This window comes from Pseudomonas guariconensis (assembly GCF_040822035.1).
GTDB lineage: Bacteria > Pseudomonadota > Gammaproteobacteria > Pseudomonadales > Pseudomonadaceae > Aquipseudomonas > Aquipseudomonas guariconensis.
The window spans coordinates 2192500-2248944 of sequence record NZ_CP162012.1 but is presented as its reverse complement, the minus strand read 5'-3'; the positions used below and the strand labels follow the sequence as shown (position 1 = coordinate 2248944).

At 64.0% G+C, this 56445-nt stretch carries 52 protein-coding genes (2 of these 52 cut by a window edge); 35 read left to right on the top strand and 17 right to left on the bottom strand.

All coding sequences use genetic code 11. The features are described 5' to 3' along the window. From AB1N67_RS10350 to AB1N67_RS10330, 5 genes are all read right to left on the bottom strand, one after another. Window positions 1-579: the 5' portion of a DOPA decarboxylase gene (locus AB1N67_RS10350; RefSeq protein WP_367863780.1), read on the bottom strand. It extends 834 nt beyond the left edge of the window; the window shows 579 of its 1413 coding nt (coding positions 1-579); it begins with the start codon at window positions 577-579; the stop codon falls past the left edge of the window. 87 nt (window positions 580-666) lie between these two features. After that, window positions 667-1611 carry a LysR family transcriptional regulator gene (locus tag AB1N67_RS10345; RefSeq protein ID WP_332774355.1) on the bottom strand — a complete coding sequence of 315 codons (945 nt, stop codon included), beginning with the start codon at window positions 1609-1611 and terminating at the stop codon, window positions 667-669. Window positions 1612-1696: 85 nt separating this feature from the next. Continuing rightward, a complete protein-coding gene (locus tag AB1N67_RS10340) occupies window positions 1697-2407 on the bottom strand; it encodes a YebC/PmpR family DNA-binding transcriptional regulator (RefSeq protein WP_043212740.1) in 711 nt (236 codons plus the stop codon). 126 nt (window positions 2408-2533) lie between these two features. Beyond that, a complete protein-coding gene (locus AB1N67_RS10335; RefSeq protein WP_090342201.1) occupies window positions 2534-3925 on the bottom strand; it encodes an FAD-dependent oxidoreductase in 1392 nt (463 codons plus the stop codon). A 13-nt stretch (window positions 3926-3938) separates the two neighbouring features. Further along, entirely contained in the window at window positions 3939-5255 is a 1317-nt protein-coding gene (locus AB1N67_RS10330) for an MFS transporter (protein WP_043212738.1), read from the bottom strand. Window positions 5256-5517: 262 nt separating this feature from the next. Here AB1N67_RS10330 and AB1N67_RS10325 point away from each other — a divergent pair, with 262 nt between their 5' ends. Both AB1N67_RS10325 and AB1N67_RS10320 read left to right on the top strand, forming a co-directional pair. Continuing rightward, entirely contained in the window at window positions 5518-6387 is an 870-nt protein-coding gene (locus tag AB1N67_RS10325; protein ID WP_367863779.1) for a LysR substrate-binding domain-containing protein, read from the top strand. A gap of 126 nt (window positions 6388-6513) precedes the next feature. Beyond that, window positions 6514-6885: a DUF2784 domain-containing protein gene (locus AB1N67_RS10320; RefSeq protein ID WP_043212733.1), complete on the top strand. Its 372-nt coding sequence runs from the start codon at window positions 6514-6516 to the stop codon at window positions 6883-6885. On the opposite strand, the gene tam is transcribed toward AB1N67_RS10320, so the two are convergent. Both tam and AB1N67_RS10310 read right to left on the bottom strand, forming a co-directional pair. After that, window positions 6875-7651, bottom strand: a complete 777-nt coding sequence (gene tam / locus AB1N67_RS10315) for a trans-aconitate 2-methyltransferase (RefSeq protein WP_102082324.1) — start codon at window positions 7649-7651, stop codon at window positions 6875-6877. The genes AB1N67_RS10320 and tam overlap by 11 nt on opposite strands. Before the next feature lie 35 nt (window positions 7652-7686). Next, entirely contained in the window at window positions 7687-8229 is a 543-nt protein-coding gene (locus AB1N67_RS10310) for an Rrf2 family transcriptional regulator (RefSeq protein ID WP_043212729.1), read from the bottom strand. A 269-nt stretch (window positions 8230-8498) separates the two neighbouring features. Between AB1N67_RS10310 and AB1N67_RS10305 the strand changes: the two genes are divergently transcribed. After that, complete coding sequence (locus tag AB1N67_RS10305; protein ID WP_090342198.1) at window positions 8499-9701, top strand: NAD(P)/FAD-dependent oxidoreductase; 1203 nt, start codon at window positions 8499-8501, stop codon at window positions 9699-9701. A gap of 199 nt (window positions 9702-9900) precedes the next feature. Further along, window positions 9901-11526 carry a methyl-accepting chemotaxis protein gene (locus AB1N67_RS10300; RefSeq protein ID WP_367863778.1) on the top strand — a complete coding sequence of 542 codons (1626 nt, stop codon included), beginning with the start codon at window positions 9901-9903 and terminating at the stop codon, window positions 11524-11526. Between the two features lie 68 nt (window positions 11527-11594). Here the strand turns inward: AB1N67_RS10300 and AB1N67_RS10295 are convergent, their stop codons facing one another. Beyond that, the gene (locus AB1N67_RS10295) at window positions 11595-13001 is read right to left on the bottom strand and encodes a cytosine permease (protein WP_043212722.1); all 1407 of its coding nucleotides are present in this window, start codon (window positions 12999-13001) and stop codon (window positions 11595-11597) included. A gap of 317 nt (window positions 13002-13318) precedes the next feature. Between AB1N67_RS10295 and AB1N67_RS10290 the strand changes: the two genes are divergently transcribed. The 9 genes from AB1N67_RS10290 (at window position 13319) to AB1N67_RS10250 (ending at window position 20516) form a co-directional block, all read left to right on the top strand. Further along, window positions 13319-13804 (top strand): flavin reductase family protein, encoded by a 486-nt coding sequence (locus tag AB1N67_RS10290; RefSeq protein WP_070094061.1) that lies wholly within the window; start codon window positions 13319-13321, stop codon window positions 13802-13804. Between the two features lie 93 nt (window positions 13805-13897). After that, window positions 13898-14941 carry an LLM class flavin-dependent oxidoreductase gene (locus AB1N67_RS10285; protein ID WP_043212718.1) on the top strand — a complete coding sequence of 348 codons (1044 nt, stop codon included), beginning with the start codon at window positions 13898-13900 and terminating at the stop codon, window positions 14939-14941. A gap of 173 nt (window positions 14942-15114) precedes the next feature. Further along, window positions 15115-15711 (top strand): amino acid synthesis family protein, encoded by a 597-nt coding sequence (locus tag AB1N67_RS10280; protein WP_043212716.1) that lies wholly within the window; start codon window positions 15115-15117, stop codon window positions 15709-15711. Between the two features lie 71 nt (window positions 15712-15782). Beyond that, window positions 15783-16616: an alpha/beta fold hydrolase gene (locus AB1N67_RS10275; protein ID WP_043212713.1), complete on the top strand. Its 834-nt coding sequence runs from the start codon at window positions 15783-15785 to the stop codon at window positions 16614-16616. Next, window positions 16613-18094, top strand: a complete 1482-nt coding sequence (locus tag AB1N67_RS10270; RefSeq protein WP_043212712.1) for an aldehyde dehydrogenase — start codon at window positions 16613-16615, stop codon at window positions 18092-18094. Before AB1N67_RS10275 ends, AB1N67_RS10270 begins: the two co-directional genes overlap by 4 nt. 15 nt (window positions 18095-18109) lie before the next feature. Beyond that, on the top strand, window positions 18110-18595 hold the full coding sequence (locus AB1N67_RS10265; RefSeq protein WP_043212710.1) for a flavin reductase family protein: 486 nt from the start codon (window positions 18110-18112) through the stop codon (window positions 18593-18595). A 122-nt stretch (window positions 18596-18717) separates the two neighbouring features. Further along, window positions 18718-19107: a carboxymuconolactone decarboxylase family protein gene (locus tag AB1N67_RS10260; protein WP_043212708.1), complete on the top strand. Its 390-nt coding sequence runs from the start codon at window positions 18718-18720 to the stop codon at window positions 19105-19107. Window positions 19108-19197: 90 nt separating this feature from the next. Beyond that, window positions 19198-19950, top strand: coding sequence for a GntR family transcriptional regulator (locus AB1N67_RS10255; RefSeq protein WP_043212706.1), 753 nt, complete (start codon window positions 19198-19200; stop codon window positions 19948-19950). A 2-nt stretch (window positions 19951-19952) separates the two neighbouring features. Then, the gene (locus AB1N67_RS10250; RefSeq protein ID WP_043212704.1) at window positions 19953-20516 is read left to right on the top strand and encodes an NUDIX hydrolase; all 564 of its coding nucleotides are present in this window, start codon (window positions 19953-19955) and stop codon (window positions 20514-20516) included. A gap of 30 nt (window positions 20517-20546) precedes the next feature. On the opposite strand, the gene AB1N67_RS10245 is transcribed toward AB1N67_RS10250, so the two are convergent. Beyond that, window positions 20547-21161 (bottom strand): LysE family translocator, encoded by a 615-nt coding sequence (locus tag AB1N67_RS10245; protein WP_090342185.1) that lies wholly within the window; start codon window positions 21159-21161, stop codon window positions 20547-20549. Between the two features lie 110 nt (window positions 21162-21271). Between AB1N67_RS10245 and AB1N67_RS10240 the strand changes: the two genes are divergently transcribed. Then, window positions 21272-21724, top strand: coding sequence for an Lrp/AsnC family transcriptional regulator (locus tag AB1N67_RS10240; RefSeq protein ID WP_367863777.1), 453 nt, complete (start codon window positions 21272-21274; stop codon window positions 21722-21724). Between the two features lie 6 nt (window positions 21725-21730). On the opposite strand, the gene AB1N67_RS10235 is transcribed toward AB1N67_RS10240, so the two are convergent. Together AB1N67_RS10235 and AB1N67_RS10230 are read right to left on the bottom strand one after the other, a co-directional pair. Further along, complete coding sequence (locus tag AB1N67_RS10235; RefSeq protein WP_253132673.1) at window positions 21731-22201, bottom strand: RES family NAD+ phosphorylase; 471 nt, start codon at window positions 22199-22201, stop codon at window positions 21731-21733. After that, entirely contained in the window at window positions 22201-22704 is a 504-nt protein-coding gene (locus AB1N67_RS10230; RefSeq protein WP_367863776.1) for an antitoxin Xre/MbcA/ParS toxin-binding domain-containing protein, read from the bottom strand. Before AB1N67_RS10230 ends, AB1N67_RS10235 begins: the two co-directional genes overlap by 1 nt. Window positions 22705-22943: 239 nt before the next feature. On the opposite strand from AB1N67_RS10230, the gene AB1N67_RS10225 reads away from it, so the two are divergent. Further along, a complete protein-coding gene (locus AB1N67_RS10225; RefSeq protein ID WP_043212695.1) occupies window positions 22944-24356 on the top strand; it encodes a cytosine permease in 1413 nt (470 codons plus the stop codon). Window positions 24357-24509: 153 nt separating this feature from the next. After that, complete coding sequence (locus tag AB1N67_RS10220) at window positions 24510-25862, top strand: SPFH domain-containing protein (RefSeq protein ID WP_043212747.1); 1353 nt, start codon at window positions 24510-24512, stop codon at window positions 25860-25862. Between the two features lie 27 nt (window positions 25863-25889). Here AB1N67_RS10220 and AB1N67_RS10215 read toward each other — a convergent pair whose 3' ends face one another. Beyond that, window positions 25890-26183, bottom strand: a complete 294-nt coding sequence (locus tag AB1N67_RS10215; RefSeq protein ID WP_043212693.1) for a DUF1330 domain-containing protein — start codon at window positions 26181-26183, stop codon at window positions 25890-25892. A 77-nt stretch (window positions 26184-26260) separates the two neighbouring features. On the opposite strand from AB1N67_RS10215, the gene ribBA reads away from it, so the two are divergent. The 5 genes from ribBA to AB1N67_RS10190 all read left to right on the top strand — a co-directional run bounded on the left by ribBA (window position 26261) and on the right by AB1N67_RS10190 (window position 31635). Next, window positions 26261-27382 carry a bifunctional 3,4-dihydroxy-2-butanone-4-phosphate synthase/GTP cyclohydrolase II gene (gene ribBA, locus AB1N67_RS10210; RefSeq protein WP_070575289.1) on the top strand — a complete coding sequence of 374 codons (1122 nt, stop codon included), beginning with the start codon at window positions 26261-26263 and terminating at the stop codon, window positions 27380-27382. Between the two features lie 329 nt (window positions 27383-27711). Beyond that, window positions 27712-28737: a polyamine ABC transporter substrate-binding protein gene (locus AB1N67_RS10205; protein ID WP_070575286.1), complete on the top strand. Its 1026-nt coding sequence runs from the start codon at window positions 27712-27714 to the stop codon at window positions 28735-28737. After that, window positions 28734-29651, top strand: coding sequence for an ABC transporter permease (locus AB1N67_RS10200; protein WP_367863775.1), 918 nt, complete (start codon window positions 28734-28736; stop codon window positions 29649-29651). Before AB1N67_RS10205 ends, AB1N67_RS10200 begins: the two co-directional genes overlap by 4 nt. Before the next feature lie 6 nt (window positions 29652-29657). After that, a complete protein-coding gene (locus tag AB1N67_RS10195) occupies window positions 29658-30467 on the top strand; it encodes an ABC transporter permease (RefSeq protein ID WP_043212685.1) in 810 nt (269 codons plus the stop codon). A 19-nt stretch (window positions 30468-30486) separates the two neighbouring features. Continuing rightward, window positions 30487-31635, top strand: coding sequence for an ABC transporter ATP-binding protein (locus AB1N67_RS10190; protein WP_070575279.1), 1149 nt, complete (start codon window positions 30487-30489; stop codon window positions 31633-31635). Between the two features lie 136 nt (window positions 31636-31771). Here the strand turns inward: AB1N67_RS10190 and AB1N67_RS10185 are convergent, their stop codons facing one another. After that, a complete protein-coding gene (locus AB1N67_RS10185; protein WP_043212682.1) occupies window positions 31772-32683 on the bottom strand; it encodes a LysR substrate-binding domain-containing protein in 912 nt (303 codons plus the stop codon). Window positions 32684-32782: 99 nt separating this feature from the next. Between AB1N67_RS10185 and AB1N67_RS10180 the strand changes: the two genes are divergently transcribed. The 9 genes from AB1N67_RS10180 to AB1N67_RS10140 all read left to right on the top strand — a co-directional run bounded on the left by AB1N67_RS10180 (window position 32783) and on the right by AB1N67_RS10140 (window position 45011). Beyond that, window positions 32783-33874, top strand: coding sequence for a tartrate dehydrogenase (locus tag AB1N67_RS10180; protein ID WP_043212680.1), 1092 nt, complete (start codon window positions 32783-32785; stop codon window positions 33872-33874). Window positions 33875-34127: 253 nt separating this feature from the next. Then, entirely contained in the window at window positions 34128-35726 is a 1599-nt protein-coding gene (locus AB1N67_RS10175) for a BCCT family transporter (protein ID WP_090342174.1), read from the top strand. A gap of 154 nt (window positions 35727-35880) precedes the next feature. Continuing rightward, window positions 35881-36999: an aromatic ring-hydroxylating dioxygenase subunit alpha gene (locus AB1N67_RS10170; protein WP_043212675.1), complete on the top strand. Its 1119-nt coding sequence runs from the start codon at window positions 35881-35883 to the stop codon at window positions 36997-36999. A 48-nt stretch (window positions 37000-37047) separates the two neighbouring features. Beyond that, window positions 37048-38496 carry an NAD-dependent succinate-semialdehyde dehydrogenase gene (locus AB1N67_RS10165; RefSeq protein ID WP_367863774.1) on the top strand — a complete coding sequence of 483 codons (1449 nt, stop codon included), beginning with the start codon at window positions 37048-37050 and terminating at the stop codon, window positions 38494-38496. 62 nt (window positions 38497-38558) lie between these two features. Continuing rightward, entirely contained in the window at window positions 38559-39533 is a 975-nt protein-coding gene (locus AB1N67_RS10160; RefSeq protein ID WP_367863773.1) for a 2Fe-2S iron-sulfur cluster-binding protein, read from the top strand. A gap of 112 nt (window positions 39534-39645) precedes the next feature. Continuing rightward, window positions 39646-41145, top strand: a complete 1500-nt coding sequence (glcD, locus tag AB1N67_RS10155; protein WP_102082313.1) for a glycolate oxidase subunit GlcD — start codon at window positions 39646-39648, stop codon at window positions 41143-41145. Further along, the gene (gene glcE, locus AB1N67_RS10150) at window positions 41145-42197 is read left to right on the top strand and encodes a glycolate oxidase subunit GlcE (protein WP_148921596.1); all 1053 of its coding nucleotides are present in this window, start codon (window positions 41145-41147) and stop codon (window positions 42195-42197) included. Before glcD ends, glcE begins: the two co-directional genes overlap by 1 nt. A 7-nt stretch (window positions 42198-42204) precedes the next feature. After that, window positions 42205-43428: a glycolate oxidase subunit GlcF gene (gene glcF / locus AB1N67_RS10145; protein WP_367863772.1), complete on the top strand. Its 1224-nt coding sequence runs from the start codon at window positions 42205-42207 to the stop codon at window positions 43426-43428. Between the two features lie 149 nt (window positions 43429-43577). After that, window positions 43578-45011: a PLP-dependent aminotransferase family protein gene (locus tag AB1N67_RS10140; RefSeq protein ID WP_043214775.1), complete on the top strand. Its 1434-nt coding sequence runs from the start codon at window positions 43578-43580 to the stop codon at window positions 45009-45011. Here the strand turns inward: AB1N67_RS10140 and AB1N67_RS10135 are convergent. Next, window positions 45004-46200, bottom strand: a complete 1197-nt coding sequence (locus AB1N67_RS10135) for a cyanate transporter (protein WP_289717234.1) — start codon at window positions 46198-46200, stop codon at window positions 45004-45006. The genes AB1N67_RS10140 and AB1N67_RS10135 overlap by 8 nt on opposite strands. Continuing rightward, window positions 46197-46655 carry a nucleoside deaminase gene (locus AB1N67_RS10130; RefSeq protein WP_102082309.1) on the bottom strand — a complete coding sequence of 153 codons (459 nt, stop codon included), beginning with the start codon at window positions 46653-46655 and terminating at the stop codon, window positions 46197-46199. Before AB1N67_RS10130 ends, AB1N67_RS10135 begins: the two co-directional genes overlap by 4 nt. A 226-nt stretch (window positions 46656-46881) precedes the next feature. Between AB1N67_RS10130 and AB1N67_RS10125 the strand changes: the two genes are divergently transcribed. Together AB1N67_RS10125 and AB1N67_RS10120 are read left to right on the top strand one after the other, a co-directional pair. Next, window positions 46882-47319, top strand: coding sequence for a carboxymuconolactone decarboxylase family protein (locus AB1N67_RS10125; protein WP_070575245.1), 438 nt, complete (start codon window positions 46882-46884; stop codon window positions 47317-47319). A gap of 108 nt (window positions 47320-47427) precedes the next feature. Continuing rightward, window positions 47428-48957 (top strand): catalase, encoded by a 1530-nt coding sequence (locus AB1N67_RS10120; RefSeq protein WP_324724607.1) that lies wholly within the window; start codon window positions 47428-47430, stop codon window positions 48955-48957. Between the two features lie 6 nt (window positions 48958-48963). On the opposite strand, the gene AB1N67_RS10115 is transcribed toward AB1N67_RS10120, so the two are convergent. Then, window positions 48964-49980: an AraC family transcriptional regulator gene (locus tag AB1N67_RS10115; protein WP_196171217.1), complete on the bottom strand. Its 1017-nt coding sequence runs from the start codon at window positions 49978-49980 to the stop codon at window positions 48964-48966. Between the two features lie 169 nt (window positions 49981-50149). Here AB1N67_RS10115 and AB1N67_RS10110 point away from each other — a divergent pair, with 169 nt between their 5' ends. The 3 genes from AB1N67_RS10110 to AB1N67_RS10100 are packed head-to-tail and all read left to right on the top strand — an operon-like array spanning window position 50150 to window position 52794. Continuing rightward, window positions 50150-51334 (top strand): acetyl-CoA C-acyltransferase family protein, encoded by a 1185-nt coding sequence (locus tag AB1N67_RS10110; RefSeq protein ID WP_043214765.1) that lies wholly within the window; start codon window positions 50150-50152, stop codon window positions 51332-51334. Between the two features lie 11 nt (window positions 51335-51345). Continuing rightward, window positions 51346-52194 (top strand): 3-hydroxybutyryl-CoA dehydrogenase, encoded by an 849-nt coding sequence (locus tag AB1N67_RS10105; protein WP_367863771.1) that lies wholly within the window; start codon window positions 51346-51348, stop codon window positions 52192-52194. A 15-nt stretch (window positions 52195-52209) separates the two neighbouring features. Then, complete coding sequence (locus tag AB1N67_RS10100) at window positions 52210-52794, top strand: TetR/AcrR family transcriptional regulator (protein ID WP_090342144.1); 585 nt, start codon at window positions 52210-52212, stop codon at window positions 52792-52794. Here the strand turns inward: AB1N67_RS10100 and AB1N67_RS10095 are convergent. Continuing rightward, window positions 52791-56445, bottom strand: the 3' portion of a protein-coding gene (locus AB1N67_RS10095; RefSeq protein WP_367863770.1) for an NEL-type E3 ubiquitin ligase domain-containing protein. Its footprint extends 842 nt past the window's final position; 3655 of the gene's 4497 nt are visible here — the last part of the coding sequence; its start codon lies beyond the right edge, outside the window; the stop codon is at window positions 52791-52793. The genes AB1N67_RS10100 and AB1N67_RS10095 overlap by 4 nt on opposite strands.

The window sequence follows — 56445 nt, the reverse complement described above, 5'->3', positions numbered from 1 at the left end:
AAAGCCGGCCAGCAGCGCAGCCTTGTCCACCGAGCTGTGGGCGTGGGCGCTGACATACACCACCAACGGTTTGGCCTGGGCCTGCAGGCCGCCGCGCACCAGGGCGTAGTCGGTGGCACGCTCGCGGGCGCAGATCAATGCCACCAGGGTGCTGGTCGAGGCGGTGTCCTGGATTACCCCGCTCCACTGTGCTGACAGCCCGAGCAGCTGGCGCAGCCAGTCCAGGGTGGTTTCCTCCAGTTCGCTCAGGGCCGGGCTCGATTGCCAGGACAGCCCCAGCACGCCCAGCCCGGTGCTGAGAAAATCACCCAGCACCGACGACAAGGTGCCGTTCGACGGGAAGTAGCCATAGAAGTTGGGGTGTTGCCAGTGGGACAGACCCGGCATCAGCAGCTTGTCGACATCGGCGAGTATGGCTTCGAACGGCTCACCTTGTTGTGGCGCCTCGCTGGGCAAGGCGGCCTTGAGGTAGCCAGGGTCGACCTGGGCCATGACCGGTCGCTCGGCGACGCTTTGGCGGTAGTCGGCGATCAGGTCGATCAATTGGTGGCCGTATTGGCGAAAGTCTTCCGGGTTCACGCGCAATCTCCTTGGGCTGCTGACGCTATGGACGACAGAGTCTAGGTGCGCCAGGCACTGCGAAGAACCCCGTTTCGCGCATAGGTGCTATGGCGAAGACGCATGTCCGCCCTGCACCCCAAACTGCGACTGCCGCCACAACTCGAAGACCCGGTTGCGCAGCCAGCGGTGTTCCGCCGAGGCCTGCAAACGCTGGTGCCAGACCACCCAATAGCGCTGGGTATGTTCGATGAAACCCAGGGGCCGCCAGGCCAGACGGTGCAGACGACACAGCTGGCGGGCGATGTGCTCGGGCACGGTCGCCAGCGCCTGGCCATTACCGATCACCTGCACCGTGGCAGAGAAGAACGGCACCTCCAGGCTGATCCGCCGCTGCAACCCCTGGGCACGCAAATGACGGTCGATGAAGCTGTCCTTGTCGCCGCCGCCGGAAATGCGCACATGCTTGAAGGCCAGGTAATCCTTTTGGTTCAAACTCTGCTGGGCGGTCAGTGGGTGATCGTCGCGCATCAGGCACACTGCGCGGTCTTCCCCCAGCAGCCGGCCGTGCAGGTTGGGCGGAGACTCGTCGAACAAGGTAGTGGCCAGGTCGATCTCGCCGCTGGCCAACAAGGCGTACTGGCCGGCCTGCCAGGTGCGGTACTCCAAGGATACGCCCGGCGCCTCACGCTCCAAGGCGCTGACCAGCAGCGGCAGCATGTGTTCGGCCACGTAGTCCGAGGCGGCAATACAGAAGCGCCGCTCACAGCGCGCCGGATCGAAGGCGGCGGGTTGGCGCAGGGCGGCCAGCTCCTCCAACACCTGGCGCAGCGGCTCGACCAGCGACTCGGCATGCTCGCTGAGCACATAGCCGCGTCCTTGGCGGACCAGCAACGGGTCATCGAAGGCGTCACGCAGATGCGCCAGTTGCCGGCTCAAGGCCGACTGGCTGGTACCGAGGCGTTCGGCGGCGTGGCTGAGGTTCTTCAACTGCAGGAGGCAGTCGAGGGTACGCAGGTGAGCGAGGCTCAGGGAAGCGAAGGTGGGATGCATCGATGGGTGACTCCGGCGAGGGCCGTGCCCTCGGTCGCCGGACACCTCGGGAGGCCGAAGTGTCCGGCGATGGGGGCCCCGCTGATCAGTCAGTCAGGCCGACGTAGACGTTCTGCACGTCATCGTGGTTGTCGATCGCTTCCAGGAACGCCTCGACTTCCGCCAGGGCTTCTGCGCTCAGGCTGGCTGCGCTGACTGGGTTTTTCGGGGTATAGCCGATCTTGGCGGAGGTCACGGTGAAACCATGTTCTGGCAGGGCCTTCTGCACCGCATCCAGGTCGGTGGTGTCGGTGATGAACAGGGTCGAGCCCTCTTCCTCGCCTTCCTCGAAGTCCTGGGCGCCGGATTCGATGGCGGCCAGCTCAGGGTCGGCATCGCCGTTGGGAGTGGCTTCGATCAGGCCGACGTGGTTGAAGTCCCAGGCGACCGAACCACTGGAGCCGAGCTGGCCCTTGCGGAAGGCGACGCGGATTTCAGCGACGGTACGGTTGATGTTGTCGGTCAGGCACTCGACGATCAGCGGGACCTGGTGCGGGGCGAACCCTTCGTAGGTCACCGCGTGGTACTGCACGGCATCGCCGTCCAGGCCTGCGCCCTTGCGGATCGCGCGTTCCAGGGTCTCACGGGTCATCGAAGCCTTCTTGGCCTGCTCCACTGCCAGGCGCAGGCGCGGGTTCATGTCCGGATCGGCACCGGATTTGGCGGCGATCTGAATTTCCTTGGCCAGCTTGCCCATGATCTTGCCTTTGGCGTTGGCTGCGGCTTCTTTATGCTTGGCTTTCCACTGTGCGCCCATGTCGACTCTCTTTGTTTCAGCGGCCGGTTCAGGAAGCGACCGGCCAAAAGTGGGAGCAGTTTATACGCCCTCGCCTGCTTGATCGACAAGAAATCGCATAGCAACCGCAGAGCGGCTCCCCTGGCATCAAGCCTTGTCGGCCTTGCCCGCCGCCGCCGCGAACTTGGCCAGACGCACATCGAACCGCCGTGGCCGCACGCCGCGGTCCTCGGCGCGTTCCTTGCGGCGAATGGCATTGCGCACCATCAGCGAGCCCAGGTAACGGATCGGCTCCGGCGGGAAGTAACCGAGCGGCCCCTTGACCAACGGCGAGCGTGTCCACGGGTTGTCCAGGCCCAAGGCCAGCGAGGACAGAATCTGCCCGCCCATGTGGCACGGCCCGACACCGCTGCCCGAGTAGCCAAAGCCGTAGAACACGTTGCCCTGCCCGTCCAGCCGGCCAAAGAACGGCAAGCCGGTCACCGAGCGATCCGACGGCCCGTTCCAGCTGGCCGCCAAGGGCACGTTGGCCAACGCCGGGAAGAAATCCCCCAGGCTTTCACGCAGCAGGGGCTGGTAAGGCGAAGGCTGGTCGAACACTGGTAGCATGCGCCCGCCATAGGCGAACGTGTTGCCGCCCTTGCCCAGCATCAGTCGGCCATCGCTGGTGTTGTGGTAGTAGTGGACGAAAATCCGCGAGTCCAGGACGCTGACGCCACTGACCAGGCCGATCTCGCGCAGCAGCTCTGGACACGGCTCGGTGATGATCATGTCGCTGGAAACGATCGCCACACTGCGCTCGAACTGCGGGAAGGCCCGGGCCATCCAGGCATTGAGGCCCAGCACTACGCGATCTGCACGAATGGTCCCACGCGCCGTGCGCACCTGGGCCGGCGCACCATGCTCCAGCCCCGTCATGGCGGTGCCTTCATGAATCCGCACACCCCGTTGTAGCGCGACCCGGCGCAGGCCACGCACCAGGCGGCCGGGCTGCACCGTGGCGGCGGCCGGTGAGTACCAGCCTTCCAGATGACGCTCAGAGCCTGCCAGACGTTGTACCTGTTCCAACGGCAGGCGCTGGAACGAATTGATCCCTTTTTGCTCCAGGGCCGCGATCACCGCATCGGTGCCTCCGACTTGGGCCTGGTTGGTCGCGGTGTACAAGGTGCCATCTAGGCGATAGTCGCACTGGATGCCGTTGGCCGCGCAAAACTCGCCGATGGCGCTGATGCTGCGCTCCGACTCGCGCACCAGGCGCACTGCCTCCTGCGCCCCGAACAGGCGTTCGAGGGTGAAGTATTTAGCCGACCACGACAGCGCGCATCCCCCGTTCCGGCCGCTGGCCCCGGCACCGCAGATGTCCGCCTCGATCAGCATCACATCCAGTTCGGGCGCCTGCTCCTTGAGCATCAGCGCCGTCCACAAGCCGGTGTAGCCTCCGCCGACGATGCACACGTCGCATCGCGCATCGCCGATCAGCGGCGGACACACCGCCTGATCTTCCGTGTCCAGGGCCTGTTGCAGCCAGAAGGGTCTCATGGGTCGCTTTCCTTTAGGTGCGCGCCGGCTTGATTGCCATTGCGGTGTTGGGTGCCACGTCATTGGCCGCAGCGACGCTGGCCGGGCGGCTGTTCCAGTGCGGCAGCAGGACCAGGGCCGAGAACAGCGCGGTGCCGGCGAAGATGATGAACACCGTGACGCTGTCGAAGTAGCCCGGCAGCAGGCCACCGAGCACTGCGCCCACCGAGCCGCAGCCGTTGACGAAACCGGCGGCGGTTGCGCCGGATTTGGCGGTACCGAAGTCGATGGCTGCCGCGCCGCTGATCATCGAGTCCGGCCCGTACAGGGTCAGGCCCATCACGAACAGCAAGCCGACCACCAACACCACGCTGCCGGTGTGCATGGCGCCCATGAACGCCGCCAGGGCGACCGTCAGCAGCACCAGGCTGATCACGCAGGCCGGCATGCGGCGCGCGCCGAACAGCTTATCCGAGGCCAGGCCGATAAGGATCGGCCCCAGCAGGCCGGCCAGCTCGAAGGCTGTCGGGATGATGGCCGCGCCGACCTTGCCCACCGAGGGCATCTGTTCGAAGACGATCACTGGCCCCCACAGCAAGATCGCGTAACGGGCAGGTTTGAGCATGAAGTAGGCCAAGCCCAGGGTCAGCACAGTACGGTTGCGCAGGATTTCCTTCAAAGGCTCCCACACGCTGCCCAGGCTCGCGCCAGGGGCCATGCTCTGCGGCTCCGGCTCCACCGCCGGCAGCCCCACATCCTCAGGCTTGTTGCGCTGGAAGATGAAGAACAGAACGGCCACGCCCGCCACCACCGCGGCGCTGGAGAAGAACGCCGCGTGCCAGCTGCCGATCAGGGTGTAGGCCCACCACCCAGCGAACGGCGAAGCTACCAGGCCGCCGAAGGCATAGCAGGAACTCCACAGGCCCAGGACACGCCCACGCTGCACGGCCGGGAAGAAACTACCGATGTTCTTGCACAACCCCGCCCACCCGGTGGACTGCGCCAGGCCTTGGATCAACATGCAGGTGGCAAAGATCGGGAACGTGGCATAACTGCCCATCACCACGGCAGCGGCTGCGGAAATCAGCAAGCCGCCGAGCACCACCACGCGTGGCCCGAAGCGGTCGGCGAGCATGCCCCAGGTGAACTGGCCCACGGCATAGGCGGCCAGGTAGATACCGTCGAGGTTGGCCATGGCGGCCTTGTCGAGCATGAACGTCGGGTCCTCGCCGATGCCAAGCTTGGCCACCGAGAAGGCTTTGCGAGTGAAGTAGAAGGCGGCGTATGCCAGCCAGGTGATTGCGAAGATCTGGACGCGCCAGCGCTTCATGGCCGCTAGGGATTGATTCATTTGACTCTGACCTCTTGCTCAAGTGTGCCGGCAGAATGTGAAAAAACGCCTGTTTTGTTGTTGTGTTGCGCACTGCATGACGAGGAGGACCGTCACTGGTCAGATGGCACCGCAGATCGGGATGACCGGCTGATTACCATGGCCCCCGGTGATTGCTTGCAAAGCACCGTCGGACTGTCGGACATGGAACCAGTTGGTGACTGATAAATAAAATCGATTTATCGTATTTCACACATAAGCTCAGCTTGTAACGGAGTACGTCATGTCGGTCTCCCACGCTCAACTGAAGGCCTTTCACGCTGTCGCCCAGCACGGCAGCTTTACCCGCGCCGCCGAAAAACTCTTTCTGACCCAGCCGGCGGTCTCCGATCAGGTCCGCAAACTGGAGGAGCGTTATGGCGTGTTGCTGTTTCACCGCAACAAGCGCTCGGTCCAACTGACCGACCTGGGCGAGCGTCTGCTGGGCATCACCCAGCGCCTGTTTGCCTGCGAGACCGAGGCGGTGGAACTGCTGCAGGATTCCCGCGCCCTGCACACCGGCAGCTTGATACTGGCCGTGGATGCCCCGGTACACGTGCTGCCGCAGATCGCCCGGTTCTGCCAGCGCTACCCGGGCATCCAGGTGAAGATCGAAACGGGCAACACCGACGAGTCTCTGGCCCGGCTGTTCAGCTACCAGGCCGACCTTGCCCTGCTCGGCCGCGATGTGGATGACGAGCGGTTGTTCTGCGTGCCCATGCGCCGCGACCCGATGGTCGCGTTCGTCTCCCACAACCACCCTTGGGCCAGCCGCGGCGCGATCCACCTGGCCGACCTGGACGACACGCCACTGGTGCTGCGTGAGCCCGGCTCGGTGACCCGCCAGACCCTCGAAGAAGAAATGCAGCGCGCCGGCCTGCGCATACGCTCGGCGATCCAGGTGGAGGGCCGTGAGGCGGCCCGCGAGGCGGTGGTAGTGGGGATCGGCGTGGGCGTGGTCTCAGCGGCCGAATTCGGTGCCGATGCACGGGTATGCGCCTTACCGATCCTTGATTGCCAACGGCACCTGACCGAGACGCTAGTCTGCCTGAGCGAGCAGCGCACTCGGCGGGTGGTGGCGACTTTCCTGCAGATGGTGCAGGAAGAACACTGACAATCGCGTTGGCCTGTTCCCAGGTAAGCCCGCGAACAGGTCGGGACAGGCAATAGCAGACGTTTAGCCGGCGGCAACGGCAATGGCATATGCTCAAGGCACCGTTGTTGCGCAGGGATTCACCGCATGCTGTATCGCCTTGCCGCCGACGCCTTGGTTCTGGTGCACCTGGCGTTCATCCTGCTGGTGCTGTTCGGCGGCCTGCTGGTCGTCAAATGGCGCGCGGCCCTGTTCATTCACCTACCCGCCCTGGCCTGGGGGCTGGCGGTGGAGGGCCTGCACCTGGCCTGCCCGTTGACCGGCTGGGAGAACCGCATGCGCGCCGCGGCCGGTGGGGCCGGCTACCAGGGTGGCTTCGTCGAGCACTACATCTGGCCGCTGATCTACCCCGCTGGATTGACGCCCCAGATCCAGACGCTGTTGGGGTTGTTCGTGCTGTTGCAGAACCTCGTCGTGTACAGCTACGTGATCCGGCGCTGGCGCCGATCTAGCGGGTAGCGACCACGAACAACCGTGGAAACGCCAACAGCACCTTGCCATCGGTCGAGGGCGGGTAGTCGCGCTGCATCGCTTGCAAGTACAACTGCAAAAAATCTTCCTGCTGCTGCGCGTCCAGGCGCGCCAAGTAGGGACGCAAGGCCGACCCTTTGAACCACTCGACCACAGCCTCTGCCCCGCCCACGAGCGGGTGGTGGTAGGTGGTGCGCCACACATCCACGCGGCTGCACAGCGGGCTGAGCAAGTCGTAGTAGAACGCCGCGTTGTGCCGGGGCGGCAGTGAGAAGTCGGCGAACAGGTCGGCCCAGGGGCCTTGGCTGGCGATCTCACGCAACTGGCGATGGGCAGGCTCGTCCAGGTTGTCGGGGGTCTGCACCGCCAGAGTACCGCCCTCGGTGAGCTGGCGAATCAGGTGCGGATAAAGGGTGCCATGGTCGGGCACCCATTGCAGCGAGGCATTGGCGAGAATCAGGTCTTGCGGCTCGGCGGCCGACCAGCTGGCGATATCGCCGACTTCACAGCGTACCTGCGGCACGCACAGGCGACGACGCTGGCGTGCCTTGTCGATCATGTCCGGGTCACTGTCCAACGCTACCACCATCGCATCGGGGTGCTGGCCGCGCAGCACTTCGGTGGAATTGCCCGGTCCGCAGCCCAAGTCGGTGGCATGGCGTACCGGCCGGGGGGGCACCGCGGCGAGCAGGTCACGCACGGCGCGGGTGCGCTCATCTTCGAACAGGGAATACTGCGTAGCGGACCAGGCCATGACGGGGCTCCTGCAAAAGGCTCAATGCCAAGAGCCTAGACTTCGGTCAGCGGGATGTCACCGGCACTGCCCTTGCCTTCGCGTCGCTCGCTCATCCAGTCATTGATTTGCTGACCGAACTGCGCCGGCGCCTTGCGCCCGAAACGCCGGGCCAGATCGAGGATGGTCTGCTGGGCCAGGGCTTCCTCCATGCGCTTCTGCGCTCCCATCATCACCGCATGGATCGCACAGACACCCTCGGTGGCCCAGCCCGGCGGCGCGCCCTCGAACAGGACGCAGCGCTCGCGGATCTCGCGGCAATCGAAAATCTTCTTCGGTCCATCGATGGCGTGGACGATATCCAGCACGGTGATCTCATCGGACGGCCGCGCCAGTCGAAAACCGCCACGCACGCCTTCTGTAGCGGCCACAAGCCCTGCACGGGCGAGTTTGGTGAATACCTTGGCCAGGTACTCCTGGGGCACGCCTTGCAACTCGGCCAGGTCACGGACGCTGGACTCGCGGCTTTCACCACGCTCATCCACCAGAAACAGCAGGCAATGGATGCCGTATTCGACCCCGGCACTGTAAAGGGACATGTCAATCTCCGACCAATATTGTCGCAAATAGTACGCCTATGTGAATCGGCGAGCAAAATTTCGCGATGCCGTCCGTCTTGCTCATGAGCCTTGCAGCCCCTTTAAACCGAAGGTCCTAGCCAAACGGCAGAACGCACTCGCAGCGCCGTGCGCAAAAAAACCTTGCCGTTTTAAACTACGACCAATAAAGTCGTAGTTACTCGGCGACAGTGCAGACCCTCGCCGAAGGCTCGTTCACTTACCCTTGCGAACCTTGTTGGAGCACCTTCATGAACCCACATATCCTGATCATCGGTGCCGGCTTTGCCGGTGTCTGGAGCGCTTTGAGCGCCGCCCGCCTGCTCGACCAGGCCCAGCGCGGCGATGTCAGCATCAGTGTGCTGGCTCCCCAGGCCGAACTGCGCATCCGCCCGCGCTTCTACGAAAGCGACGTGCACAGCATGAAGGCGCCGCTGGGCGCCCTGTTCGAGACCGTAGGAGTCACCTTCATCAAGGGGCACGCCCAGACCATCGATGTGGAAGGTCGCACCGTCGGCTACACCGACGCCGACGGCCAGCCGCGGCAAATCGGTTACGACCGCCTGGTGCTCGCCGCCGGAAGCCAGGTGGCCCGCCCACCGGTCCCGGGCCTGGCCGAGCACACCTTCGATGTCGATCAGATGGAATCGGCCATGCGCCTGGAGCAGCACCTGGTTGGCCTGACCAAGCAGCCGGCCTCCCCGGCCCGCGATACCGTGGTGGTCTGCGGTGGTGGTTTCACCGGCATCGAGACCGCGACTGAAATGCCGACGCGCCTGCGTACCATCCTCGGCGAAGACGCCCCCGTGCGGGTAGTGGTGGTCGATCGTGGCCCCAGCATTGGCGCGGCGCTGGGTGCAGGTATCACGCCTTCGATCGTCGAAGCTTGTGAACAGGCGGGAGTGCAATGGCTGACAGGGCGCTCGGTGGTGGCAGTCGATGCGGGCGGCGTGACCTTGGACGACGGCGAGTACATCGCCAGCAAGACCGTGATCTGGACCGTGGGCGTCAAGGCCAGCCCGCTGACGGCTCAGGTCCCCGGCGAACGTGACGGCTTTGGCCGCCTGCGAGTGGATGACCACCTCAAGGTGATCGGCCAGGAACACATCTACGCCACTGGCGATGTGGCCTGGGCGGCGGTGGACGAGTCGGGCAATCACGCTCTGATGACCTGCCAGCACGCCATCCCCATGGGTCGCCACTGCGGTAACAATGCGGCCGCCGACCTGCTGGGTGTGGCGCCGGTGGTGTACCGCCAGCCGGTGTACGTGACCTGCCTCGACCTCGGCGGTTGGGGCGCGACGTTCAGCGAGGGCTGGGAACGCACACTCAAGTACAAAGGCCAGGAGGGCAAGGACCTCAAACGCCAGATCAATACAGTGTGGATCTACCCACCGGCGGCGGATCGAGCCGTAGCCCTGGCGGCGGCCGATCCGCTGATCCCTGTCGTGTAAACCCTGTGTCGAAGAGGCCGCAATGCGGCCTCTTTTTTTTGCCTTTTTTTGACCAACTGTTCAAGAGTGATGGCACTGTGGCATCATCGATAAAAACAATAGAAATGGTAAGGACTTAACCCAATCCGCAGTGTATCGAGCGCCTGATCTCCCCTGCTGTCCAGCGCTGGGTCGCTGCCACATGCGATGGAGCATTTCTATGCAGTTACGCAACCTGAAAATCGGCCTACGGGCTGCCTGCATGTTCGTCCTGTTGGGCGTTCTGGTGCTGGTCATGGGACTGGTCTCGCTCTACGAGACCCGGCAAATGGACCGCGCCACCGATGAGATTCGCGTCACCTGGATGCCGGCGGTCATTTCCTTGGGCGATGTCAGCAGTGCCCTGGGCCGGGCACGCGCCCTAACCCTGCGCAGCGCCCTGGAAGAGCAGCCCTCGGCCCGCAAGGCCACCCTGGAGAAAATCACCGAGATCAACCAGACGCTGCAAGGTAATCTGGACGACTATGAGCGCACCATCATCGCCGATGACGACCGCGCCCTGTTCAACACTTTCCTGCAGATGAGCGAGCGGTACCACGGCCTGCAGAAATCCATCCGTGATGCGGTTGCCGCCGAACAGCTCGACGAGGCCCGCCGGCTGATCAATGGCCCCTTGGCCGAATACGCCGACAGCATGATGAAAGCCCTTGCAGCGCTCATCGAGTACAACGCCAAAGGCGCCGAGCAAGCATCCCAACGTAGCAGCGCGGTGTTCGAAGAGGCCTTCTCGCTGATCGTCGTTGCCTTGGTGATGATACTTGTAGCGCTGATCGCCATCGCCACCCTGCTCACCCGCAGTATCGTCCTTCCCCTGGCCGATGCCGTGGCCGTGGCCGAGCGCGTGGCCACCGGCGACTTGACCCAGGATATCCCGGTGCTCGGACGTGACGAGCCCGCCCTGCTGCTGCGCGCCCTGAGCCGCATGCAACAGAGCCTGCGCGATACCTTGCGCAAGATCGCCGCCTCCTCCGACCAATTGGCCTCGGCCTCCGAGGAGCTGCATACCGTCACCGAGGACACCAGCCGCGGCCTGCACCAGCAGAGCGCGGAAATCGACCAGGCCGCCACCGCGGTCAACCAGATGACCGCCGCGGTCGAAGAAGTCGCGAACAACGCCGTCAGCACCGCTGACGCGTCCAAAGGCGCCGATCAAACCACCCGCGAGGGCCGCGACCAGGTCAACCAAGCCCTGGCGTCGATCCAGTATCTGGTCAGCGATGTCACCGACACCTCAGGGGAAATCGAGCAACTGGCCAGCAATGCCAACGAGATCAGCCGCGTGCTGGACGTGATCGGCGCGATCGCCGGGCAAACCAACCTGCTGGCGCTCAACGCGGCCATCGAAGCGGCCCGGGCCGGCGAGGCCGGACGTGGGTTTGCCGTGGTCGCCGATGAAGTGCGAGCCCTGGCCCACCGCACCCAGCAGTCCACAGCGGAAATCGAGCAGATGATCAGTGGTATTCAGTCCGGCACCGATCGTGCGGTCACCGCCATGCATACCAGTCAGGATCGTGCCAACGGCACGCTGGAAGTGGCTCAGTCGGCAGGCCAGGCCCTGGAGGTGATCGCCGAGGCCATCACGTCGATCAACCAGCGCAACCTGGTGATCGCCAGCGCTTCGGAGCAGCAGGCCCAGGTGGCCCGCGAGGTGGATCGCAACCTGGTCAACATCCGCGACCTGGCCATGCAAACCTCAGCAGGCGCCAACCAGACCAGCGCGGCGGCGCAGGACCTGTCCCGCCTGGCCGTAGACCTGAACGCGATGGTGGCGCAGTTCAAGGTCTGAGCCTAGGGCTGTTCTCACGCAGACCGCCTCGCGCGATGGGCTTTATGGCAGCCCATCGCGCTGCTTGTTCAGTCACTGGCGCTCACAGCCCGGCCTACCTTGCCCAAAGACTTGCCCCGAGTCGCCAGGCAGTAGTACAGCGGGCAGGTCACCAGCAGGCCGAACAGCCATGACAGGTCCGCCCCTTCCACCAGGTTCGAGTACGGCCCGACATACAGGGACGTATTGGCGAACGGCAACTGGACCAGGATGCCGCAGGCATAGGCGACGATCGCATGATGGTTGAAGCGCCCGTAGATGCCGCCGTCGGCGCAAAAGATCGATGCGATGTCGTATTCACCTTTCTTGATCAGGTAGAAATCGATCAGGTTGATCGACGCCCAGGGCACCAGCACCAGCAGCAGCGCCAGAATCAGGCCGATGAACTGACCGATGAAGTCCGCCGAGGCGTTGAGCGCGACCATCCCGCATGCCAGCAGGATCACCGAAGCCAGCACCACCCGCACCTTGACGCTGGGCGTCCATTGGGCGGCGAAAGTCTGGATGGCAGTGACGATCGACAGCACCGCGCCATACAGGTTGAGTGCGTTGTGGCTAATGATGTTGCACAGGAACAGCACCATCAGCACCGGGCCCAGCCAGCCGGTGGCTTGTTCCACCGCAGCCATGGCGTCGGTGCCTTCAGGCACGCACAGCACCGCCACGACACCGAAGCTAAAGCACAGGATGGTGCCCACGGTGGCGCCGAAGTAGGTCGCCCAGAAGGGCCGGGCGATGCCCACTTCACGCGGCAGGTAGCGTGAGTAGTCGGAGGTGTAGGGCGAGAAACTGATCTGCCAGATCACCCCCAGCGATACCGTGGCCACGAAACCTGAAAGGTTGAAGGCCCCGCGACTGAAGAAGTCCACCGGCAGCGCCTGGCTGAACATCATGACGAAGCCCGCCAGCAACGCCGAGCCCATGACCCAGGTACCGATGCGGTTGAGGGTGTGGATGAAGCGGTAGCCAATCACACCGATGGCTGTGGCACTCAAGGCGCCAATCACAATCGCGGTGGGCATCGGCACGCTCGGGGCGATGCCGTGGATCGACTTGCCTGCCAGCACGATATTGGAAATGAAGAAACCGACGTAGATCAACGCCGTGAAAAACACGATCAGCAACGCGCCGTAGCGGCCGAATTGGCCCCGGCTCTGGACCATCTGCGGAATGCCTAGCTGCGGTCCCTGCGCAGACGCCAAGGCGATGACCACACCGCCCAACAGATGACCCAGCACGATGGCGAACAGGCCCCACAGCAAGTTCAGGTGAAATACCTGGACGACCATGGCACCGGTGACGATGGGCAACGGCGCAATGTTGGTGCTGAACCAGAGGGTGAACAGGTCGCGCGCCTTCCCATGGCGTTCGGCAGGTGGGACGTAATCGACCGTATGGTTTTCGACAAACTGGTGCTGCGACGACGATTGGGACATGGTTTTCAGCTCGAAAGGGTCGTTTTTTATCTTTGTAGGAAACCGCTCAAGACGGCCCCTCAGCTGCGCACCATATTATGGTATTCCAAGCTTTTGACAACACTGCGCTGCGCTTTTTCGGCGCATCTGCTCCGTATTGCGCCCCACCCCAATGCACTTAGTTTCCCAGCAACGCCAATGAATACGGGGCCTGTACCGTTCATCGCATGCGTGCGACAGGTGAAAATTCCACTTGCAATCCAGGTATTACGGTATACCATCAGACACATCAACGATAAAAATGCGGACCACCGCTGCCCTACCTCGAGGAACACGCCATGATCGACGCAACCGTCTACAAGAACGTCCTGGGCTCCTTCCCGTCCGGCGTCACGGTCATCACCACCCTGGACGACGACGGCTCGATCGTCGGCCTTACCGCCAGCGCTTTTTCGTCCCTGTCCATGGACCCGCCGCTGGTGCTGTTCTGCCCCAACTACAGCTCCGATTCCTACCCCGTACTGATCAAGCAGAAGCGCTTTGCCATTCACCTGCTCTCCGGCGAGCAGCAGGCCGAAGCCTATGCCTTCGCCAAGAAAGGCAAGGACAAGGCCGCCGGAATCGAGTGGCGCCTGAGCGAGCTGGGCAATCCGCTGCTGGCCAATGCCACGGCGATCATCGAGTGCGAGCTGTGGCGTGAATACGAAGGTGGCGACCACGCGATCATGGTCGGCAAGGTGCATAACCTCATCGTCCCTGAAGAGGCGCCACGGCCGATGGTCTACTGCCGCGGCAAGATGGCCAGCCTGCCAGCCTTCGCCTGAAGTCACCCTTTATATGACGGATGCCCAGGCATGCGTCGAGACACCTGACGCCTGCCCCGACAGGCGACACTTCCAAGCTTCGAGGAAAGCCCCATGAAATTTTCGTTGTTCGTGCACATGGAACGTTGGGATGAACAGGTCAGCCACCGCCAGCTGTTCGAAGACCTCACCGAACTGACCCTGATGGCCGAGCGCGGCGGTTTCAGCACCGTGTGGATCGGCGAACACCACGCCATGGAATACACCATCTCGCCAAGCCCGATGCCGCTGCTGGCCTACCTGGCCGCACGCACCGAGACCATTCGCCTGGGTGCCGGCACCATCATCGCGCCGTTCTGGAACCCCATCCGCGTGGCGGGCGAATGCGCGTTGCTCGATGTGATCAGCAATGGCCGCATGGAAGTGGGCCTGGCTCGCGGCGCCTATCAATTCGAATTCGACCGCATGGCCGGCGGCATGCCCGCCACCGACGGCGGCAAAGCCCTGCGCGAGATGGTCCCGGCCGTGCGCAAGCTGTGGGCAGGCGACTACGCCCACGACGGCGAGGTCTATAAGTTCCCCACCTCCACCAGCGTGCCCAAGCCGGTCCAGAAGGGCCAACCGCCAATGTGGATCGCCGCCCGCGACCCGGATTCGCACAACTTCGCGGTGAAGAACGGCTGCAACGTCATGGTCACCCCGCTAATGAAGGGTGACGAAGAAGTGCTGGACCTGAAGAACAAGTTCCAGACCGCCCTGGACAACAACCCCGACGTACCACGCCCACAACTGATGGTGCTGCGCCACACCCATGTGCACAGCCCATCTGACCCTGAGGGCTGGAAGATCGGTGCCCAGGCCATCTCACGCTTCTACCGCACCTTCGATGCCTGGTTCGGCAACAAGACCACTCCGGTCAACGGCTTCCTGGAGCCAAGCCCTGAATCGAAGTTTGCCGAAGTGCCGGCGTTCGAGCTGGAGAACATCCGCAAGAACACCATGATCGGCACACCTGAGCAAATCATCGCGCGCATCAAGTACTACCAGGAGCTGGGCGTCGATGAGTTCAGCTTCTGGTGCGACAACAGCTTGCCCCATGCCGAGAAGAAGAAGTCGCTCGAGCTGTTCATCAAGGAAGTGGTCCCGGCGTTCGCCTGATTCCCCGGCGGCGAGCGGCGAGCTGCAAGAAACAGCAGCGCGTGCGGCTTGGAGCTCGGAGCTTCCCGCTTGCCGCTCGATTCTGAAGAGAAATTCTACCGCCCTCTTGCACAACCAATATTATGGTATACCATCAGACAGCAAGAGCTGATAACCCTCACCAGGAGCCATCCATGAGTTTCGAAATCCGCAAGATCGTCACCTACTCCGAAGAGACCCGCATCGAAGGCGGCAAGGCCACCGACAAGCCGGTGACCATGGTCGGCCTGGCCGTGGTGATCAAGAACCCGTGGGCCGGTCGCGGTTTCGTCGAAGACCTCAAGCCCGAGATCCGCGCCAACTGCTCCGAGCTGGGCGCCCTGATGGTCGAGCGCCTGTGCGCAGCGATCGGCGGTGCCGACAAGATCGAGGCCTACGGCAAAGCTGCCGTGGTCGGTGCCGACGGTGAGATCGAGCACGCCTCCGCCGTCATCCATACCCTGCGCTTTGGCAACCATTACCGCGAAGCCGTGCAGGCCAAGAGCTACCTGAGCTTCACCAACAAGCGCGGCGGCCCAGGCACCTCGATCCAGATCCCGATGATGCAGAAGGACGATGAAGGTCTGCGCTCGCACTACATCACCCTGGAAATGCAGATCGAAGACGCCCCGCGTGCCGACGAGATCGTCGTGGTCCTGGGCGCCGCCGACGGGGGCCGGCTGCACCCGCGCATCGGCAATCGCTACATCGACCTGGAAGAACTGGCCGCCGAGAAGGCCAACGCTCAATAACAACAACCAGACGGGCCGGGGCGTTGCGTGCAAGCACTGCCGCCACGCCCGACCTTCAAGGAGCGCCCTCCATGATTCAGCCTGTTGCTGAACGTACACCCGCCGGGACCAGCTACCTGAGCCTCGGCCAGGGCCACCCCGTGGTGCTGATCCACGGCGTAGGCCTGAACAAGGAAATGTGGGGCGGCCAGTTCGTGGGCTTGGCCGGTGACTACCGTGTCATCGCCTACGACATGCTCGGCCACGGCCAGAGCCCGCGCCCCGACGCCGACACCGGCCTTGCCGGCTATGCCGCGCAACTGGCCGAACTGCTCGACCACCTGCAGATCCCGCAGGCCACGGTCATCGGTTTCTCCATGGGTGGCCTGGTCGCCCGCGCCTTCGCCCTGCACTACCCTGCACGCCTGACGGCGCTGGTGGTGCTCAACAGCGTGTTCAACCGCAGCCCCGAGCAGAGCGCCGGCGTCATCGCCCGCGCCGCCCAGGCCGCCGAACACGGCCCCGACGCCAATGCCGAAGCGGCGCTGGCGCGTTGGTTCAGCCGCGAATACCAGGCCGCCAATCCGGCCCAGGTCGCGGCCATTCGTCAGACCCTGGCCGGTAACGACCCGCAGGGCTATCTGACCACCTATAAATTGTTCGCCACCCAAGACATGTATCGCGCCGATGACCTGGGCAGCATCCAGGTACCGGCCCTGATCGCCACCGGCGAGCACGACCTGGGCTCGACCCCGGAGATGACCCGCCAGCTGGCAGCGCGTATCCCCGGTGCCCGCAGCGTGGTGCTGGCCGAGCAACGCCACATGATGCCGGTCGAAGCGCCACGGGAGGTCAACAAGATGCTGCTGGACTTCCTGGCGCACGCCCGCACCCTCAACGAATCCGCCAAGGGGATTGTTGCATGACCCTCGTACGTTTCCAGATGTGCATCGACGGCCAATGGTGCGATGCACAGAGCGGCAAGACCTTCGACAGCCTCGACCCGGCCACCGCCAAGGCCTGGGCGCAACTGCCGGACGCCGATGAAGCCGATGTGGAGCTGGCCGTGCAGGCCGCCCAGCGCGCCTTCGAAAGCGCCGCATGGCGCGGCCTGACCGCGACCGCGCGGGGCAAACTGCTGCGCCGGCTGGGCGATCTGATCGCCGAGAACAAAGAGCACCTGGCCCAGCTGGAAAGCCGCGACAACGGCAAGCTGATCCGCGAGACCCGCGGACAGGTCGGCTACCTGCCGGAGTTCTTCCACTACACCGCAGGGCTTGCCGACAAGCTCGAAGGCGGCACCCTGCCGCTGGACAAGCCTGACCTGTTCGCCTACACCGTGCACGAGCCGATCGGCGTAGTGGCTGGGATCATTCCCTGGAACAGCCCGCTGTACCTGACCGCCATCAAGCTCGCCCCTGCCCTGGCGGCCGGCAACACCATCGTGCTCAAGCCTTCCGAGCACGCCTCGGCGACCATCCTGGAGCTGGCCCGCCTGGCCCATGAAGCCGGCTTCCCGGCAGGCGTGGTCAACGTGGTGACCGGTTTCGGCCCGAGCACCGGCGCAGCGCTCACCCGCCATCCGCTGGTGCGCAAGATCGCCTTTACCGGCGGCGCCGCCACCGCCCGCCATGTGGTACGCAGCAGCGCCGAGAACTTCGCCAAGCTGTCTCTGGAGCTGGGCGGCAAGTCGCCGAACATCATCTTCGCCGACGCCGACCTGGACAGTGCGATCAACGGCGCGGTGGCCGGCATCTATGCCGCCTCCGGCCAAAGCTGCGTGGCAGGTTCGCGCCTGCTGGTGCAGGACGAAATCTTCGATGAATTCGTCTCGCGCCTGGTCGAGCGCGCCAAGCGCATTCGTATCGGCAACCCGCAGGACGACGCCAGCGAAATGGGCCCGATGGCCACCGCCCAGCAATTGGCTGTGGTCGAAGGCCTGGTCGCCGCGGCCAAGGCCGAGGGTGCCAAGCTGCACCTGGGCGGCAAGCGCGCCGAGGTCGAGGGTGACGGCTGGTTCTACGAGCCGACCCTGTTCGAGTGCGACAGCAACTCGATGAAGATCATGCAGGAAGAAGTCTTCGGTCCCGTGGCGGCGGTGATCCGCTTCAAGACCGAAGAACAGGCCCTGGCGATCGCCAACGACTCACAGTTCGGCCTCGCCGCCGGTATCTGGACCCGCGACCTGGGCCGCGCCCACCGCCTGGCGCGCGACGTGCGCTCGGGGATCATCTGGGTCAATACCTACCGCGCGGTCTCGGCCATGGCGCCGATTGGTGGCTTCAAGAACAGCGGCTACGGCCGCGAGAGCGGCATCGACTCGGTGCTCGCCTATACCGAGCTGAAGACGGTGTGGATCAACCTCTCCACCGCGCCCATGCCCGACCCGTTCGTGATGCGTTAACGAGGTAGCACCAAGATGATCGAACCTGGCATCTACAAAGACGTGATGGGCTCCTTCCCGTCCGGCGTCACGGTGGTCACCACCCTGGACGCCGAAGGCGGCATCGTCGGCATCACCGCCAGCGCGTTCAGCGCGCTGTCGATCGACCCGGCGCTGGTGCTGTTCTGCCCCAACTACGCCTCCGACACCTACCCGATCCTGCGTGACAGCAAGCAATTCGCCATTCACTTGCTGTCCGCCGACCAGACCGCCGAGGCCTATGCCTTCGCCGGCAAGGGCAAGGACAAGGCCAACGGCATCGAGTGGCACCTGAGCGAGCTGGGCAACCCTCTGCTGGCCAAGGCCACGGCAATCATCGAATGTGAACTGTGGCGCGAGTACGACGGCGGTGACCACGCGATCATCGTTGGCCAGGTGAAGAACCTGGTGCTGCCGCCCGAACCGGTCACGCCGATGGTCTATCACAAGGGCAAGCTCGGCGCGCTGCCGCCGCTGGGTTGAGACCTGAACGGACGGCGTTGGTCTACCCGCGAATAAACCAACGCCGTTCCCTGTTTCCGGGGGCCGCGCATCCTCCCCCTCACCTTCGGTTGCGGCCCCTTTTTTCATGCAGGAGCACGGCAATGAGCAACGAGAAGTACGAGAAAGGCCTGAAGATCCGCACCCAAGTGCTGGGCGAGGACTATGTCAACCGCTCGATCCAGAACGCCGACGACTTCAGCAAGCCCTTGCAGGAGCTGGTCACCGAGTATTGCTGGGGCCACGTCTGGGGCCGCGACGGCTTGTCGCTCAAAGAGCGCAGCATGATAAACTTGGCCATGATTTCCGCGCTCAACCGGCCCCACGAGCTCAAGCTGCACATTCGCGGCGCCTTGCGAAATGGCCTGAGCCGTGAACAGATACGCGAGATCCTGCTCCAGGTCGGCATTTATTGCGGCGTGCCCGCGGCGGTGGACAGCTTCCGCCTGGCCCGCGAAGCGTTCGCCGAGGCCGATGCGGAGTCAACCCGTTAACAGCGGGCTGTTCGAACCACGCAAGGAGAGCGCCCCAGGTTCGTGGTGCTCTCAAGTTGTGGCCAGGCAGCCTCATTCAGAGCGCAATCGATGAAACGCCAGCCTCTCGACGACAGCTTCAAGGTCAACCGCAACCCCGTTACCCTGCGCGAAATCGTACTCGACAAACTGCGCGGGGCGATCATGAACTTCCACCTGCTGCCCGGCGATCGCCTGGTCGAGCGCGACCTGTGCGACCGCCTCGGTGTCAGCCGCACCTCGGTGCGTGAAGCCCTGCGCCACCTGGAATCCGAAGGCCTGGTGGAATTCGCCGATGCCAAGGGCCCACGGGTGGCGATCATCACGCTCGAAGACGCCCGCGACATCTATGAACTGCGCTGCGTGCTCGAAGGCCTGATCGTCCAGCTGTTCACCCTCAATGCCAAGGCCAAGGACATCCGCGCCTTGGAGCGCGCCCTGGAGGTCAACCGCGAAGCCCTCGAAGAAGGCGAGCTGCAACAGGTGCTCGAATCGGTGCAAGGCTTCTACGACGTGCTCCTGGAAGGCTCCGGCAACCAAGTCGCCGCCCAGCAGTTGCGCCAGTTGCAGGCACGCATCAGCTACCTGCGCGCCACCTCGGTGTCCCAGCAGAACCGTCGCGGCGCCAGCAACCGGGAAATGGAAAAGATCGTCGAGGCGATCAAGACCGGCAATCCCCAGCTCGCCCACCAGGCCTCGGTCGACCATGTGCGCGCCGCCGCCAAGGTGGCTCTGGATTACCTGCGCCAGAAGCAGGACGACAACGCCAAGGTCCGTGACATCGTCGAACCCCTGGCCCTCAAAGATCCTCGCATAGGCCGCTGATCATGCCCGCCGCCCCGCGCTACTGCCCGCACTGCACCACTGCGCTTGCCCGGGGCGTTCCCAGCGGCGACACCCACGAGCGCCTGCATTGCACCGGGTGCGGCTACGTCCACTACATCAACCCCAAGATCATCGCTGGATGCATCATCGAGCGTGACGGCAAGTACCTGTTGTGCCAGCGCGCGATCCCGCCACGCCCCGGCACCTGGACCTTGCCCGCAGGCTTCATGGAGGCCGGCGAAACCACCGAACAGGCGGCCCTGCGCGAGGTCTGGGAAGAAAGCGGCGTGCGCGGCGAGATCGTCTCGCCCTATTCGATCTTCAGCGTGCCCAAGATCAGCGAGGTGTACATCATCTTCCGCGCCATCGCCACGGAAGAGACCGGCCAGCACGGCCCCGAGACCCTCGCCTACCGCTTCTTCGAGCCCGACCAGATCCCCTGGGACGAGATCTACTACCCCGCCATCCGGCAGATTCTCGAGCGCTATATCCTCGAACGCCAGGCGGGGGTCTATGGCATCTACATGGGCAACGACGATACCGGCAAGGTGCATTTCATCCGCTGATCGACGCGCCCCGCGTCACAGCCGGCAGCTTCAGCGCATCTGCCCTGCAATCAGCCCCAGCGCAATCAGGATCATCACCAGCCCCGACACTCGCCCCACGACCTTGGCCGCCGCCGGCCGAGTGCGCAGCACGGCCTTGGCCCCGTAACCCACCATCAGGTACACCACCAGCGAACTGGCCAAGTGCACCAGGCCCAGCAGCAATATCTGCATCCACACCGGCCAGCTCGATGCCGGGTCGGTGAATTGCGGCAACAGCGCAACGAACAGCAAGAACACCTTGGGGTTCAGGCCGCTCACGCAAAACCCTTTCAGTGCCCAGCGAGATCCGCTCTCCTGGCTGTGCGATGCGCCCGCCTGTGGCACCGACGGACTCAGCAACAAGTTGGCGCCCAACCACAGCAGGTAGATGCAACCGGCCAACGTCAGCAACGACAGCGCCAGCGGATGCCCGGCGATCAAGCTGCCCACCCCCGCCGCAACGATCAAGGTCGCCGCAAAATGCCCCGACAGCATCCCTGCCACCGCTGGCATCACCCAGCGTCCGCGCATGCCCGCCGAGATGGCATAGGCCCAGTCCGCGCCAGGGGTGATCACGAACAACATCGACACAGCCCAGAACGCCGTCAACACACTGATTGCCACGTTGAATCTTCCTTCACACTCGGTTGGGTGAAAAAAGAGTACGGATTTCAACGGGGGATTTTCTTTCGTATATTCCCGCCATCGCTCAAAAAAATGGAAGGTTCTCCCTGGTGGATAGAACAGATCGAAAGATTCTTTCCGAGCTACAAAAAGACGGTCGCCTCTCGGTGACCGAACTGGCCGATCGTGTAGGCCTGAGCCTCTCGCCCTGCCACCGTCGTCTCAAAGCCTTGGAGGAATCCGGCGCCATCCTGGGCTATCACGCACGCTTGGCGCCCAGCGCGCTGGGCCTGAACTTCGCCGCACTGGTGTTCGTCACCCTGCGCGAGGTCACCCGCCAACCGGTAGCGGATTTCGAGGCTGCGGTGGCAGCGATCCCACAGATCGTCGAAGCCCAGCGTCTGTTCGGCGACCCGGACTACCTGCTGCATGTGGTCGCTCGCGATCTGCCGGCGTTTCAGAAGCTGTACGACGAACAGCTCACCAGCATCCCCAATGTGCAGCGGCTGAGCTCCACCTTGGTCATGAAGGAAGTGCTGCAGGATCGGCAATTGCCCATGTAGGCCTCCTCAGAATTCGCGTACCTTGAACATCCGCTCGTCATAGGCGAAATCGAGCACCTCGCGCACCCGGATGTGCGCCGCGGCCGGGTGCAGGGGGTTGACCACCAGGTTGCGTTCAAGCTGCAACACCACCGAGGGCACGACCAGACCCAAATGGCTGCGGGCCTGGAGCCAGCGCGTGCCATACGCCATGCTGGGGCTGTCGGCGGGCAGCGCATCCCAGCCGGGCGGCAGGTCCTGCGGCCCGGGCGCCAGGTATAGGGCGGGGTCGTCAGGCAGTTCGAAGCAGGTGATCTTCAAGGGAAACTGCGGACGCCCGGCGGCATGCACGAACGTCTCCAAGGTGCAGATCGCCGGTGATAGCCCCATGTACAGCGCAGGGACATCGACCTGGTTCCAACGGCCACCAACCAAGGCCGCTCCCTTGCCGCTCAGGTCATCGGCCCGGGAGGCCTTGGCCACACGCCAGGCCAGCATCAGACGACGCCGCCCCACTCCAGGGCCGCCAGCACCCGACGCACTTGCCGTGCACCGATCTCGGTCTGGCACAGCATCACCGGCGTCATGACGCCAAGGGCATCGTTAGGTCGGGACATCCAGGCCACAGCCTGTTCCTCACTCTCGAACACCGCCACGGCCTGGTGAGTGATCTCGGCGATCCGGTCCAGACGCTCGGATGCCACGGCATCGAGTGGCTGGTTGTCCCGCACACGGCGTTCAAGGGTCGAGATCGAGGCATTGAACAGTTCGGCCACTTGTTTTTCGGGCAAGCCGAACAAGCGCTTGACTTCCAGGTAGAACTTGGCGGACAAGCCGTCGCGGATCTGCGCCAGGCGCTGTGCTTCGGTGCGTTGGTCATGAGTCTGTGTATAGCCCCAGAACACCCCGGCGGTTTCGCTGCCTGGCGTGGCCTTGCGTCCGCCTTCGATGGTGGCGTAACGCGCGCGGCGTGGCGTGGGCTTTTTGGTGGTCTCGATCATGGAAAGCCTCATTTGATGAGTCCCAAACGTCAAATGAAGGATACACCCCCTGCCCGGCCCTTGCATCGGCCGTTTGCTAACCGTTTGTCAGCCTTAGTTTTTTTAACGTTTGTAGGCACATATTTACTAATTTATCGATCCGCTCCCACCCCTCATGATCGCGCTTACAAGAACGCGTCGCCCTTTGCCGGCCCGCACCCGGGCACATTCCTGCGCCCCTCCCTGCCTTGGAGTCCGTCATGACCCGTGCAGCTACATCGGCCCCTCTCATAGAAAAACACACGATCGGATACGTGCCCCCGCAAGACCGCCATGGAAAGGTAAGGGATCTGTTCACCCTCTGGTTCGGGGGCAACATCGCCCCCCTGCCGATTGTCACCGGCGCCTTGGGCGTGCAGTTGTTCCACCTCAACCTAGTGTGGGGCATCGTCGCCATCCTGGTCGGCCATTTGGTCGGCGGCGTGTTGATGGCGCTGCACTCGGCCCAGGGCCCACAGATGGGCATCCCGCAGATGATCCAGAGCCGCGCCCAGTTCGGCTCGCTCGGCGCACTGTTGGTGGTGGTGATCGCCGGGGTCATGTACATCGGTTTCTTCGCCTCCAACATCGTGCTGGCCGGCAAGTCGCTGCATGGCGTGGTCGATACCGTGCCGGTCCCGGTGGGCATCGTCATCGGCGCGCTGGGTTCGGGCATCATCGGCATCATCGGCTATCGCTTCATCCATGTGCTAAACCGCATCGGCACCTGGGTGCTGGGCATCGGCATCGTGGTGGGCTTTGGCTACATCTTCAGCCACGTGCAAAGCGATGACTTCCTGACCCGCGGCAGCTTCAACATCTCCGGCTGGCTGGCCACCGTGTCGCTGGCAGCGCTGTGGCAGATCGCCTTCGCCCCGTATGTGTCGGACTACTCGCGCTACCTACCGGCCGACGTGAAGGTGTCCTCGACCTTCTGGACCACCTACCTGGGCTCGGCCTTGGGCTCGAGCCTGTCGTTCGTGTTCGGTGCGGTGGCGGTACTGGCGATCCCGGCGGGCATGGACACCATGGATGCCGTCAAGCTCGCCACCGGCGCCATCGGCCCACTGATGCTGGTGCTGTTCCTGCTCAGCGTGATCAGCCACAACGCCCTTAACCTGTATGGCGCGGTACTGTCGATCATCACCTTGGTACAGACCTTCGCCTATCGCTGGATCCCCACCGCCAAGAGCCGCGCGGTACTGTCGCTGGTCGTGCTGGCGGCATGCTGCGTGGTGGCGGTATTCGCCTCGGCGGACTTCATCGGCCACTTCGTCGACATGGTCCTGGTGCTGTTGGTGGTGTTGGTGCCCTGGACGGCGATCAACCTGATCGATTTCTACGTCATTCACAAAGGCGACTATGACATCCAGTCGATCTTCAAGGTCGACGGGGGCATCTACGGGCGCTACAACCCCCAGGCATTGATCGCCTACGCGGTGGGTATCGCAGTGCAGATCCCATTCATGAACACCCCGCTGTACGTAGGCCCGGTATCCGCCCACATCGATGGCGCCGACCTGTCGTGGCTGGTGGGCCTGCTGGTCACCTCGCCACTGTACTGGTGGCTGGCGACCCGGGACAGCGCCTACCGCCGCCGGCAAATGAGCGCCAAACTCGCCGCTGGCGTCTGAGCACTCAACGACACCTGACCCCAGAAGACCCGCCATGGCGGGTCTTCTGTTCTTCTTGATTTGCGACAACCCCTACAGCGACGCTTGATTCACCTGATGGTGACCAACGCAACCGATCGCCAGCATGCCCGCTCCTCGGACAAGGAGTTCCCCATGCAAAAACTTCCATTGGTCAAGTTCATCGCCCCTCGCATCAACCGCAAGCTCGTCACCACCGTCACCCTCCCGGTACTCGCCCTTGGCGGCCTGGCTGTGCTGTTCAATAGCGTGTTTTTCTACAACGAAGCGGGTCAGATGACCCATGTGCGCACGATCTTCGGCGAAGAGAAAGTGGTCGAGGACGTGGGCTACGCCACCAAGTGGTTCGGACGCAGCACGGTCTGGCGCCGCACCATCGGGGTCCAGTCCGCACTGCAAGCGGACATCCAGGAGGACAGGCGTAGCGGGCAGCCTTCGATCGTCCTGCCAAACCTGCCCATCGTGTTCCTGGGCAACGTCGATGCAAAGGCCGAGTTCAGCACGCAGTTTCGCCTGCCATCGGGCGAGGCCTTCCTCAAGATCGCCCAGGAATACCGAACGCCAGACAACTTCCTGCAACGCGCCTTGCTGCCCGCGGTCAAGGAAACCCTCCAGGCCACAGCCTCGTTGATGAGCGCAGACGATTACTACGCGGGTAACCGCAGCCACTTCGGCGCCGAATTCGAAAACCAGTTGCGCAATGGCCTGTACCTCACCAGCCGCAAGGAAGTGCGTATCAAGCGCGACGCCTTGCCGGCACAGACCGCCATCCTGCAGGCCGGTACCGACCAAGGCAGCTTCGGCGACAACACCGCCACCCGCTTCATCATCGAGAAGAAACTCGACAAGCACGGCCAGGAGCTACGCAAGCAGCAGCAATTTCGCCTGTATGGCGTAGAAGTCGTCGATGCGCGGGTCACCCACATCGACCCCAACCCTCAGTACCAGCAACGGATGGTCCGGGTGCAACAGGCCTTGGCGGAACTGGCGGTGGCCCGGCAGAACCGCCTCAAGGAAGAGGAAGAAAAGGAGCTGGTGTCCGCCCGGGGAGCCAAGGATGTCGAGGCCAAGCGTCAGGAAAGCCTGCGCCAGCAGATCGAACGCACGACCGAGGCCGAGACGGAAAAACAGCTCACACTGATCAACGCCGAGCGAGAAAAGCGGCGTGCCGAGATCGACAAACAGACAGCCGAACTGCTGCGCGACAAGGCCCGGGTCAATGCCGAGGCCACCAAGATCACCGCCGACGCCGAAGCCTACGCCCGTGAGGCGTCCCTGAAGGCTGACGGTGCCTTGCAGAACAAGCTCGATGCGCTGGTGCAGATCAACAAGGCCTGGGCCGATGCCGCCGCCAGAGCCCCGGTGCCCAATGTGATGATGGGCGGCACGGAAGCGGGCATCGGTCGCCAGGATGAAATGAACAAGCTCATGAGTGTACTGGCCACCAAGGCAGCCAAGGACCTCGCAATCGATCTCAAGACGCCCTGAGCCCTGCACTCATTGCGCCTTGTAGTTTCAGGGCGCAATGCCCTCGACGATGATCACCTCGGCCGTCGCCACTCCCTGCCGATGCCGGCAAGCCTCCTGGTATGCCTCGGACCGGTAGCACGCCACCGCCTGTTCGTATGAATCGAACTCGATCACCACGCTACGCTGTGGCGTGGGCCGTCCTTCCATCGCCTCGCTGCGCCCGCCACGGGCCAGCAGGCGCCCGCCGAACGCGGCGAAGGCCGCGGGGGCGCGCTGGGTGTAGTGCTGGTACTGCTCAGGATCGGTGACATTCACGTGGGCAATCCAGTAGGCCTTCATCCATCGCTCTCCTGTGAACGGTTATTTGTGTATGATGGTATACCATAAAGATCACCCTACCACAGCGAGTGTGCAGTATGGCTTTCAACAGCATCGAAGAACTCCTCGAGGACTACCGCCAGGGCAAGATGGTCCTGCTGGTGGACGACGAGGACCGTGAAAACGAAGGCGACCTGCTGATCGCCGCCGAGCGCTGTGACGCCCAGGCCATCAACTTCATGGCCCGCGAGGCACGCGGGCTGATCTGCCTGACCCTGACCGACGAGCACTGCCAACGTCTGGGCCTGGAGCAGATGGTGCCGGCCAACGGCAGTGTGTTCAGCACAGCGTTCACCGTCTCTATCGAAGCCGCCACCGGCGTCACCACAGGCATCTCGGCCGCCGACCGAGCCCGTACCGTCGCCGCCGCCATGGCGCCCGACGCACGTCCTGAGGACCTCGTCCAACCAGGGCATATCTTCCCCTTGCGCGCCCGCGAAGGCGGCGTGCTGACCCGCGCCGGGCACACCGAAGCCGGCTGCGACCTGGCGCGCCTGGCCGGATTCACCCCCGCCTCGGTGATCGTCGAAGTGCTCAACGACGACGGCACCATGGCGCGCCGCCCGGACCTGGAAGTGTTCGCCGAACGCCACGGCATCAAGATCGGCACCATCGCCGACCTGATCCACTACCGGCTGAGCAACGAGCAGACCATCAAACGCATCGGCGAGCGCGAACTGCCCACCGTGCACGGTACCTTCCGCCTGGTGACCTACGAAGATCGCATCGACGGTGGCGTGCACATGGCCATGGTGATGGGTGATATCCGTCGAGAACAGCCGACCCTGGTACGGGTGCATGTCATCGACCCCTTACGCGACCTGGTCGGCGCCGAATACGCAGGGCCCGCCAACTGGACTTTGTGGGCAGCCTTGCAAAAGGTCGCCACCGAAGGCACGGGCGTGGTGGTGATCCTGGCCAACCACGAGTCCTCCCAGGCCCTGCTCGAACGCGTGCCGCAGCTGACCCAGCCGATCAAGCCATTCCAACGAGGCCAGTCGAAGGTCTACTCCGAAGTGGGCACTGGCGCCCAGATTCTCCAGGACTTGGGCGTGGGCAAACTGCGACACCTGGGGCCACCGCTCAAATACGCAGGCCTGGCCGGATACGAGCTGGAGGTGGTGCAGAGCATTCCCTTCGAGCCCGCCGAGTTCAACTGAGCCGACACCCGTGACAGCCACCGTCCTGCTCTGCGGTGTGCTTCGCGGGTAAACCCACAACCCACCGCTTGAGAACGCCACGCCGTCCCCCTGGAGGACGGCGTGGCGTTTCGCTGAGTGGGGCCGGCGTTTTTAGTGATGGCCGGTCGCCTTCGACCTCTTGCGAAAAGTTTGGAATACCATAATATGATATTCCGTAGACCTTAGATTTCCGGCCGCACCTACACTTCAAACAACGGCCACGCGACATCGTTGGAAAGCTGCTCCCCGAATACATGGCGGGCGACAGGAAGCCCGCTCAAATAACAAAAGCAATGAGGGCGTTAACCATGCTGTTGAGCAAACGAGTCACCGCAGTGCTGTCCGCCAGCCTGCTCTCCCTGGCCTGCCAAGCCACCCTGGCTGCTGACAGCATGAGCTTCGTCAGCTGGGGCGGCACCACCCAGGACGCCCAGAAACAGGCATGGGCCGAACCCTTCAGCGAAAGCAGCAAGATCAAGGTCGTGCAGGACGGCCCCACCGACTACGGTAAGCTCAAGGCCATGGTCGAGAGCGGCAACGTGCAGTGGGACGTGGTCGATGTCGAAGCCGATTTCGCCCTGCGCGCCGCCAGCGAAGGCTTGCTTGAGCCTTTGGACTTCACCACGATCCAGCGCGACCGCATCGACCCGCGATTCGTTTCCGACCATGGCGTCGGCTCGTTCTTCTTCTCCTTCGTGCTCGGCTACAACGAAGGCAAGCTCGGCGCCAACAAGCCGGTGGACTGGTCGGCCCTGTTCGACACCAAGACCTACCCCGGCAAGCGCGCCCTGTACAAATGGCCGAGCCCCGGTGTCTTGGAGCTGGCCCTGCTGGCCGACGGCGTACCGGCGGACAAACTCTACCCCCTGGACCTGGACCGCGCCTTCAAGAAGCTCGACACCATCAAGAAAGACATCGTCTGGTGGGGCGGCGGCGCCCAGTCCCAGCAACTGCTTGCCTCCGGTGAAGCCTCGCTCGGGCAGTTCTGGAACGGTCGGGTCTACGCCTTGCAGCAGGACGGTGCGCCGGTGGGCGTGAGCTGGAAGCAGAACCTGGTCATGGCCGATTTCCTGGTCATTCCCAAGGGCGCCAAGAACAAGGACGCGGCCATGAAGTTCTTGGCCAACGCCAGCAGCGCCAAGGGGCAAGCGGACTTTGCCAATCTCACCGCCTACGCCCCGGTCAACCTCGACAGCATCGCCCAGCTCAAGCCGGAGCTGGCACCGAACCTGCCGACTGCCTATGCCCAGGACCAGGTGACCCTGGACTTCGCCTACTGGGCGAAGAACGGCCAGGCCATCGCGGCCCGCTGGAATGAGTGGCTGGTCAAATGAAAGTCGCCATCAACGCCTTGCACAACGCCCAAGGTGCCCCTAGCGGCACCGGCGCCCCGGGAGCGGCCGTGCGCCGCCCTCCCCTGAGCCAGCGCTGGCGGGGCAGCCGCAATCTGCTGCCGGCGCTGCTTTTCCTGGGCCTGTTCTTCTTCGCGCCGCTGATTGGCCTGTTGCTGCGCGGGGTGTTGGAGCCCGTACCGGGGCTAGGCAACTATGAGCAGTTGTTCGCCAATTCGGCTTATGCGCGGGTGCTATTCAACACCTTCTCTGTGGCGGGCTTGGTGACCCTGATCAGCGTGCTGCTGGGCTTCCCGCTGGCTTGGGCGATCACCCTGGTGCCGCGCGGCTGGGGCCGCTGGCTGCTGAACATCGTACTGTTGTCGATGTGGACCAGCCTGCTGGCCCGCACCTACTCCTGGCTGGTGCTGCTGCAGGCCTCGGGGGTGATCAACAAGGTGTTGATGGCGCTGGGCATCATCGATGCGCCGCTGGAGATGGTGCACAACCTCACAGGCGTGGTGATCGGCATGAGCTACATCATGACTCCGTTCATCGTGCTGCCGCTGCAGGCGACCATGCAGGCCATCGACCCGATGGTCCTGCAGGCCGGCTCGATCTGCGGCGCGAGCCCTTGGACCAACTTCTGGAAGGTGTTCATCCCACTGTGCCGCTCGGGGCTGTTCTCCGGCGCGCTGATGGTGTTCGTCATGTCGCTCGGTTACTACGTGACCCCCGCCCTGCTCGGCGGCGCACAGAACATGATGCTGCCCGAATTCATCGTCCAGCAGGTGCAATCGTTCCTCAACTGGGGCCTGGCCAGCGCCGCCGCCGCGTTGCTGGTACTGATCACCCTGGTGCTCTTCTACTTCTACCTGAAGCTGCAGCCGGAATCCCCGGTCGGCAACGCGAGGTAAACCGCCATGCTCCTGACTCCCAATGCCATGGGCCGGCCGCTGCGCACGGGCCTGTACCTGACCACCGGGGTGATCGCGGCCTTCCTGCTGCTGCCGATCCTGTTCATCGTGCTGCTGTCGTTCGGCTCGTCCCAGTGGCTGGTGTTCCCCCCACCCGGCTGGACCTTGAAGTGGTACGGCCAGTTCTTCTCCAACCCCGAGTGGATGGACGCTGCCCTGGCCAGCCTCAAGGTGGCCGTGCTCACCACGATCTGCGCCGTACTGCTGGGCCTGCCCACGGCCTTTGCCCTGGTACGCGGACGCTTCCCAGGCCGCGAGCTGCTGTATGGCCTGTTCACCCTGCCGATGATCGTGCCGCTGGTGATCATCGCCGTGGCGGTGTACGCGCTGTTCCTCAAGCTCGGCTACACCGGCACGCTGTTCTCCTTCGTGGTCAGCCACGTCATCGTCGCGCTGCCCTTCACCATCATCTCGATCATCAACTCGCTCAAGCTGTTCGACCAGTCGATCGAGGACGCCGCGGTGATCTGCGGCGCCTCGCGCTTGCAGGCGATCTTCAAGGTGACCTTCCCGGCGATCCGTCCAGGGATGATCGCCGGTGGCCTGTTCGCCTTTTTGGTCTCTTGGGACGAGGTGGTGCTCAGCGTGATGATGGCCAGCCCAACCCTGCAGACCCTGCCCGTGAAGATGTGGACCACCCTGCGCCAGGACCTGACCCCAGTGATCGCCGTCGCCTCGACGCTGCTGATCGGCCTGTCGGTCCTGGTCATGGTGATCGCCGCCGCCCTGCGCCGGCGCAACGAAGTCAGCGCCTGAGCGCCCGGAGACAACAACAATGAGTGCAGTGATGAAAGATGCCGCGCCCGCCAAGACCCTGGTCAGCCTGCGCAACCTGAACAAGCACTACGGCGACTTCGCCGCGGTGGACAACATCAACCTGGAGATCCAGGACGGCGAGTTCCTGACCTTCCTCGGCTCCAGCGGCTCGGGCAAGTCCACCACCCTGTCCATGCTGGCAGGCTTCGAGACCCCCAGCAGTGGCGAAATCCTGGTGGACGGCCAATCGCTGGTGAAAGTGCCGCCGCACAAGCGTGACATCGGCATGGTGTTCCAGCGCTACTCGCTGTTCCCGCACCTGTCGGTGCGCGACAACATCGCCTTCCCCCTGGCGATCCGCAAGCAGAGCGCCGCCGAGACCGCCAAGCGGGTCGACGCCATGCTCAAGCTGGTGCAGCTGGAAAAGTTCGCCCACCGCCGCCCCGCCCAGCTCTCCGGTGGTCAGCAGCAACGCGTGGCCATTGCCCGGGCGCTGGTGTACGAGCCGCGCATCCTGCTGATGGACGAGCCCCTTGGCGCGCTGGACAAGAAGCTGCGCGAAGACCTGCAGGACGAACTGCGCCAGTTGCACCGCCGCCTGGGGATCACCATCGTCTACGTGACCCACGACCAGGAAGAAGCCATGCGCCTGTCCCAGCGCATCGCGATCTTCAGCCACGGCAAGATCGTCGGCCTGGGCACGGGTTATGACCTGTACCAGAACCCGCCGAATGCCTTCGTAGCATCGTTTTTGGGCAATTCCAACTTCCTGCGGGTCAAGGCCAGCAGCCATGGCGCGGCCGCGTTCGAAGGGCAGTCCTTGGCGATCCGCCTGACCACGGGCCTTAATGCCGGGCAGGATGCGCTGATCATGGTGCGCCCGGAAAAAGCCCTGGCCTTGAGCGCCGAGCAGGCAGCCCGCGAGCCATTGCCCGCCGGCTGGAACGAAGTGACCGCCAAGGTAGGGGAAGTGTTGTTCCTCGGCGAGAGCCAGACCTGCCATGTGGTGACTGTCGGCGGCACCGAAATGACCGTCAAGGCGCTGTCGGCAGCCGGCATGCCGATGCAGCCCGGAGATACCGTGAAGGTCCGCTGGGCAGTGGCTGATGCCTGCATCTACACCGAATGGGCCGAGAGTGACCTGAGCAAAGCTGCCGGAGCGCATTGAGCAGGGTTAGGCGCAGAGCGTACTGGCCCTTTCATGGCTAAGCCCGCTCCCACAGGCTCTGCGGTGCTCTCAATGACACCGCTGTCCCTGTGGGAGCGGGTTTACCCGCGAACGCAACAACGCTGAACATCAAGGCTCACACAGGCAGCTGATATCGCTCGGCGAAGTACTGCCGGAAGAACTCCACCGCCACCCGCACCTTGGCCGACCCGGCCAGGGGCGTGGTGTACACCGCCCAGATGTCCGCCGCCTGCTGGTAGTCCTCCAGCACCTGAACCAGTCGCCCGTCGGCAAGGTTGTCGTGCACATCCCACCATGAGCGCAACAGGATGCCCCGCCCATCCAGGCACCATTGGTGCGCCACCTCGCCATGGTTGCTGGACAACGGGCCGGTCACCCGCACGCTTTGCTCGCCGCCTGGTCCCTCCAGGTGCCATACACCAAACGGGTGGTCACGCTCCTTGATCACCAGGCAGTCATGGCTGGCCAGATCCGCCAGGCTTTTGGGCGTGCCCCTGCGCGCCAGGTAGCCAGGTGCCGCGCACAGCACCCGACGGTTGCGCGCCAGGAGCTTGGCGATCAGGTTCGGCGCAATGACGTTGCCCACGCGAATGTCCAGGTCCACCCCCTCGGCAATCAGGTCGATCAGGCGGTCATGCACATCCAGGCGGATATCCAGCTTCGGGTAGCGCGCCGCCAGCTCCGACAGCGCAGGCGCCACGAAGCGTCGGCCCAGCCCCAGGCTGCTGGCGATACGCAACTGCCCGGCCGGTTCGCGCTGGCCAGCGTTGAGGTCATCGTCCATGCGTTGCAGGGATTCGAAGATCTGCAGCGCCCACTGGTACACCCGCTCGCCCTCCTCGCTCACCGTCACCCGCCGGGTGGTGCGGTGCAGCAGGCGCACACCGAGATTCTCCTCAAGCAGACGAATACGCTTGCTGACAAAGGCAGCCGACATGCCGCGCTCGTCGGCCACGGCGGCGAAGCTGGCGCGGCGCGCCACCTGCAGGAAGATATCCAGGTCGTCAAGGTTAGGCAGATTATTCACGATTCGTGCACCAAGAATTGATGATTCACCAGATTATCTCCGGTTAGCGTCCTTATAGCATGGCCAGCATCCGTTACCCAGAACAGCGAGTGCGCCCCCATGAGCAAGACCTTCAAAATCGCCGCCATCCCCGGTGACGGCATCGGCAACGAAGTCCTCCCCGAAGGCATCCGCGTGGTCGAAGCCGCCGCGCGCAAACATGGCCTGAACCTTGAGATCGAATTCTTCGAGTGGGCCAGCTGTGACTACTATCTGGCTCACGGCAAGATGATGCCCGACGACTGGTTCGAACAGCTCAAGGGCTTCGACGCCCTGTACTTCGGTGCGGTCGGCTGGCCAGACAAAGTCCCGGACCACATTTCCCTGTGGGGCTCGCTGCTCAAGTTCCGCCGCGACTTCGACCAGTACGTGAACATCCGTCCGGTTCGCCTGTTCCCTGGCGTGCCCTGCCCGCTGGCCAACAAGCAACCGGGTGACATCGACTTCGTGGTGATTCGCGAAAACACCGAAGGCGAGTACTCCTCCCTGGGCGGTCGCATGTTCGAGAACACCGAGAACGAGTTCGTCCTGCAGGAGTCGGTGTTCACCCGCCGTGGTGTGGACCGCATCCTCAAGTACGCGTTCGACGTGGCCCAGACCCGCGAGCGCAAGCACGTCACCTCCGCGACCAAGTCCAACGGCATGGCCGTGAGCATGCCTTACTGGGACGAGCGCACCGCCGCCATGGCAGCCAACTACCCAGAGATCAGCTGGGACAAACAGCACATCGACATCCTCTGCGCCCGCTTCGTGCTGCAGCCGGAACGCTTCGACGTGGTGGTGGCGTCCAACCTGTTCGGCGACATCCTCTCGGATCTGGGCCCGGCCTGCGCGGGCACCATCGGTATCGCACCGTCGGCCAACCTCAACCCGGAGCGCAAGTTCCCATCGCTGTTCGAACCGGTACACGGCTCGGCGCCGGACATCTACGGCAAGAACATCGCCAACCCGATCGCCATGATCTGGTCCGGCGCGCTGATGCTCGAATTCCTCGGCAAGGACAGTGAAGACGCCCGCTACCAGGCCGCTCACGACGACATCCTCAAGGCCATCGAGACGGTCATCGCCAACGGCGATACCACCCGCGACATGGGCGGGAACCGCTCGACCCAGGAAGTCGGCAAGGCCATCGCAGAACTGCTGGGGGCCTGATTCGGCGGCGTCCATTAGCAAATAAACCCGCTCGCCAGGCCCCGCGACCCTGGAGGAGCGGGTTTACCCGCGAAATAGACGCCACCAACCATCAGATTGTCTGACGATCCTATTGCAGTTTTGCCCCATTTCAATGCACACTTCGTTAACCAAAAGATATGCGTAAACTTTAGGTTAACAGTCGAGGAAAAAAGCTCTATCTGACATGGACTTCCCAAGCGCTTAGCATTCCAAACGCTCCAGGAGACAATTGATGTCCCACAACAATAAAAAGATTGATGTGTTCCTGATTACCGTGAGCCTGATCGCTGTACTGCTCACTGTCATCGGCCTTGCTGCCTACCCCGCCCAAGCGGAAAGCATGGCCAACCACCTGTTCGAACTGTCCACCCGTACCTTCGGCACCAGCGTCCAGGTGCTGGTGTTCGGCAGTTCCCTGGCCGTTCTGTACCTTGCCTTCAGCAAGTACGGCAACATCCGCCTGGGCGCTGGCAAACCGGAATATTCCACGGCGACCTGGGTCTTCATGTTCATCTGCGCCGGCATGGGTTCCTCGACCCTGTACTGGGGCGTGATGGAATGGGCCTACTACTACCAGACCCCCGGTCTTAACATCGCCCCGATGTCGGCCCAAGCTCTGGAGTACAGCGTCAGCTACTCGTTCTTCCACTGGGGTATCAGCGCCTGGTCGATCTACGCCCTGGCCTCGCTGGCCATGGCCTACCACTTCCACGTGCGCAAGAAGAGCGGCTTGAACCTGGCCTCGATCATCGAAGCGGTGACCGGCTTCAAGGCCACCGGCCCTGTGGGACGCACCGTCGACCTGATCTTCCTGCTGACCATGATGGGCGCGCTGACCGTTTCCCTGGCCTTGACCGCCTCGACCCTGACCCGCGGCCTGTCGGACCTAGCCGGCACTCCCAACACCTTCACCGTGCAATTGATGGTGATCGGTGCGGTAGCGCTGCTGTTCTCGCTCAGCTCCTACATCGGCATCGACGGTGGCCTGCAGCGCCTGTCGAAGATGGTGTGCATCGGCGCCCTGTTGTTCGCCGTGGTCGTGCTGCTGGTCGGTCCGACCCAGTTCACCGTCAACAACACTGCCAACGCCATCGGCCTGATGATCCAGCACTACGTGCACATGAGCCTGTTCACCGACCCTGCCGGTGACGGCGCCTTCACCCGCAACTGGACCGTGTTCTATTGGTTGTGGTGGGTGTCCTACGCCCCAGGCGTTGCCATGTTCGTCGCCCGTGTCTCGCGCGGCCGTCAGATCAAGGAAGTGGTGTTCGCCCTGCTGCTGGGCGGCAGCTTCGGTTGCTGGTTCTTCTTCGGCGCCCTGGAAAGCTACAGCATGCACCAGTTCATCAACGGCCAGATCGACGTGCCAAAGCTGCTGAGCAGCGTCGGTGGCGAAGCCGCAGTGACCGACCTGTTGCTGGCCCTGCCATGGGGCACCCTGTTCCTGGCGGTGTACCTGTTCATCATGGCGGTGTTCTGCGCCTCGCACATGGATGCAGCGGCCTACGCCGTGGCCGCCACCAGCACCCGCAACCTGCGCGAAGGCGAGGACCCGACCCCGACCCTGCGTCTGTTCTGGTGCATCGTGCTGACCCTGGTGCCGCTGGCCATGCTGTTCGCCAAGGCCTCGCTGTCGACCATGAAGACCGCTGTGGTCCTCACCGCGATCCCCTTCATGGTGATCCTGCTGGTGAAGATCTACGGCTTCTTCAAATGGCTCGCCGCCGACTACGGCCAGGTTCCGGCCTACCGTATCGAAGAAGAGGCCGCGCGCCTGGCCGGCGAAGAGCCGGAGCACCAGGCACCGCGCAGCGCCGCTGCCCTGCATTGATCGCATGACCCAGGGCATCGCCAGTCTCCTGTAGGCGCTGGCGAAGCCTGCGATGGGCTGCATAGCAGCCCTAAAGCGTCCGGCCAAATTTTTTTGCCCGACTTGTTAACCAATAGATACGCGTTAACCAATAAGTAAAAACCGAGAAAGAGCCATGAACGATTTCAAACGACTGCCAGCCGATTTCTGCGCCAACCCTGAAGAGGCCTTCACCCTTCCGGCCAACTTCTACACCCAGGCCGCCGTGTTCGAGCATGAGAAAGAAGCGATCTTCGCCAAAAGCTGGATCTGCGTCGGTCATCGCAGCGAAGTCGCTGAAAAGAACGCCTACATCACCCGCCAGGTGATCGGCGAGAGCATCATCGTCGTGCGTGGCCGCGACGATGTGCTGCGTGCCTTCTACAACGTCTGCCCGCACCGTGGCCACCAACTGCTCGAAGGCAGCGGCAAGGCCAAGAACGTCATTACCTGCCCGTATCACGCCTGGACCTTCAAGCTCGACGGCGAGCTGGCCCACGCCCGCAACTGCGAGAACGTGGTCAACTTCGACAAGGAAAACTCCACCCTGGTGCAGCTACGCGTCGAAGAGTACGCAGGCTTCATCTTCATCAACATGGACATGGAGGCCGGCAGCGTCGAAGACCAGTTGCCGGGTCTGCAAAAGCGCATGCGCGAAGCCTGCGCCGTGATCGACGACCTGCACCTGGCCGCGCGTTTTGTCAGCGACACCCCGGCCAACTGGAAGTCGATCGTCGACAACTACCTGGAGTGCTACCACTGCGCCCCGGCCCACCCAGGTTTCTCCGACTCCGTGGACGTCGGCCAGTACAACCACAGCCTGCACGGCAACTGGACCCTGCAGTACGGCCTGGCCAAGCCCTCCGAGCAGTCGTTCAAGTTCGATGAATCCGTCAAGGACCCCTCCTTCGCCGGTTTCTGGGCCTGGCCGTGCACCATGTTCAACGTGCCGCCAGGCGCCAACTTCATGACCGTGATCTATGAGTTCCCGGTCGATGCCGAAACCACCCTGCAGCACTACGACATCTACTTCCTGAACAAGGACCTGACCGAAGAGCAGCTCAAGCTGATCGACTGGTACCGCGAAGTCTTCCGCCCAGAAGACCTGCGCCTGGTCGAAAGCGTGCAGAAAGGCCTGAAATCCCGTGGCTACCGTGGCCAGGGCCGGATCATGGTCGACCAGCAGCGCAGCGGCGTGAGCGAGCATGGCATCGCCCATTTCCACAACCTGATCGCCGTCGCCCACCTGGACTGATGCGCCCGGCCGCCGGCTTGCGGGTCGGCGGCCTTCGGAGAGCCTTGCGTGAAACTTCAAGACACCACACTGCTGCGCCAGCAAGCCTACATCGACGGGCGCTGGTGCGACGCCGACAGCGGCCAGACCCTGGCGGTCAATGATCCGGCCAGCGGCGAGCTGCTCGGCCATGTGCCACTGATGGGCAGCGCCGAAGCCGTGCGCGCCATCGAAGCCGCCGAAGCGGCCCTGGCCGACTGGCGCGGCCGTACCGCCAAAGAGCGGGCGAGCATTTTGCGCCGTTGGTTCGAACTGCTGCTCGAACATGAGCAGGACCTGGCCCGACTGATGACCCGCGAACAGGGCAAACCCCTGCACGAAGCCCTGGGCGAGATCCGCTACGCCGCCTCCTTCGTCGAGTGGTTCGCCGAGGAAGGCAAGCGCGTCTACGGCGATGTGATCCCGAGCCCGGCCAATGACAAACGCCTGCTGGTGATCAAGCAAGGCATCGGCGTGTGCACCGCGATCACCCCATGGAACTTCCCGGCGGCGATGATCACCCGCAAGGTCGCCCCGGCGCTGGCCGCCGGCTGCACCATCGTGGTCAAGCCGGCCAACGAAACCCCGTTCAGCGCCCTGGCGCTGGTGGAACTGGCCGAGCGCGCTGGCATCCCTGCCGGGGTGTTCAGCGTGGTCACTGGGGATGCCCCGGCCATCGGCGCCCAGTTCACCGGCCACCCGAGCGTGCGCAAGCTCAGCTTCACCGGCTCCACCCCGGTGGGTCGCCTGCTCATGGGCCAGTGCGCCGAAACCATCAAGAAGGTCAGCCTGGAACTCGGTGGCAACGCCCCGTTCATCGTCTTCGATGACGCCGACATCGAGGCGGCCGTCGAAGGCGCACTGATCGCCAAGTACCGCAACGCCGGGCAAACCTGCGTGTGCGTCAACCGCTTCTATGTGCACGACAGCGTCTATGAGCGCTTCGCCCAGCGCTTCGTCGAGCGCGTGCGCGCCCTGGCGGTCGGCCCTGGCGACACCGAAGGCACGCAGATTGGCCCACTGATCAGCGACAAGGCCGTGGCCAAGGTACGCAGCCTCATCGACGACGCCACCGGCAAAGGCGCCAGCGTACTGCTGGGCGGCAAGGCCCACGCCCTGGGCGGGCAGTTCTTCGAGCCGACCGTGCTCACTGACATCGCCCCGGGCATGGAGCTGCTGCAGGAAGAGATCTTCGGCCCGGTGGCCGCGCTGGTGCGCTTCACCACCGACGAGCAAGCGATCGAACTGGCCAACGCCACCCAGTATGGCCTGGCGGCGTACTTCTACAGCCGTGACCTGGCCCGCGTGTTCCGCGTGGCCGAGCGCCTGGAGTACGGCATGGTCGGCATCAATACCGGGCTGATCTCCAACGAGGTCGCGCCATTTGGTGGCATCAAGCAATCGGGCCTGGGCCGCGAAGGCTCCAAGTACGGCATCGAGGATTATCTGGAAATCAAGTACCTGTGCCTCGCCGTCTGAGCGAGCCAGTATCTGTGTCACGCGGCAGGGCCTGCCGCGTGATGAGCAAGTCGAGGTGAACCATGGCCAAGCAATACGAAATGTTCAAGGTGCGTGTCACCGACGTGGAACAGGCCACGCCGCTGATCAAGCGCTTCACCCTGGCCCGCGAAGACGGTGCCAGCCTGCCCGCCTTCAGCGGCGGCAGTCACGTCATCGTGCAGATGCAGTCGGCCTGTGGCAGCCAGTTCAGCAATGCCTACTCGCTGATGAGCGACCCGCGTGACCTGTCCAGCTACCAGATTGGTGTGCGCCTGGAAGAGCAGTCCAAGGGCGGCTCGGCGTTCATGCACAATCACGTCCAGGTGGGCACCGAGCTGACCATCTCCACCCCCAACAACCTGTTCGCCCTGGACCCCACGGCCGGCCGCCACGTGCTGATCGCAGGGGGCATCGGCATTACCCCGTTCCTGGCCCAGTTGCATGAACTCGAAGGCAGCGATACCCCCTACGAGCTGCACTACGCCTTCCGCGCCCCGGAGCACGGCGCCTTCCAGGGTGACCTGGAAAGCGGCCCGCATGCGCAAAACACCCGCTTCTACATCGACAGCCTGGACCGCAAGCTGGACCTGGCCGGCCTGTGCGCGGGCTTGGCCGACGACGCGCACCTCTATGTCTGCGGTCCCAAGCCGCTGATCGACGCCGTCATCGCCACGGCCGCCGCTGCGGGCATCGATGCCTCGCGCGTGCACTGGGAGCAGTTCGCCGCCGCAGCGCCCGCCGCCGGCGCTGCATTCACCGTGGTGCTGGCCAAGTCCGGGACCGAGCTGCAGGTCGAGGAAGGCATGACCATCCTCCAGGCCATCGAGAAGTCCAAGGCTGCCAAGGTCGAGTGCCTGTGCCGCGAAGGCGTGTGCGGCACCTGCGAAACCGCGATCCTCGAGGGCGAAGCCGAGCATTTCGACCAGTACCTGAGCGACGAGGAAAAAGCCTCGCAGCAAACCATGATGCTCTGCGTCTCGCGTGCCCGCAGCGCGCGCCTGGTGCTCGACCTGTAACAGTCACAGTGGTCTAGGCTGGTCTCTTGACGACAAGAACAAGAGACCCAAGCCCATGCCGCTGTCATCCCACGGCTCAACCGCCTTCCCACGGGAGGCGTGAAGCCGAGCCATGAGTATTCTCTACGACGAACACCTGGACGGCCCCCTGCCCACCGTGGACAAGGCGGCCTTGTTGGCAGCCCTGCACGACGCCCTGCCGGATCTTCAGATCCTTCACCACGCCGAAGACCTCAAACCCTACGAATGCGATGGCCTCTCGGCCTACCGCACCGTGCCATTGCTGGTGGCATTGCCCGAGCGCCTCGACCAGGTCCAGGCACTGCTACGCCTGTGCCATCAACGCGGCGTACCGGTGGTGGCGCGCGGCGCGGGCACGGGCCTTTCCGGCGGCGCCCTGCCCCTGGCCCAGGGCATCCTGCTGGTGATGGCGCGCTTCAACCGCATCCTGGAGGTCAACCCACAAGGGCGCTATGCCAGGGTCCAGCCTGGCGTGCGCAACCTGGCGATCTCCCAGGCAGCAGCGCCTTACGGCCTATATTACGCGCCGGACCCTTCCTCGCAGATCGCCTGCTCCATCGGCGGCAACGTCGCCGAAAACGCCGGCGGCGTGCATTGCCTCAAATACGGCCTGACCGTGCACAACCTACTCAAGGTGGACATCCTCACTGTCGAAGGCGAACACCTGACCCTGGGCAGCGATGCCCTGGATTGCCCCGGCTTCGACCTGCTGGCGCTGTTCACCGGCTCCGAAGGCATGCTTGGCATCGTCACCGAAGTCACCGTCAAGCTCCTGCCCAAGCCCCAGGTCGCGCGGGTGCTGCTGGCCAGCTTCGACAGCGTCGAGAAGGCCGGCGGCGCGGTCGCCGATATCATCGCCGCCGGCATTATCCCAGGCGGCCTGGAGATGATGGACAACCTGGCCATCCGCGCCGCCGAAGACTTCATCCACGCCGGTTACCCGGTGGAGGCGGCGGCGATCCTGCTGTGCGAGCTGGACGGTGTGGAATCGGACGTGCAGGACGACTGCGAGCGCGTCGCCGCCTTGCTGCGCCAGGCCGGTGCCAGCGAGGTACGCCTGGCCTGCGACGAGGCCGAACGCGTGCGTTTCTGGGCTGGGCGCAAGAACGCCTTTCCCGCGGTGGGGCGCATTTCGCCGGACTACTACTGCATGGACGGCACCATACCCCGCCGTGAACTGCCTGGGGTACTCAGGGGCATCGCCGAGCTGTCCCGGGAATACGGGCTGCGGGTGGCCAACGTGTTCCACGCCGGCGATGGCAACATGCACCCGCTGATCCTGTTCGACGCCAACCTGCCCGGCGAACTGGAGCGCGCCGAAGCCATCGGCGGCAAGATCCTGGAGCTGTGCGTGGCGGTCGGTGGCAGCATCACCGGCGAGCATGGCGTCGGGCGTGAAAAGATCAACCAGATGTGCGCCCAGTTCAACGCCGACGAAATCACCCTGTTCCATGCGGTCAAGGCCGCGTTCGATCCCAAAGGCCTGCTCAACCCCGGCAAGAACATCCCCACCCTGCACCGCTGCGCCGAGTTCGGCGCCCTGCACGTACACCAGGGCCAACTGCCCTTCCCTGACCTGGAGCGTTTCTGATGAATGCGGACCGCGACATGAGCCAGGACCTGCTCGAGCAAGTCAACCAAGCCCTGGCCATGGACACCCCTCTGCGCATCCAGGGCAGCAACAGCAAGGCCATGCTGGGCTGCCCTGTGACTGGCGAAATCCTCGATACCCGAAGCCACCGAGGCATCGTGCGCTACGATCCGACCGAACTGGTGCTCACCGCCCGCGCCGGCACGCCCCTGCGCGAGATCGAAGCAGTACTGCACGAAGCCGGCCAGATGCTGCCCTGCGAGCCGCCCCACCTGGGCCCGGATGCCAGCCTCGGGGGCATGGTCGCCGCAGGGTTGTCCGGGCCACGCCGGCCCTGGGCCGGGGCGGTGCGCGACTACGTGCTCGGCACGCGTGTGATCACCGGCCACGGCAAGCTGCTGCGTTTTGGCGGCGAGGTGATGAAGAACGTCGCCGGTTACGATGTCTCACGACTGATGGTCGCCAGTTTCGGCTGCCTGGGCCTGCTCACCGAGGTGTCGCTGAAAGTGCTGCCACGACCCCGTCAATGCGCGAGCCTTCGCCTGGAGATGAACACTCACCAAGCATTGGACGCACTGGCCGAATGGGGTCAGCAACCGCTGCCGATCAGCGCCGCCTGCCACGACGGCCAAGCGCTCTACCTGCGCCTGGAAGGCGGAGAAGGTTCGGTGTTGTCGGCCCGCCAGCGGCTGGGGGGTGAGGCGCTCGAAAGCCGCTTCTGGGAGGACTTGCGCGAACAGCGCCTGGCCTTTTTCGACGACCCGGCGCCGCTGTGGCGACTCTCGGTACCGACCGCCACGGGCCCACTCGCGTTGCCCGGCAGGCAATTGATCGACTGGGGCGGTGCCCAGCGCTGGTTGAAGTCTTCGGCCACGCCGGCGCAGCTACGTGCGCAACTGGCCCAGGTCGGCGGCCATGCCACGGCGTACACGCCGGGCGATGACAGCATGCCGCCGCTGCCTGCCGCACTGATGCGTTACCACCGCACGCTCAAGCAACAACTCGATCCCCAGGGCATCTTCAACCCTGGTCGCCTGTACCCAGACCTGTGAGGCTGCCATGCAAACCAACCTGAGCGAGGCCGCCAAGGCCCTGCCACGCGGCGAAGAGGCCGAACACATTTTGCGCAGTTGCGTGCATTGCGGCTTTTGCACCGCCACCTGCCCCACCTATCAACTGCTCGGTGATGAACTCGATGGCCCGCGCGGACGCATCTACCTGATCAAGCAGGTGCTCGAGGGCGCGCCGGCCAGCGCCAGCACCCAGTTGCACCTGGACCGCTGCCTGAGCTGCCGCAATTGCGAGACCACCTGTCCATCGGGTGTCAACTACCACGACCTGCTGGACATCGGCCGCCCCGTGGTCGAACGACAGGTCCCGCGCCCGCTGGGTGAGCGCCTGTTGCGCCAGGGCTTGCGCGCCGTGGTGCCGCATCCTGTGCTGTTCAAGGCCCTGACCCGTACAGGCCAGGCCCTGCGCCCGCTGTTGCCCGGCGTGCTCAAAGCCAAGCTGCCCGCACGGATCGCAGCTCCCGGCCAACGCCCGGCCCCCCACCATGCCCGTCGCGTGTTGCTGCTCGAAGGGTGCGTGCAGCCGGCCCTGTCGCCCAACACCAATGCCGCGGCCGCACGCGTGCTGGACCGCCTGGGGATCAGTGTGGAACCGGTGGCCGCAGCAGGCTGTTGTGGCGCGGTCGACTACCACCTCAACGCCCAGGAGCACGGCCTGGCCAGGGCGCGGCGCAATATCGATGCCTGGTGGCCTGCCATCGAGGCCGGCGCCCAAGCCATCGTGCAGACCGCCAGTGGTTGCGGTGCCTTCGTGCGCGACTACGGACACTTGCTGGCAAACGATCCGCGCTACGCCGCCAAGGCCGCCCGGGTCAGCGCCCTGGCCCGAGACCTGGTAGAGGTGCTGCAGGCCGAGCCCGTCGAGCGACTAGGCCTGTGTGCCGAGCAGCGTCTGGCCTTCCACTGCCCCTGCACCCTGCAGCACGCCCTGAAGCTCGGCGGTGCGGTGGAGCAGTTGCTGTCACGCCTGGGCTTTACCCTTACTCCCGTGCCGGACAGCCACCTGTGCTGCGGCTCGGCCGGCACCTACTCGCTGACCCAACCTGCGCTGTCGCGCCGCCTGCGGGACGATCGCCTCACGGCGCTGGAAAGCGGCAACCCTCAGCTCATCGCCACCGCCAACATCGGTTGCCAGGCGCACCTGGACAGCGCCGGACGCACACCGGTGCGCCATTGGATCGAGATCGTCGACGCTGCCCTGACAGACACCTAGCCGACCGCCACTTCGCGGGTAGCGCCCACAAGGTTGGCGCTGCCCTCTGCTGGAGCGGCTTTACCCGCGAAGGGCTGCCCTGCAGCCCGCGCCCTTGCAGCCAGCCCCACAAACCCCGAAGCTTGCCCTCTCACCCCCCGGACAACCCCATGGAACTGCACATCCGCTTGCAAGGCCGCAAAGGCCTGGCCGACCAGCTCTATCAGCAACTGCGTGCCAGCATCGACAGCGGTCACCTGGCCGCCGGCACCCAACTGCCCCCCACTCGCCTGCTCGCCGAACAACTGGGCGTGTCCCGCAAGACCGTCGCCGAAGCCTACTCGCGCCTGACCTACGACAACCTGCTCAGCGGCGTGGTCGGTCGCGGCACCTTCGTGACACCGCAACGCCCCTTGCAAGCCATCCAGGCCCAGGCCATTCCCCTGGCCGCCGCCGCGTCCGTGGCGCGCTGGCAGCAGCGGGCCACGGTGCTCTCCCAGTCCGCTCTGCAGACCCCATCGCGCTACGACTTCGTCGGTGGCGCATCGAGCAAGGCGCAGTTCCCGTTCGATCAGTGGCGCAGTTGCCTGCAGTACGCCCTGCGCCGCAGCCAGCGTCACACCCAACGCCAGTTCGACGCCCAAGGCCTGCCGGAACTTCGCGAAGCCATCGCCCACCACATCGCCTTCGCCCGTGGCGTGCATTGCAGCGCGGCCGACGTGATGGTGTGCAACGGTGCCCAGCAAGCGCTGGACCTGATCGCCCGGGTGCTGATCGAACCCGGCTGCCAAGTGGCCATGGAAGACCCCGGCTATCCACCGGCGCGCCAGCTGTTCCTGGCGCTGGGCGCGCACCTGCAGTCGGTGCCGGTGGATGACGAAGGGCTGTGCGTCGAACAGATCGCCGACGGCACGCGGCTGATCTACGTGACACCGTCCCATCAGTTCCCCCTCGGCATGCCGATGAGCGAACGCCGGCGCACCGCCCTGCTGGCGCGGGCCGCCGAATTGGGGGCATTGATCATCGAGGACGACTACGACTGCGAGTTCCGCTACCAGGGGCCGGGCAGCGATGCCTTGCAGCGCCTGGACCGCCATGGGCTGGTGGCCTACGTGGGCACCTTTTCCAAGACCTTGCTGTCCGAGTTGCGCCTGGGCTACGCCGTGCTGCCTGCGAGCGTGCTACGCGCGGCATGCGTGGCCAAACACCTGACCGACTGGCACAGCCCGAGCGTGCAGCAATGGGCGCTGGCGCGGTTCATCAGCGAAGGTCACCTGAACAAGCATATCCGCCGCTGTCATGAGGTATACAGCGCCCGCCGGGAGCGAATCCTGGCCCGTCTGAGCAGCGACTTGGCGCCCTGGCTGACGGCCGTCCCGGCCAACGCCGGCTTTCACTTGAGCGCCCTGGCCAGCCCCGAGGTCGATGTGGATTTGCTGGTGAGCCTGGCGCGCAAGGTAGAGGTCGGCCTGTATTCGCTGGCCCCGTTCTACAGCGAGGCCCCGGTGCGTCCGGGGCTGTTGCTGGGCTTCGGGGCCATCGAATTGCTGGATATCGACACCGCGCTGGACCGCGTGCGCGATACCCTGCAAGGCCTCAGCTGACCGCTGCCTGGGCCGGCTGACCGGGGCGAGCGATGGCGGCGACATAGCCGTGCGGGGCGAAGCGAGCCGTGACCAGCAGCATCGCCACCACGGTGATGGTGAGCAAGGTCCAGGAAGCCTGGAAATCGCCGCTTATATCGCGCAACCAGCCCGTCAGGTAGGGAATGATCCCGGTGATGATGAACCCGATGCCCTGCACGAACGCGGCCAGGCTCCCGGCTTGAGCAGGGTCTTTGCGCAAATGTTCCAGGGTCAGGGTCAGGCTCAGGCTGAAGCACGCGCCCAGGCCTAGGCCGATCATCGCCACCCACACACCCATGGCCAAGGTCGGCGCCAGCAGCAGGCCAAGAAAGCCCCCCAACTGGATAGACAGCGCCAGCCACAGGCCCGGGCGACGGTCCGCCAGGCTGCGCAGCAACAGCGGCAGCCCCAAGGCGCCGGTGACCTGGAAGATCGTCATCAAACCAACCAGCTCACCACCCCCCTGCGCGGTACCGCCGTGCTCGATGTGGTAGGCCGGCAACCACGCCACCATGCTGGTGTAGCCGCCATTGATCAGTCCGAAGTAGCTGGCCAGCAGCCAAGCCCGGCGGTTGCCGAACCAATGCCCGCCCCCGCCACCGGCGAGTTTCGGCGTGTTGTGCCGTGGTCGCAGCGCCAGCCAGGCCAATACTGCCAGCACCGCCGGGAGCGCCCAGACGCCCAGGCCGACCTGCCAGCGCCCGGTCGCGGCACTGATGGACGGGCCAAGCACGGCCGCCAAACCACCGCCGCTCATCAACGCCGCCGAGTACAGGCCCATGGTGGTCGCCAGGCGCGTGGGGAACCAGCGATTGACCAGCCCAGGCATCATCCCTTGGACAACGGCCACGCCGAGCCCGGCCAGCACGGCACTGGCAATCAGCGCCCAGGCGCTGTCCAGTTGCAAGCGCCACAGGCACGCCAGGGCGATTGCCGCAAGGCCCATGAGCATGCCGCCATGCTCGCTCAACCAGCGGCGCAGCCAGGGTTGCAGCAATGGGATCAGGCCCATGCACAGCACCGGCAAAGCCGTCAGCAGCGCAGCCTGCTGGTAGCCCAGGCCGGTGCTTGCGCGCATGGGTTCGAGCAACGGACCGATACTGGTGAGGATCGGCCGCAGGTTCAGTGCCAGCAACAGCACCAGCAGTAGGTTCAGTGCGCCTCTCATCCCTGGTGCGCCTGCTTCCATTGAAGGTACAGGTCGGCCTCACCGGCGGGTTTGAGCGGCCGCAGAGGCAGGCTCTGCTGCTGGGGTGGACGAGCCATCTGGGCATACACCGCCGCGGTGGACAGCCCATAGGGCTCGCCCTCGTCGTTGTCGTAGGCGAACCAGGCGCGCTCGATGCCGCACAGGTGCATGGCAGCCAGGCACATCGGGCATGGATGACCACTGGCGTAGATCTCGGCGCCGTCCAGACGCGCCTGCCCCAGGGCTTGGGCCGCTTTGCGGATCGCCTGCATTTCCGCGTGGGTGGTCGGGTCCTGGGTGCTGTGGATTTCATTGACGGCACGCGCCAGCACTTTCCCTTGATACACCAGCACGGCGCCGAATGGCCGGCCGCCGGCCTGGATATTGGCGCGGGCCAGGTCGAGGGCTTCGCGCATGAAACGTTCATCGGACATCGTAGGAAATCTCTTGGTGCAAGACGGGTTCATTATCGCGGCTGAGCGGCGCCAGCAAAAATGAAGAGATTGGATGCAGGTCAGTGGCCCCCTGAATAGCCCATTGGCCTCCTGGCAAAGCGCAGGATTGGCTATCGGGCCGTTCGTGCCCTAGCGCTAACGTATGACCAAGGCCAGGCGCTGCCCCAGCGCCGGCAAACGTGATCCCCTTACACCGGAGTCCGCCATGCACGAACGTATCGAATGGGCCAAGCACGCCCCGCAAGCCTACAAAGCCATGATCGGCCTGGAGCAAGCCCTCGCCAACAGCGGCCTGGAAAACTCCCTGCTCGAACTGGTCCGCCTGCGCGCCTCGCAGATCAACGGCTGCGCCTATTGCGTCAACATGCACGCCAACGATGCGCGCAAGGCTGGCGAGACCGAGGCTCGCCTGCAGACCCTCTGCGCCTGGCAGGAAACACGCTATTTCACCCCACGCGAACGGGCCGCCCTGGCCTGGCTGGAATGCCTCACCCGCCTGCCCGAGCGCGGTGCGCCGCAGCCGGAGTACGAAGCCCTGCTGGAACACTTCGAGCCCGCCGAAGTCGCCAACCTGACCCTGGCCATCGCCACCATCAATGCCTGGAACCGCTTCGGCGTAGGCTTTGCCATGGTCCCGGCCTGACACCCTGCCCTGAAAACAGCCACGACAAACAACGTTCGCACCGACTGAAAGCGTGGATGTGTACCCCTAGCATCGATCACCCGATCAATAGCCCTCAGGTACCTTTCCATGCCCGCAACCCGACCCACCCGCATCGTCGGGCGTCTGCTCGGTGCGACGTTGCTTGCCAGCGCCACCCTGCATGCCGCCCCCCTGACACGCGACAACGGCGCCCCGGTTGGCGACAACCAGCATTCGCAGACCGCCGGAGCCAACGGCCCGGTATTGCTTCAGGACGTGCAGCTCATCCAGAAGCTGCAACGTTTCGACCGAGAACGTATTCCTGAACGCGTCGTCCATGCCCGTGGCACGGGTGCCCATGGTGAGTTCACCGCGTTCGAAGATCTCTCCACGCTGACCCAGGCCCGGCTGTTCACGCCGGGAGAGAAAACGCCCGTATTCGTGCGCTTTTCCTCGGTGGTTCATGGTCTGCACTCACCGGAAACCCTGCGCGACCCTCGCGGCTTCGCCACCCGTTTCTATACCAGCAGCGGCAACTGGGACCTGGTTGGCAACAACTTCCCGACTTTCTTCATCCGCGATGCGATGAAGTTCCCCGACATGGTCCACGCCTTCAAACCCGATCCACGCACCAACCTGGCCAACGACGCCCGGCGCTTCGACTTGTTCTCGCACATGCCCGAGGCCACCCGCACCCTCACCTTGCTGTACTCCAACGAGGGCACCCCCAAGAGCTACCGGCACATGGACGGCAACAGCGTACATGCCTACAAGTTCGTCAATGCCCAGGGCGACGTAACCTATGTGAAGTTCCACTGGAAGAGCCTGCAAGGCCGCGAAAACCTCGCGCCCAAGGAGGTCGAGCGTATCCAGGGCCAGGACTTCAACCACATGACCCACGACCTCGTCGCTGCCATTGGCCGTGGCGAGTTCCCCAAATGGGACCTGTACATCCAGACGCTCAAGCCCGAGCAGCTGGCGGCCTTCGACTTCGATCCGCTGGACCCGACCAAGATCTGGCCTGATGTACCGCAGCGCCGTGTCGGCCAGATGGTGCTCAACCGCAACGTAAACAACTTCTTCCAGGAAACCGAACAGGTGACGCTGGCCCCATCCAACCTGATCCCGGGCATCGAGCCTTCCGAGGATCGCCTGCTGCAAGGACGCCTGTTCTCCTACGCCGACACCCAGATGTACCGGGTCGGCGCCAATGCCGGCCGCTTGCCGATCAACCAGCCACGGGCGGCGGTGAACAACGGCAACCAGGACGCTGCCCTCGACAACGGTCGCACCCGCAGCATGGTCAACTACGAGCCCAGCCGCCTGCAGCCGCGCACCAGCACCGTGTCGGCGCGCTACAGCCAGCTACCCCTGGCTGGCAGCACCCAGCAACACGGCATCACACGGGAGCAGAACTTCAAGCAGGCCGGTGAGCTGTACCGGTCCTACAGCAAGCAGGAGCAGCGCGACCTGGTGAACAGTTTTGGCCAGTCCCTGGCGGGGGCCGATGACGACAGCAAGCACATCATCCTGTCGTTCCTCTACAAGGCCGACCCCGACTATGGCAAGCGCGTTGCCAAGGTCGCCAAGGGTGACCTCACCCGGGTCAAGGCACTGGCACGGGAGCTGCGCGACTGACAACGCCTAGCGGGTGCGATCGGCCAATCGCGCCCGATAGCTGCCCGGACTGTAACCGGTCCATTTCTTGAAAGCGCGGTGGAAGGCGCTGGGCTCCTGGAAGCCGGTCTGCTCGGCGATTTCGGCGATGCTCAGCACACCTTCGCGCAAACGTTCGAACGCCATGGCACGGCGCACTTCATCCTTGATCTGCTGGTAGGAGCGCCCTTCGCGCTCCAGCTGCCGGCGAAAGGTGCTGGCGCTGATGCCCTGCTGCTCGGCCATGGCCTGGAGGGTCGGCCATTGGCCGTAGCGCCGGGCACGCAGATGGCGATAGACCACCGCTGCCAGGCCGTTCTGATTGCGAAAACGAATCACCAACCCCTGGGGCGCACTGCGCAGGAAGGTCTTCAGCGCGGCCAGGTCCTGCACCACCGGCAAGCGCAGGTAAGCGCTGTCGAACTCCACTTCCGTACGCCCACTGCCCAGCCGCAGGTCCGGGCCCCACAACAAGGTGTCGTCCTCCTGGGCCGGGCGCGCCACGGCCAGTTCGGTACGGTCGATCGCGATGCGCCGTCCGGCCAGCCAGCACAGCAATCCGACCACCAGCACCAGGTAGGTTTCTTCGGCGTAGACCCGCGTCAACGGATCGGTGATGCTCGACTGCACGCTGATCACCACCCGCCCGCCGCGCACCGAAAATGTACCGCGCACATCGCGCAGGAACAGCGCGAAATTGCCCAGGTATTGGCGCAAGGCCTTTTCCAGGGTGGGCTCCTGAATCAGCCCCCGGCAGATCAGGGCGAAGCTGCCCAAGGGCATGCCATGGCTGTCGAGGTGGAAGAACTCATCGTCCAGCACATGGATCATCTGCAGCCAGAGTTGGGCGAATGCCTTGGCCGGCACCCTGGCCTGGGGCTGCTCGAGCAGTGCCGGGTCGATCCCCACGCCGCGCAGGTAGGCATCGCGCTCGGCGGGGCGCTCGCGCAAGGCATGGAGCATGGCGTTGAGAAAGTACACCGCGACCGAATCGCTATCGCGCATGGCTGGTTTTCACTGTCTATGCTGGGTGGCAAAAAATGCCAGGTTTACTGAACAGATCCGGCATAGGCCAAGCCTGGGCGGTTGCCTAGACTCGACCCATTCCGGGAACGCCGGCCATTGTCTCAGAGCCTGTGCCGGTCCCGCCATGCCTTCGCAATCGGAGCCTTCCATGAGCAACGCAGAAATCTACGTCGTCAGTGCAGTCCGTTCGGCCATCGGTGGTTTCGGTGGGTCTCTCAAGGACCTGCCACTGGCAGACCTGGCCAGCGCCATCACCCGCGCCGCCATCGAGCGCTCGGGCGTCGCCGCCAGCGATGTCGGCCATGTGGTCATGGGTACCGTGATCCCGACCGAGCCGCGCGATGCCTACCTGAGCCGCGTCGCCTCGATGAACGCGGGCGTGCCCAAGGAAACCCCAGCCTTCAACGTCAATCGTCTGTGCGGCTCTGGCCTGCAAGCCATCGTCTCGGCCGCCCAGACCCTTCTGCTGGGTGACACCGATGTGGCCCTGGCCGCTGGCGCCGAATCCATGAGCCGTGGCCCCTACCTGCTGCCGCAAGCCCGTTGGGGCGCGCGCATGGGTGACCTGCAGGGCATCGACTACACCGTCGGCGTGCTGCAAGACCCCTTCGAGCACTTCCACATGGGCATCACCGCCGAGAACGTCGCCGCCCAGCATGGCATCACGCGCGAAATGCAGGATGAACTGGCCCTGACCAGTCAGCGCCGCGCCGCCCGCGCCATCGCCGAAGGTCGCTTCGACAGCCAGATCGTCCCGATCGAGCTGAAAACCCGCAAAGGCAGCGTGCAGTTCGCCACCGACGAGCACGTGCGTGGCGAAGTGACCGCCGAGCAACTGGCAGGCATGAAGCCGGTGTTCAAGAAAGACGGCAGCGTCACCGCCGGCAACGCCAGTGGCATCAACGACGGTGCAGCCGGCCTGGTCCTGGCCACTGGCGATGCGGTTCGCCGCCTGGGCCTGAAGCCTCTGGCACGCCTGGTGGCATACGCCCACGCTGGCGTCGAGCCGGAGCTGATGGGCCTGGGCCCGATCCCGGCCACACGCAAAGTCCTGGAAAAAGCCGGCCTGAGCATCAAGGATCTGGACGTGATCGAGTCCAACGAAGCCTTCGCCGCCCAGGCCTGCGCCGTGGCCCGCGCGCTGGACTTCGATCCAGAGAAGGTCAACCCCAATGGTTCGGGCATCTCCCTCGGCCACCCAGTCGGTGCCACCGGAGCGATCATCGCCACCAAGGCCATCCATGAGCTGCAACGCACCCAGGGCCGCTACGCCCTGGCCACCATGTGCATCGGCGGCGGCCAAGGCATCGCCGTTGTCTTCGAGCGCGTCTGAGGAGCCTGAACGTGAGCATTCAACACATCGCCGTGATCGGCGCCGGCACCATGGGCAACGGTATCGCCCAGGTGTGCGCGGTGGCCGGTTACCAGGTCCTGCTGATCGACGTCTCGCAGGCGGCACTGGAGCGTGGCGTGGCCACCCTGGGCAAGAACCTGGAGCGTCAGGTCAACAAAGGCACACTGGAAGCCGACAAGGCCGAGGCGGCCAAGACGCGCATCCGCACCAGCACCGACTATGCCGACTTGGGCAGCGCGCAACTGGTGATCGAAGCGGCCACCGAGAACATGGAGCTCAAGCAACGCATCCTCAAGCAGGTGGCGGCCAACGTCGCCAGCGACTGCCTGATCGCCACCAACACCTCGTCGCTGTCGGTCACTGCGCTGGCGGCCAGCATCGAGCACCCTGAGCGCTTCATTGGCGTGCACTTCTTCAACCCAGTGCCGATGATGGCCCTGGTGGAGATCATCCGCGGCCTGCAAACCAGCGACAGTACCTATGCCCAGGCCCTGGTGGTCACCGAAAAACTGGGCAAGACGCCGATCACCGCCGGCAACCGCCCGGGCTTCGTGGTCAACCGCATCCTGGTGCCGATGATCAACGAGGCGATCTTCGTCCGCCAGGAGGGCCTGGCCAGTGCCGAGGACATCGACACCGGCATGCGCCTGGGCTGCAATCAGCCGATCGGCCCGCTGGCCCTGGCCGACCTGATCGGCCTGGACACCTTGCTGGCGATCATGGAGGCCTTCCACGAGGGCTTCAACGACAGCAAGTACCGCCCTGCCCCGCTGCTCAAGGAAATGGTCGCCGCCGGCTACCTGGGCCGTAAGAGCGGTCGCGGTTTCTTCACCTACTGATCGGGAGCGAGCGCCATGCCAGTCACTGCCGCCCTACGCTGTGCGAGCTTCGAAGAGCGCCGCGACAAGGCCATGGCGCTCTTTGCCGAAAAAGGCTTTGGCCAGGTCAGCATGCGCGAGCTGGCGGCCCATGTGGGCTTGACCGCAGGCTCGCTGTATCACCATTTCCCCAGCAAGCAGGACCTTTTATTCGACTTGATCGAGGAGCTCTATGAAGAGCTGCAGGCAACACTCGACCAGGGCCGGCGCGCCCTCGCTCGCGGCCAGGCGGTGCTGCCTTGTTTGATTGCCGCACATTGGCAATTGCACGAGGAGCGCCCCCTGCAGTTTCGTCTGGCCGAGCGCGATTTCTGCTGTTTGAGCGAAGACCAGCAAGCCCGCCTGGCCAGTACGCGGGCCCGCTACGAGAAAGGCTTGCTGCACCTGATCGCGCCACAGGCCCGGCTGCAAGGCCAGGCCTTGGCGGCCACCGGGCATGTGCTGGCCACACTGCTCAACCAACTGCCCGGACTGCTGCGCGGGCGTGAGCTGGACAGCGACCAAGGCCTGGCCTTGATGCAGAGCCTCCTGCTCGGCGCGCTGGAACGTACGCTGGGCTAGACCAGCTGGCCTGGAGTCGAGAGGTGCCAATCAGACACCAATCGGCGCATTGCCGCCTTGGTCAATGCCAGGCGTTGATTGAGCCGCCATTGTTTCACCTGCGCCTGAAGCGCATCGAACTCCTGCCGGGTCCCACCGCGGCTGGACAACTCCTGCTCTTTCTTGCGGTATTCTCGTGGCAGCTTGAGTCTGGACCCATAGGCGTGCTCAAGGTACTTGTTCCAGAAGGACTGGTTGACCATCCACAATGAAAGCGTGTCCTCGTCCTGGTTTCTCAAAATGGTTTCGCGGGCGTTCTCGACGCCTTCGTCAATGTCGCCCACCACGTCTTCGAAACGTATTCGACTGGGATGGCCCGGCAACTGCAGGTCCTTGTACAAGCGAACCCGAAATGCGAGCACCACTTCGACCTCATCCACAGGGCCACGCATGCCTGCGGCAAAACGCCTGGCATACTCCTCCAACGCGTTTTGCCGCCAAAGCTGCCCCCCCAAGCGCAGCAGCCCTGGTTCTGGATCGACTTCGTATTCATCATGCTCGGCGTCCCACGCCAGCTTTCTGTTTTCCAGGTCGACGAAACGCAACAGGGCGTTATCACCACAGTTAGGTTCTTGAGCCAGTGCCAACAAATGCTCGCTCAGCGCTTCGTCTTCCTCCATAGCGCCGAGCAGGGAGAAGATTCGATCGGCCAGGTCGCGTGCGGTTTGGTCTATCGCAAAATCCTTGGACTGCACCAGGCGCTCCAACACCCGAACGAATTCCTCGGATTCGGGATCGCTTACCAATAGATGCCAGCGATGCGCCATTTCGTCCCGGTCCTTGGCATCGATACGATCCAGCCAAAGCAAGCGCGCCGGAACCTTGCCATCATCGGGCCGATACCAGGCACCTACTTGTGTCGCCGAACGGCCGAGTGTCTTGCTTGCAAAACGCACCCTGCCTTTACCCCACAGCGGCGACTCCAGAAGTCCTTCAGGCAACACTTTGAAGTCATTGCCCATCATGTCCAGCTCATACAGTTTTTGGTGCGACTCCACGCCGATGGGCATTGCGTCCAGCTGATCGTCACGCAGTATCAACGTTGTCAGTCTCGGCATTGCTGTGATCGAAAACGGGAGTTTCAGCGGGTTGCGTGACAGATTCAGGTATTCCAATGCCGCGCACTCTTCGATCAGCTCTACCTGCGCGGCATCCAGTCGGATCTTGTTGTCGGACAGGTCGAGAATTCGCAGGAGCTCCCGCTTGCCAGTCATCTGCGGGAACCGTTTCAACTTGCAATGGGTGATTTCCACCGAGACCAGATTCGGAAAAGCATTCAGGAATCCGTCAGGAAGATCTTGGAGCGCCATCGAGCGAAAATCGATTGCGGTGACATGTGGGAAACTTATTGGCTCGGGCAGGTCCGGCAAACTGCTCACATCCAGCCCCCTGCGAGAAAACCTGTAGCGCAACCGATCCTCCAATGGCTTGGGCTGCTCGGGTATCAAGTGGCGCCAGCAGCGGATCAGTTCCTTGCGCAACTTGTAGCGCGAATTGCGCTCATAGTGGAGGAGCCCCTCTCGCTGCCAGTTCGTCAGGGTGGCGCTGAGCAGTTCGTGCTGATCCTCCAGCTGGTTGAGTACATCCTGTAGGTTGTTGCCACGGTCCCGCATGCTTCGCAGCCATTTCTGAATATCACTGTCACTGAAACTGGGGTACAGGTATCGAAGTTTGGCCACCAGAGACCTGGGGCTGCCGAAACCAAAGAGCCGCCGACCACCGCTCAACGGGTAGCCGACCCGGCCATCGTCCAGGCGAAACGGCAGCAGGAAGGAAGGTGTGGGCTGTTCCCGGCTCATCAGCTCGGCCAGCTCCTGACGGCGCGAGGCAACGTCCTTGGCCAGCGTCTCGCGAAGCTGTTGGCCGAACGGTTCGCCAATGTTCATCGCCTCTCGCTGCGCCTGGGTGAATACGTCCGCCAGTACCTCGAATAGCTCGCCGGGCTGGTCAAGCGCATGACCGCGCTCATCGCGCAATACGAACACGCCTTCCTGATGGCTGAGGTGGATGGTCTCGATGGCCTCGTTTGCAGAGCGAGGCGCCAGCAGGCCGTCCCCGTCGGACAGCACCCAGTGCCGGCCCTGCGGCGCACCTGGCAAATTATCGATCAGCTTGATGACGCCACGGGCCATATCGAGCGTCTGCGGCGTGTCGATGAATAGCCCCTCGAATACCCGCGCCACCCGGATACGCATCGCCCGTTGTCGGGCAACCTGGGCCATCGGCAAGGGTACCCGCCCGGTCTGAACCAGCAATTCACGGTCTCCATCGCTCGCCTCGCTCAGGAGCTGCTCGGCAGCAAGCCGATGCAGGCTGGGGAAGTCCCTGCGCAATGCCTGCACCGAAGCATCTTCGCTGACGTTGCTCTTGTCGTAGAGGTTCTGAAACAAGACCCGTCGCTGCTCCCAGACCACCTCCGCCAGGGCTTCGCCCTCCAGCCCGGCTACACCCGGTAGCTCCAGCACCTCTTCGAGCAGCGCCGGGTCGATCACATTCCGGCCTTCCTGCAGGCGATCCTTGACCTCAACGATACGATTGGCCAGCACGAAGCGGTTCACCGTATCGGTCAGTTCTGCCTCGGGTACATTGGCAAAGACATGCACAGCCCGCAGGTGGTCTTCCTCGAGGCCGTGGGCCAGCAGGACTTGCCCAATCTGCTTATCGCTCAGGCTTGCATACGCGACGCCAAGCCTGCGAAACATGCGCTCGGTGCCTCGCCATTCCGCGGGCCGTTCGCTCCACAGCCGCCAGGCACCAGCACCATTGTGTTCGAGCAGTGGGGCATGATTTTCGTAAGGCTCCAGGTACCAATCTTCGCTTTCGGTTTGGTACACCGGGTAGTAATACCCTTCCATTTCGATCCACGATTGCTCGCCCAGGCGGTAGATCCCGCTTTGATCGACAATCGCCTGCGCAGGTGGCGGTTCGCTGACGTAAGGCGCCAGATCCTGGTTCCAGAGTTTTTCGCTGCCATCTTCAAGCATCGCAGGTACCAGCCCGTCCACCAGGACACTGCGCGTCCACAGCGTTCGCGCCGCCGCCACTCCGACAGCCGTGGCCCCCAGCAGGGCCACGTCCTTGCCTACGTTCACCAAATGGTCCAGAGCCGCATTGGTGTCCCCCTCCCGCCAGTCCTTGACCGACTGGAATACCTCGCTGAGCAGCTCCCAGGCCATCACCGCCAACAACGCCGCGCCGATCGCCGGGATGAACAGCCCTGCGAGCGCCAACAGGGCCATCCCTTGCGCATGCCGACGCTCGCTCTTGGCCAACGCGACATCGCCATCGATGCGCGCAACAGGTGTGGCGAACACGGCCGCGTCGTCCTTGATTTGCTGGATGCGCATCGTCGCCAAATGGTCGAACAAGGGCGTCGGGTAGACCTTCATGTGCTGGTCCAACTCCCGCGTGGCCCAGTCCGCCACATCGCCCACCCGCTGTTGGACAGCGGCAAAGAATCCGGCGCGGTCGCGCTGAAGGACGAACCGCTCGAAGAACTGCCGGTAATCGTCCTTGCGCAGGCGCTTGCCCAGAATCTTCCTGGCGAAGCCTTCCAGGTTCTTGGCGACGCACCAGGCACCTAGTCGGTCCCCTGGGATATACACCAGCACC

Excerpts from the sequence above, each read along its gene's own strand:
- AB1N67_RS10345 (WP_332774355.1), bottom strand. The coding sequence starts at position 1,611 with ATGCATCCCACCTTCGCTTCCCTGAGCCTCGCTCACCTGCGTACCCTC.
- AB1N67_RS10340 (WP_043212740.1), bottom strand. The coding sequence starts at position 2,407 with ATGGGCGCACAGTGGAAAGCCAAGCATAAAGAAGCCGCAGCCAACGCC.
- AB1N67_RS10335 (WP_090342201.1), bottom strand. The coding sequence starts at position 3,925 with ATGAGACCCTTCTGGCTGCAACAGGCCCTGGACACGGAAGATCAGGCG.
- AB1N67_RS10330 (WP_043212738.1), bottom strand. The coding sequence starts at position 5,255 with ATGAATCAATCCCTAGCGGCCATGAAGCGCTGGCGCGTCCAGATCTTC.
- AB1N67_RS10325 (WP_367863779.1), top strand. The coding sequence starts at position 5,518 with ATGTCGGTCTCCCACGCTCAACTGAAGGCCTTTCACGCTGTCGCCCAG.
- AB1N67_RS10320 (WP_043212733.1), top strand. The coding sequence starts at position 6,514 with ATGCTGTATCGCCTTGCCGCCGACGCCTTGGTTCTGGTGCACCTGGCG.
- tam (WP_102082324.1), bottom strand. The coding sequence starts at position 7,651 with ATGGCCTGGTCCGCTACGCAGTATTCCCTGTTCGAAGATGAGCGCACC.
- AB1N67_RS10310 (WP_043212729.1), bottom strand. The coding sequence starts at position 8,229 with ATGTCCCTTTACAGTGCCGGGGTCGAATACGGCATCCATTGCCTGCTG.
- AB1N67_RS10305 (WP_090342198.1), top strand. The coding sequence starts at position 8,499 with ATGAACCCACATATCCTGATCATCGGTGCCGGCTTTGCCGGTGTCTGG.
- AB1N67_RS10300 (WP_367863778.1), top strand. The coding sequence starts at position 9,901 with ATGCAGTTACGCAACCTGAAAATCGGCCTACGGGCTGCCTGCATGTTC.
- AB1N67_RS10295 (WP_043212722.1), bottom strand. The coding sequence starts at position 13,001 with ATGTCCCAATCGTCGTCGCAGCACCAGTTTGTCGAAAACCATACGGTC.
- AB1N67_RS10290 (WP_070094061.1), top strand. The coding sequence starts at position 13,319 with ATGATCGACGCAACCGTCTACAAGAACGTCCTGGGCTCCTTCCCGTCC.
- AB1N67_RS10285 (WP_043212718.1), top strand. The coding sequence starts at position 13,898 with ATGAAATTTTCGTTGTTCGTGCACATGGAACGTTGGGATGAACAGGTC.
- AB1N67_RS10280 (WP_043212716.1), top strand. The coding sequence starts at position 15,115 with ATGAGTTTCGAAATCCGCAAGATCGTCACCTACTCCGAAGAGACCCGC.
- AB1N67_RS10275 (WP_043212713.1), top strand. The coding sequence starts at position 15,783 with ATGATTCAGCCTGTTGCTGAACGTACACCCGCCGGGACCAGCTACCTG.
- AB1N67_RS10270 (WP_043212712.1), top strand. The coding sequence starts at position 16,613 with ATGACCCTCGTACGTTTCCAGATGTGCATCGACGGCCAATGGTGCGAT.
- AB1N67_RS10265 (WP_043212710.1), top strand. The coding sequence starts at position 18,110 with ATGATCGAACCTGGCATCTACAAAGACGTGATGGGCTCCTTCCCGTCC.
- AB1N67_RS10260 (WP_043212708.1), top strand. The coding sequence starts at position 18,718 with ATGAGCAACGAGAAGTACGAGAAAGGCCTGAAGATCCGCACCCAAGTG.
- AB1N67_RS10255 (WP_043212706.1), top strand. The coding sequence starts at position 19,198 with ATGAAACGCCAGCCTCTCGACGACAGCTTCAAGGTCAACCGCAACCCC.
- AB1N67_RS10250 (WP_043212704.1), top strand. The coding sequence starts at position 19,953 with ATGCCCGCCGCCCCGCGCTACTGCCCGCACTGCACCACTGCGCTTGCC.
- AB1N67_RS10235 (WP_253132673.1), bottom strand. The coding sequence starts at position 22,201 with ATGCTGGCCTGGCGTGTGGCCAAGGCCTCCCGGGCCGATGACCTGAGC.
- AB1N67_RS10230 (WP_367863776.1), bottom strand. The coding sequence starts at position 22,704 with ATGATCGAGACCACCAAAAAGCCCACGCCACGCCGCGCGCGTTACGCC.
- AB1N67_RS10225 (WP_043212695.1), top strand. The coding sequence starts at position 22,944 with ATGACCCGTGCAGCTACATCGGCCCCTCTCATAGAAAAACACACGATC.
- AB1N67_RS10220 (WP_043212747.1), top strand. The coding sequence starts at position 24,510 with ATGCAAAAACTTCCATTGGTCAAGTTCATCGCCCCTCGCATCAACCGC.
- AB1N67_RS10215 (WP_043212693.1), bottom strand. The coding sequence starts at position 26,183 with ATGAAGGCCTACTGGATTGCCCACGTGAATGTCACCGATCCTGAGCAG.
- ribBA (WP_070575289.1), top strand. The coding sequence starts at position 26,261 with ATGGCTTTCAACAGCATCGAAGAACTCCTCGAGGACTACCGCCAGGGC.
- AB1N67_RS10205 (WP_070575286.1), top strand. The coding sequence starts at position 27,712 with ATGCTGTTGAGCAAACGAGTCACCGCAGTGCTGTCCGCCAGCCTGCTC.
- AB1N67_RS10200 (WP_367863775.1), top strand. The coding sequence starts at position 28,734 with ATGAAAGTCGCCATCAACGCCTTGCACAACGCCCAAGGTGCCCCTAGC.
- AB1N67_RS10195 (WP_043212685.1), top strand. The coding sequence starts at position 29,658 with ATGCTCCTGACTCCCAATGCCATGGGCCGGCCGCTGCGCACGGGCCTG.
- AB1N67_RS10190 (WP_070575279.1), top strand. The coding sequence starts at position 30,487 with ATGAGTGCAGTGATGAAAGATGCCGCGCCCGCCAAGACCCTGGTCAGC.
- AB1N67_RS10180 (WP_043212680.1), top strand. The coding sequence starts at position 32,783 with ATGAGCAAGACCTTCAAAATCGCCGCCATCCCCGGTGACGGCATCGGC.
- AB1N67_RS10175 (WP_090342174.1), top strand. The coding sequence starts at position 34,128 with ATGTCCCACAACAATAAAAAGATTGATGTGTTCCTGATTACCGTGAGC.
- AB1N67_RS10170 (WP_043212675.1), top strand. The coding sequence starts at position 35,881 with ATGAACGATTTCAAACGACTGCCAGCCGATTTCTGCGCCAACCCTGAA.
- AB1N67_RS10160 (WP_367863773.1), top strand. The coding sequence starts at position 38,559 with ATGGCCAAGCAATACGAAATGTTCAAGGTGCGTGTCACCGACGTGGAA.
- glcD (WP_102082313.1), top strand. The coding sequence starts at position 39,646 with ATGAGTATTCTCTACGACGAACACCTGGACGGCCCCCTGCCCACCGTG.
- glcE (WP_148921596.1), top strand. The coding sequence starts at position 41,145 with ATGAATGCGGACCGCGACATGAGCCAGGACCTGCTCGAGCAAGTCAAC.
- glcF (WP_367863772.1), top strand. The coding sequence starts at position 42,205 with ATGCAAACCAACCTGAGCGAGGCCGCCAAGGCCCTGCCACGCGGCGAA.
- AB1N67_RS10140 (WP_043214775.1), top strand. The coding sequence starts at position 43,578 with ATGGAACTGCACATCCGCTTGCAAGGCCGCAAAGGCCTGGCCGACCAG.
- AB1N67_RS10135 (WP_289717234.1), bottom strand. The coding sequence starts at position 46,200 with ATGAGAGGCGCACTGAACCTACTGCTGGTGCTGTTGCTGGCACTGAAC.
- AB1N67_RS10130 (WP_102082309.1), bottom strand. The coding sequence starts at position 46,655 with ATGTCCGATGAACGTTTCATGCGCGAAGCCCTCGACCTGGCCCGCGCC.
- AB1N67_RS10125 (WP_070575245.1), top strand. The coding sequence starts at position 46,882 with ATGCACGAACGTATCGAATGGGCCAAGCACGCCCCGCAAGCCTACAAA.
- AB1N67_RS10120 (WP_324724607.1), top strand. The coding sequence starts at position 47,428 with ATGCCCGCAACCCGACCCACCCGCATCGTCGGGCGTCTGCTCGGTGCG.
- AB1N67_RS10115 (WP_196171217.1), bottom strand. The coding sequence starts at position 49,980 with ATGCGCGATAGCGATTCGGTCGCGGTGTACTTTCTCAACGCCATGCTC.
- AB1N67_RS10110 (WP_043214765.1), top strand. The coding sequence starts at position 50,150 with ATGAGCAACGCAGAAATCTACGTCGTCAGTGCAGTCCGTTCGGCCATC.
- AB1N67_RS10100 (WP_090342144.1), top strand. The coding sequence starts at position 52,210 with ATGCCAGTCACTGCCGCCCTACGCTGTGCGAGCTTCGAAGAGCGCCGC.